At 39.8% G+C, this 57,671-nt stretch carries 50 protein-coding genes and 1 tRNA gene (1 of these 51 only partly in view); 17 read left to right on the top strand and 34 right to left on the bottom strand.

Annotated features, from left to right (window positions below):
• From ESY88_RS12470 to ESY88_RS12495, 6 genes are all read right to left on the bottom strand, one after another.
• A protein-coding gene (locus ESY88_RS12470) for a cytosine permease (protein ID WP_147086997.1) crosses the window boundary here: on the bottom strand, positions 1 to 255 show its 5' portion. Its footprint begins 1,044 nt before the window's first position; 255 of the gene's 1,299 nt are visible here — the first part of the coding sequence; it begins with the start codon at positions 253 to 255; its stop codon lies off the left edge, out of view.
• A gap of 190 nt (positions 256 to 445) precedes the next feature.
• A complete protein-coding gene (locus tag ESY88_RS12475) occupies positions 446 to 757 on the bottom strand; it encodes a cupin domain-containing protein (protein WP_147086998.1) in 312 nt (103 codons plus the stop codon).
• A gap of 15 nt (positions 758 to 772) precedes the next feature.
• On the bottom strand, positions 773 to 2,452 hold the full coding sequence (locus ESY88_RS12480) for a hydantoinase B/oxoprolinase family protein (protein WP_147086999.1): 1,680 nt from the start codon (positions 2,450 to 2,452) through the stop codon (positions 773 to 775).
• 2 nt (positions 2,453 to 2,454) lie between these two features.
• Positions 2,455 to 4,515 carry a hydantoinase/oxoprolinase family protein gene (locus ESY88_RS12485; RefSeq protein ID WP_147087000.1) on the bottom strand — a complete coding sequence of 687 codons (2,061 nt, stop codon included), beginning with the start codon at positions 4,513 to 4,515 and terminating at the stop codon, positions 2,455 to 2,457.
• 9 nt (positions 4,516 to 4,524) lie between these two features.
• Positions 4,525 to 5,529 (bottom strand): zinc-dependent alcohol dehydrogenase family protein, encoded by a 1,005-nt coding sequence (locus ESY88_RS12490; RefSeq protein ID WP_147087001.1) that lies wholly within the window; start codon positions 5,527 to 5,529, stop codon positions 4,525 to 4,527.
• Between the two features lie 92 nt (positions 5,530 to 5,621).
• Positions 5,622 to 8,021 (bottom strand): TonB-dependent receptor, encoded by a 2,400-nt coding sequence (locus ESY88_RS12495; protein ID WP_147087002.1) that lies wholly within the window; start codon positions 8,019 to 8,021, stop codon positions 5,622 to 5,624.
• A 159-nt stretch (positions 8,022 to 8,180) separates the two neighbouring features.
• Between ESY88_RS12495 and ESY88_RS12500 the strand changes: the two genes are divergently transcribed.
• A complete protein-coding gene (locus ESY88_RS12500; protein ID WP_147087003.1) occupies positions 8,181 to 9,482 on the top strand; it encodes a hypothetical protein in 1,302 nt (433 codons plus the stop codon).
• Between the two features lie 498 nt (positions 9,483 to 9,980).
• On the opposite strand, the gene ESY88_RS12505 is transcribed toward ESY88_RS12500, so the two are convergent.
• Positions 9,981 to 10,054: transfer RNA gene (locus ESY88_RS12505), tRNA-Ile, on the bottom strand.
• 279 nt (positions 10,055 to 10,333) lie between these two features.
• On the bottom strand, positions 10,334 to 10,744 hold the full coding sequence (mce, locus tag ESY88_RS12510) for a methylmalonyl-CoA epimerase (protein WP_147087004.1): 411 nt from the start codon (positions 10,742 to 10,744) through the stop codon (positions 10,334 to 10,336).
• A 407-nt stretch (positions 10,745 to 11,151) separates the two neighbouring features.
• Between mce and rbfA the strand changes: the two genes are divergently transcribed.
• Positions 11,152 to 11,547, top strand: coding sequence for a 30S ribosome-binding factor RbfA (rbfA, locus tag ESY88_RS12515; RefSeq protein WP_147087005.1), 396 nt, complete (start codon positions 11,152 to 11,154; stop codon positions 11,545 to 11,547).
• The gene (locus ESY88_RS12520; RefSeq protein WP_147087006.1) at positions 11,548 to 12,750 is read left to right on the top strand and encodes an ABC transporter permease; all 1,203 of its coding nucleotides are present in this window, start codon (positions 11,548 to 11,550) and stop codon (positions 12,748 to 12,750) included.
• A 703-nt stretch (positions 12,751 to 13,453) separates the two neighbouring features.
• Here the strand turns inward: ESY88_RS12520 and dusB are convergent.
• The 3 genes from dusB to ESY88_RS12535 form a co-directional block, all read right to left on the bottom strand.
• Positions 13,454 to 14,446: a tRNA dihydrouridine synthase DusB gene (gene dusB, locus ESY88_RS12525; protein ID WP_147087007.1), complete on the bottom strand. Its 993-nt coding sequence runs from the start codon at positions 14,444 to 14,446 to the stop codon at positions 13,454 to 13,456.
• Between the two features lie 141 nt (positions 14,447 to 14,587).
• Positions 14,588 to 14,983, bottom strand: coding sequence for a DUF4345 domain-containing protein (locus ESY88_RS12530; RefSeq protein WP_147087008.1), 396 nt, complete (start codon positions 14,981 to 14,983; stop codon positions 14,588 to 14,590).
• 216 nt (positions 14,984 to 15,199) lie between these two features.
• Positions 15,200 to 16,435: a M28 family peptidase gene (locus ESY88_RS12535; protein WP_147087009.1), complete on the bottom strand. Its 1,236-nt coding sequence runs from the start codon at positions 16,433 to 16,435 to the stop codon at positions 15,200 to 15,202.
• Between the two features lie 98 nt (positions 16,436 to 16,533).
• On the opposite strand from ESY88_RS12535, the gene ESY88_RS12540 reads away from it, so the two are divergent.
• Positions 16,534 to 17,646, top strand: coding sequence for a TolB family protein (locus tag ESY88_RS12540; RefSeq protein WP_147087010.1), 1,113 nt, complete (start codon positions 16,534 to 16,536; stop codon positions 17,644 to 17,646).
• Between the two features lie 178 nt (positions 17,647 to 17,824).
• Here ESY88_RS12540 and ESY88_RS12545 read toward each other — a convergent pair whose 3' ends face one another.
• The gene (locus ESY88_RS12545) at positions 17,825 to 20,227 is read right to left on the bottom strand and encodes a TonB-dependent receptor domain-containing protein (protein ID WP_223270815.1); all 2,403 of its coding nucleotides are present in this window, start codon (positions 20,225 to 20,227) and stop codon (positions 17,825 to 17,827) included.
• A gap of 268 nt (positions 20,228 to 20,495) precedes the next feature.
• Here ESY88_RS12545 and lepA point away from each other — a divergent pair, with 268 nt between their 5' ends.
• Entirely contained in the window at positions 20,496 to 22,292 is a 1,797-nt protein-coding gene (gene lepA / locus ESY88_RS12550; RefSeq protein WP_147087012.1) for a translation elongation factor 4, read from the top strand.
• A gap of 271 nt (positions 22,293 to 22,563) precedes the next feature.
• Here the strand turns inward: lepA and ESY88_RS12555 are convergent, their stop codons facing one another.
• The 3 genes from ESY88_RS12555 to ESY88_RS12560 form a co-directional block, all read right to left on the bottom strand.
• The gene (locus tag ESY88_RS12555; protein ID WP_147087013.1) at positions 22,564 to 24,456 is read right to left on the bottom strand and encodes a cation:proton antiporter; all 1,893 of its coding nucleotides are present in this window, start codon (positions 24,454 to 24,456) and stop codon (positions 22,564 to 22,566) included.
• Positions 24,457 to 24,675: 219 nt separating this feature from the next.
• Positions 24,676 to 24,831, bottom strand: a complete 156-nt coding sequence (locus ESY88_RS21080; RefSeq protein ID WP_189702601.1) for a hypothetical protein — start codon at positions 24,829 to 24,831, stop codon at positions 24,676 to 24,678.
• A 118-nt stretch (positions 24,832 to 24,949) separates the two neighbouring features.
• Entirely contained in the window at positions 24,950 to 25,309 is a 360-nt protein-coding gene (locus ESY88_RS12560) for a DUF202 domain-containing protein (RefSeq protein WP_317128682.1), read from the bottom strand.
• Positions 25,310 to 25,472: 163 nt separating this feature from the next.
• Between ESY88_RS12560 and ESY88_RS12565 the strand changes: the two genes are divergently transcribed.
• The 3 genes from ESY88_RS12565 to ESY88_RS12575 all read left to right on the top strand — a co-directional run bounded on the left by ESY88_RS12565 (position 25,473) and on the right by ESY88_RS12575 (position 29,985).
• Positions 25,473 to 26,333: an MBL fold metallo-hydrolase gene (locus ESY88_RS12565; RefSeq protein WP_147087014.1), complete on the top strand. Its 861-nt coding sequence runs from the start codon at positions 25,473 to 25,475 to the stop codon at positions 26,331 to 26,333.
• Between the two features lie 113 nt (positions 26,334 to 26,446).
• Positions 26,447 to 28,060 carry a S8 family peptidase gene (locus tag ESY88_RS12570; protein WP_147087015.1) on the top strand — a complete coding sequence of 538 codons (1,614 nt, stop codon included), beginning with the start codon at positions 26,447 to 26,449 and terminating at the stop codon, positions 28,058 to 28,060.
• A gap of 47 nt (positions 28,061 to 28,107) precedes the next feature.
• Positions 28,108 to 29,985, top strand: coding sequence for a M1 family metallopeptidase (locus ESY88_RS12575; protein WP_147087016.1), 1,878 nt, complete (start codon positions 28,108 to 28,110; stop codon positions 29,983 to 29,985).
• Positions 29,986 to 30,061: 76 nt separating this feature from the next.
• On the opposite strand, the gene ESY88_RS12580 is transcribed toward ESY88_RS12575, so the two are convergent.
• Both ESY88_RS12580 and ESY88_RS12585 read right to left on the bottom strand, forming a co-directional pair.
• A complete protein-coding gene (locus ESY88_RS12580) occupies positions 30,062 to 30,346 on the bottom strand; it encodes a (4Fe-4S)-binding protein (RefSeq protein WP_147087017.1) in 285 nt (94 codons plus the stop codon).
• Between the two features lie 258 nt (positions 30,347 to 30,604).
• Entirely contained in the window at positions 30,605 to 32,203 is a 1,599-nt protein-coding gene (locus ESY88_RS12585) for a peptide chain release factor 3 (RefSeq protein WP_147087018.1), read from the bottom strand.
• Positions 32,204 to 32,362: 159 nt separating this feature from the next.
• Here ESY88_RS12585 and idi point away from each other — a divergent pair, with 159 nt between their 5' ends.
• The 4 genes from idi (at position 32,363) to ESY88_RS12605 (ending at position 34,668) form a co-directional block, all read left to right on the top strand.
• On the top strand, positions 32,363 to 32,890 hold the full coding sequence (gene idi / locus ESY88_RS12590; RefSeq protein ID WP_147087019.1) for an isopentenyl-diphosphate Delta-isomerase: 528 nt from the start codon (positions 32,363 to 32,365) through the stop codon (positions 32,888 to 32,890).
• A complete protein-coding gene (locus ESY88_RS12595; protein ID WP_147087020.1) occupies positions 32,887 to 33,297 on the top strand; it encodes a 6-pyruvoyl trahydropterin synthase family protein in 411 nt (136 codons plus the stop codon). Before idi ends, ESY88_RS12595 begins: the two co-directional genes overlap by 4 nt.
• A gap of 33 nt (positions 33,298 to 33,330) precedes the next feature.
• The gene (locus ESY88_RS12600) at positions 33,331 to 34,302 is read left to right on the top strand and encodes a type I phosphomannose isomerase catalytic subunit (protein ID WP_147087021.1); all 972 of its coding nucleotides are present in this window, start codon (positions 33,331 to 33,333) and stop codon (positions 34,300 to 34,302) included.
• 96 nt (positions 34,303 to 34,398) lie between these two features.
• Positions 34,399 to 34,668, top strand: a complete 270-nt coding sequence (locus ESY88_RS12605) for a hypothetical protein (RefSeq protein ID WP_147087022.1) — start codon at positions 34,399 to 34,401, stop codon at positions 34,666 to 34,668.
• 75 nt (positions 34,669 to 34,743) lie between these two features.
• Here the strand turns inward: ESY88_RS12605 and ESY88_RS12610 are convergent, their stop codons facing one another.
• The 11 genes from ESY88_RS12610 to pdxA all read right to left on the bottom strand — a co-directional run bounded on the left by ESY88_RS12610 (position 34,744) and on the right by pdxA (position 44,724).
• Positions 34,744 to 35,439, bottom strand: coding sequence for a DUF4369 domain-containing protein (locus ESY88_RS12610; RefSeq protein WP_147087023.1), 696 nt, complete (start codon positions 35,437 to 35,439; stop codon positions 34,744 to 34,746).
• A 305-nt stretch (positions 35,440 to 35,744) separates the two neighbouring features.
• Positions 35,745 to 37,055, bottom strand: coding sequence for a DUF819 family protein (locus tag ESY88_RS12615; protein WP_147087024.1), 1,311 nt, complete (start codon positions 37,053 to 37,055; stop codon positions 35,745 to 35,747).
• A gap of 61 nt (positions 37,056 to 37,116) precedes the next feature.
• Entirely contained in the window at positions 37,117 to 37,296 is a 180-nt protein-coding gene (locus ESY88_RS12620; RefSeq protein WP_147087025.1) for an Arc family DNA binding domain-containing protein, read from the bottom strand.
• A 2-nt stretch (positions 37,297 to 37,298) separates the two neighbouring features.
• Positions 37,299 to 38,351: an alpha/beta hydrolase gene (locus ESY88_RS12625; RefSeq protein WP_223270816.1), complete on the bottom strand. Its 1,053-nt coding sequence runs from the start codon at positions 38,349 to 38,351 to the stop codon at positions 37,299 to 37,301.
• A 122-nt stretch (positions 38,352 to 38,473) separates the two neighbouring features.
• On the bottom strand, positions 38,474 to 39,334 hold the full coding sequence (locus tag ESY88_RS12630; RefSeq protein WP_147087026.1) for an SPFH domain-containing protein: 861 nt from the start codon (positions 39,332 to 39,334) through the stop codon (positions 38,474 to 38,476).
• 382 nt (positions 39,335 to 39,716) lie between these two features.
• The gene (accC, locus tag ESY88_RS12635) at positions 39,717 to 41,072 is read right to left on the bottom strand and encodes an acetyl-CoA carboxylase biotin carboxylase subunit (protein WP_147087027.1); all 1,356 of its coding nucleotides are present in this window, start codon (positions 41,070 to 41,072) and stop codon (positions 39,717 to 39,719) included.
• Between the two features lie 76 nt (positions 41,073 to 41,148).
• Complete coding sequence (gene accB / locus ESY88_RS12640) at positions 41,149 to 41,631, bottom strand: acetyl-CoA carboxylase biotin carboxyl carrier protein (protein ID WP_147087028.1); 483 nt, start codon at positions 41,629 to 41,631, stop codon at positions 41,149 to 41,151.
• Positions 41,632 to 41,677: 46 nt separating this feature from the next.
• On the bottom strand, positions 41,678 to 42,673 hold the full coding sequence (locus ESY88_RS12645) for a beta-ketoacyl-ACP synthase III (protein ID WP_147087029.1): 996 nt from the start codon (positions 42,671 to 42,673) through the stop codon (positions 41,678 to 41,680).
• Between the two features lie 177 nt (positions 42,674 to 42,850).
• The gene (gene rpmF / locus ESY88_RS12650; protein WP_147087030.1) at positions 42,851 to 43,054 is read right to left on the bottom strand and encodes a 50S ribosomal protein L32; all 204 of its coding nucleotides are present in this window, start codon (positions 43,052 to 43,054) and stop codon (positions 42,851 to 42,853) included.
• An 8-nt stretch (positions 43,055 to 43,062) separates the two neighbouring features.
• The gene (locus tag ESY88_RS12655; protein WP_147087055.1) at positions 43,063 to 43,605 is read right to left on the bottom strand and encodes a YceD family protein; all 543 of its coding nucleotides are present in this window, start codon (positions 43,603 to 43,605) and stop codon (positions 43,063 to 43,065) included.
• 72 nt (positions 43,606 to 43,677) lie between these two features.
• Positions 43,678 to 44,724 carry a 4-hydroxythreonine-4-phosphate dehydrogenase PdxA gene (gene pdxA, locus ESY88_RS12660; RefSeq protein WP_147087031.1) on the bottom strand — a complete coding sequence of 349 codons (1,047 nt, stop codon included), beginning with the start codon at positions 44,722 to 44,724 and terminating at the stop codon, positions 43,678 to 43,680.
• Positions 44,725 to 44,784: 60 nt separating this feature from the next.
• Here pdxA and ESY88_RS12665 point away from each other — a divergent pair, with 60 nt between their 5' ends.
• Positions 44,785 to 45,375: a riboflavin synthase gene (locus ESY88_RS12665; RefSeq protein ID WP_147087032.1), complete on the top strand. Its 591-nt coding sequence runs from the start codon at positions 44,785 to 44,787 to the stop codon at positions 45,373 to 45,375.
• Positions 45,376 to 45,846: 471 nt separating this feature from the next.
• Here ESY88_RS12665 and ESY88_RS12675 read toward each other — a convergent pair whose 3' ends face one another.
• From ESY88_RS12675 to ESY88_RS12690, 4 genes are all read right to left on the bottom strand, one after another.
• Positions 45,847 to 46,596, bottom strand: a complete 750-nt coding sequence (locus ESY88_RS12675) for a LytR/AlgR family response regulator transcription factor (RefSeq protein ID WP_147087033.1) — start codon at positions 46,594 to 46,596, stop codon at positions 45,847 to 45,849.
• An 11-nt stretch (positions 46,597 to 46,607) separates the two neighbouring features.
• Complete coding sequence (locus ESY88_RS12680) at positions 46,608 to 49,697, bottom strand: ligand-binding sensor domain-containing protein (protein ID WP_147087034.1); 3,090 nt, start codon at positions 49,695 to 49,697, stop codon at positions 46,608 to 46,610.
• A gap of 204 nt (positions 49,698 to 49,901) precedes the next feature.
• A complete protein-coding gene (locus ESY88_RS12685) occupies positions 49,902 to 50,642 on the bottom strand; it encodes an SH3 domain-containing protein (RefSeq protein ID WP_147087035.1) in 741 nt (246 codons plus the stop codon).
• 719 nt (positions 50,643 to 51,361) lie between these two features.
• Positions 51,362 to 52,213: an EcsC family protein gene (locus ESY88_RS12690; protein WP_223270817.1), complete on the bottom strand. Its 852-nt coding sequence runs from the start codon at positions 52,211 to 52,213 to the stop codon at positions 51,362 to 51,364.
• A gap of 263 nt (positions 52,214 to 52,476) precedes the next feature.
• Between ESY88_RS12690 and ESY88_RS12695 the strand changes: the two genes are divergently transcribed.
• From ESY88_RS12695 to ESY88_RS12710, 4 genes are all read left to right on the top strand, one after another.
• A complete protein-coding gene (locus ESY88_RS12695) occupies positions 52,477 to 52,923 on the top strand; it encodes a 3-hydroxyacyl-ACP dehydratase FabZ family protein (RefSeq protein WP_147087058.1) in 447 nt (148 codons plus the stop codon).
• Between the two features lie 427 nt (positions 52,924 to 53,350).
• Positions 53,351 to 54,628, top strand: coding sequence for a beta-ketoacyl-[acyl-carrier-protein] synthase family protein (locus ESY88_RS12700; RefSeq protein WP_147087036.1), 1,278 nt, complete (start codon positions 53,351 to 53,353; stop codon positions 54,626 to 54,628).
• Positions 54,629 to 54,673: 45 nt separating this feature from the next.
• Positions 54,674 to 54,928, top strand: a complete 255-nt coding sequence (locus ESY88_RS12705) for an acyl carrier protein (protein ID WP_147087037.1) — start codon at positions 54,674 to 54,676, stop codon at positions 54,926 to 54,928.
• Positions 54,925 to 55,500 (top strand): 4'-phosphopantetheinyl transferase family protein, encoded by a 576-nt coding sequence (locus tag ESY88_RS12710; protein ID WP_147087038.1) that lies wholly within the window; start codon positions 54,925 to 54,927, stop codon positions 55,498 to 55,500. Before ESY88_RS12705 ends, ESY88_RS12710 begins: the two co-directional genes overlap by 4 nt.
• Here the strand turns inward: ESY88_RS12710 and ESY88_RS12715 are convergent.
• Both ESY88_RS12715 and pheS read right to left on the bottom strand, forming a co-directional pair.
• The gene (locus tag ESY88_RS12715) at positions 55,490 to 56,401 is read right to left on the bottom strand and encodes an ABC transporter ATP-binding protein (RefSeq protein ID WP_147087039.1); all 912 of its coding nucleotides are present in this window, start codon (positions 56,399 to 56,401) and stop codon (positions 55,490 to 55,492) included. The genes ESY88_RS12710 and ESY88_RS12715 overlap by 11 nt on opposite strands.
• A 155-nt stretch (positions 56,402 to 56,556) precedes the next feature.
• Positions 56,557 to 57,576 (bottom strand): phenylalanine--tRNA ligase subunit alpha, encoded by a 1,020-nt coding sequence (pheS, locus tag ESY88_RS12720; protein WP_147087040.1) that lies wholly within the window; start codon positions 57,574 to 57,576, stop codon positions 56,557 to 56,559.
• Between the last annotated feature and the right edge of the window lie 95 nt (positions 57,577 to 57,671).

Below are 57,671 nucleotides of genomic sequence, written 5' to 3' on the forward strand. Positions count from 1 at the left end.
TGTTTTTGCACCGATATAACCCTGTATGGCGTTACCTATCCATTGAAAAAATACAAGCGCTATCATTAAAATGCCTATAATTTCTAAAAGACTAAAATTGCCTATTAGAATACCTCCTATCAACAATACCGGAATACAAAACTCTAAGCCGCCAAAAATAAAAGCGGGCACATACCAAGGTTGTCTTGCATTTTCTGGGATAGCTTCTGATGCATAATCAGTATGTTCTTGTGAGTTTGTTACTGTATTTTCCAATTTTAATAATTTAGTGATAGGTTCTCTAATTCAGTTTATGCATAGCCGCTTGACGTCCTAATGGATATTCTGAATTTTGTGAACATGACCACCCTTTAGTCCCGATAGCTATCGGGAGGGGCAAAGACATATTCGGCTATGGGATATTAAAATTAACTTTTAGCAATGTATGCGGATATACGTTTCAGTTTTATGTTTCCTTAAACAAAAAGAAAAGGATTTTACTATCCTCCAAGGTTTCGGTTTTGCGGATTTCGTCTTTATTTAAATAAATTAAATCACCCTGGTTCATGACTTTTTCGTTTCGATCTTTGGTTATAACCTTTAATTTACCAGAAACCAAATAGGTTATTTCATGAGCATCTAGTGTCTTAAAGGGAAGAACCTGTCCTTTCTTTAAAACTACCGAACCACAATCTACAGCTACTCCTTTTTCTTGTTTTTGGATGACATATTTTAAATAATCATCATTTTCTGGATAACTTAATTTTATAACTTCCATATCTTAAGCAATTAGTTATAGTCCTGCCATTTTAGGGTAATGTTCCAAAGCCTGGTCTTTGGTAATGAAGCCATTCTTTAAGTCTCTTTGGATTTTCTCTATTGGTCTGTTTTTAGGATTACCATAACCACCGCCTGTAGCGGTCACCAATTTTACCCTGTCACCCTTATGCAACTTTACGTTTGTCACAACATTGTAAGTCTCTTCAGTACCATCTGTTCTTATTACTGTAAAGTAATTATAGCTCCCTTCTTTTCCATTAAAAAGCCCCCATGTAGGAATTGAATACCCTAGAAAAGCTCCAGTTAAGAAAGCCTCTTCAGACAATATTTTAAAAGTTAGATATTGACCATTCCCACCTTGAAATTCACCGTATCCACCTCCTTCGTTATGAAACGCATATTCTTCTACTACTACTCCGTATTTTCTTTCTCGCGTTTCTGCTGGAATGTTGTAAGACTCTCCGTGTGCATAAGAGAATTGTCCACGATTTCCATCGTGAGTGGCACAAGCTCCCCAACCTCCAGAAAGAGGTTCTGCTTGAACGTAAAACTCATTGGTTACGGGATGAATACCAGAAATATACGTCACACATACCGATCTAAAATGTCCAGCGGGTAATTTATCTGGCACAACAGGGCCTAATGTTTTTAGCAGTAAATCTATTGCCGCCAAAAACACTTCATAATAAACAGATATTGGTGCAGGTGCTTCTGCACTCACGATTGTCTTTTCTGGACAAATTAATTTTACATGCTTAAAAGAGCCATTATTGGCAGGTAATGTTGGCGTTGTTATAGATTTAAAAGCTGCTCTAACTGCAGTTTCTAAACCTGTTCTTGATAAATTCAGCGGACCTTTTAACTGTTCGTGAGACCCTGTGAAATCACAGGTCATATTCTCATCTGATATTGTTATTTTTAATTTTATTGGAAAAGGACCATTCCCAAAACCATCATTTTCTATCCATCCTGTATTTTCATAAACTCCATTCGGAATTTTTTTCAACTCTTTTAAGCTAATTCGTTCCCCATATTCCATGAATTCTTCAGCAGCTTGTTTATATGCTTCCAAACCATATTTGTCTATGAGTTTTATAATTCTTTCTGCACCAACTTCATTTGCTGCAACACCAGAAAATAAATCCCCTAAAGTACTTTTTGGCAATCTCACATTGGCCTCAATCATTTTAACGATGGCTTCATTTATCTTTCCTTCTTCCTTTATTTTGATAAAAGGAAAATGCATCCCCTCTTGATAAATTTCTGTGGATACGGTTGATACTGAACCTGGGTTTGTGCCACCTATATCTGTCCAATGTGCTTTATTCACAGTAAAAGCTACGCGTTCACCTTTATAAAAAATAGGCGTGATTAAGGCAATATCTGACAAATGTGTACCACCGCCAACATAAGGCGTATTCGCCATAATGACATCACCTTCTTTTAAAGGATTGTCTTCTCCAAATCGCTCTAATGTTTCTTCTACCACAAGGCTCATTGCGGCCAAAAAAGTAATTACCCCATTACCTTGCGCAAGCAATCGTCCTTCCCCGTCTGTAATACCGACGGCATAATCCAGTGCTTCGTAAATTATAGGACTCATACTGGTGCGCTGAATAGTTTCAAACATGGCTTCACCAATTGAGATTAAGGAATCCTGAATGATATCTGATGTAAATTTATTTAAACCCATGATTACTGTATTTTACTGATAATAATATTTGCATATTCATCAATTCTAAATTGATACTTTGGCGGAACAACTGTTGATGTAGATTGTTCTACAATAATTGCAGGGCCTTCAATCGTCATACCGGGGTCTAATTTATCCCTATCAAAAAAGTTGCTATCATGGATACCATACACATCAAAATCTACTTTTTCAGTAGTAATTAATGCATCTTCTACTGTATTGCCCCTTGACTCAACTTTACCAATAACTGGCTTGTTTACGATGACCTCTGCAACAAGATGATAGTTAACAATTTCAATATTTGTGTCCGCAAGGCTAAACGCATATCGCTTCTTATGTAGTTGATGAAAATTATTTTCTATTTCATCCATTTTCAAATTGGATAAACTGGCTAAACCGAGCTTTACCGAATGTTCTTGCCCCTTGTATCGCAAATCTAAATAATACTCAAATTTGATATCTTCTTTTTGATACCCATCTCTTTCATAAGCTTTAATGGCTTCGTTTTTCATTTCTTTAAAGACATTCTTTAAAGCTGAAAACTTATCCTCATTCAAGTCCATAACGTCTGTACGAATGTAATCTCTTCTCAAATCTGACATTAACATTCCAAAAGCTGAAAACACACCAGCATTTAATGGCACTATGACCTCGGGCATTTGTAGTTCTTCGGCCAAATATGCTCCGTGCATGGGGCCACCACCTCCAATAACGACTAAAGTAAAGTCCCTTGGATCATAGCCTTTGTTTACAGAAACACTTTTCAGGGCATTGACCATATTAGAATTGGCAACGCGAATAACACCACGTGCCACTTCTTCAATAGTCATATCCAATTCTTCACAAAGGGGTTTTGCCGCTTTTTCCAAACTGTCAAAATCCGGTTTTAATTCACCCCCTAAAAAGTAGTCTTTATGTATGCGGTTACAGACAACGTTGGCATCTGTTGTTGTAAAATCAGAACCGCCTTTACCATAGGACGAAGGTCCTGGGTTGGCAGCAGCACTTTTTGGTCCAACGCGCATTTTTCCTCCATCATCTAACCAAGCAATACTTCCTCCACCGTTTCCTATTTCTACAATATCAATAACTGGTGTAAGAATGGGAAAGCCAGCTTGGGTTTTTGTCTTTTCGATATTATACGTTGTTACTATTTTTGGTGTTCCATTTTCAATCAAGGAACATTTCGCTGTGGTGCCGCCAATATCCAACACCAATAAATTTTCTTTACCTATAGTTTTACCCAATACCACGGCACCAAGCATACCACTTGCTGGGCCAGATTCAATTAACGTTATTGGGTTTGCTTTTACATCTTCCACGGTAGTAATTCCACCATTGGATTGCATGATGTACAAATCATTTTTGTATCCTAGCTTTTGTAAATGATGGGTTAGATTATTTAAGTATTTTGTAGCTAATGGTTTTACATAAGCAGAAAGCACAGTGGTGCTCGTGCGCTCATATTCTCTCCATTCCCTAGTAACTTCATGCGAAGTTATAACTTCGAATTGTGGGTATTTAGCACGAATATAAGTCGCCAATTGTTTTTCATGAATAGGATTTTTATACCCATGTAAAAAGCAAATTGCAATGGCTTCTACACCTTCTTCTATAAATGCTTCTATATGTTTATCTACTGATGTATCATCTAATGGCGTAATAATTTCTCCTAAATAATTGATACGTTCTTTGACTTCTTGCCTTAAGTACCGCTCTACAAACGGCTCTTCTTTTTTAAAGTTGAAATTGTACAAGTCTGGTCTTGTGCCTCTGGCAATTTCTAGAACGTCTCTAAATCCTTCGGTGGTGATCAACGCTGTTTTAGAACCTTTCCGTTCTGTAATGGCGTTAATGACTACGGTTGTGCCGTGAGCGAAAAAATCAATGGTATTTAAATCTAAATCTATTTTTTTAATAGCATTTAAGATCCCTTTTTCGAATTCGCCCGGTGTTGTGCTGGATTTGGACACCTCGACCTTTTTGACTTCTTTGGTTTCTCTATCGAAATCGAAAAAAACAAGGTCAGTAAAAGTGCCTCCAATATCTGTTGCGACTCTCATATTACTTAATTATTTAGTATTTACTCTAACTACAATTTTTCCTACTTGCTGATTTGATAGCATATATTCATAGGCTTTTTTGTAGTCTTTGAAATCAAAAACTTTACTCACTACTGGTTTTATTGCTCCCTTTCCAACTCTATCTAAAATGTAAGCCTTGCATTCGTTTAATTTAACGATGTCTTCTACATGGTTAAATTGAGAATAGGCATCCATTGTTGCTTTTTTTCTAATTAATGGGACTAGGGGAAATAGTGTTGGGTTTGGATCTAATAATCCATAAATAATTACAACAGCCCCTGTTGATAACGCTTCTAAATATTCATCACAAAAAGCTCCAGCGACAGGATCATACACAAAACTCACACCTTTTCCATTCGTTATTTCCATCAATCTTTTTTCGACTGGCTCTTCTTTTGTTACAATTAGATGATCTATGCCAAGTTGTTTTAGCTCCTCTTTTTTAACACTTGTTCTGGTAGAACATATGGCAATAGCTCCGGCATCTCTTGCCAATTCAAAACAACCATATCCTGCAGAACTAGAGATTGCTGGAATAAAAACATAATCTCCTTTTTTTACGCTACCAATATGGAATAAGGCAAAATAAGCAGTAGAATATTGCATCCAAATAGAACAAGCTTCTTCAACCGTTAAATTTTTAGGTGCTTTAGTTAAATAGTCTTGGGGCACAACAGCATACTCGCCTTGCACACCATATTTAGCGGTATTAAACGGTATGGAAGTCACTCTATCGCCTACTTTAAAATCGGTTACCTTGTTGCCGACCTTAACAACTTCACCAGTGGCTTCTGACCCAATTCGTGAAGGAAAATCTGGCACTGTTGTATGGAAACCTTGGTAATGAAGGACATCAGCTCTATTAAGGGCAAAGGCATCTACTTTAAACAAGACCTCATCATTCTCAGGGTCTTCCATGGTTACATTCTCAAGAGCCAATACATCTAACTCTCCGGTTTTGTGGAATCTTATTACGCTACAATTAATTTTCATGTTTTTTTATTTCAGTTTAGAAAATGTATTAACCATCTCCCCAGTTAAATTTAGGTAGGGAAAAGAATTAAAAATCAATTATTATATTGTATTTAGAAGGTATAAGAAAGGTCAATACCCACTGTCGTCGGCGTATTTGGAAATCTTAAATTGTTGAATCCAAATTCGGCTGTTGGAAAAAATTCAGTATTGAATTTAGTGTCAAAAATATTATTTGACCATACCGTTACACCGAAGTTATTTAACTTCAGATTGACTCTGGCGTTCACAAGTGTATATGGTTCTTGTTTGTATTCTTCCAAAGGATCCCAGTATTGCGTACCTCTACTATCTACATTAACATGAAAGCCTAATGTTGATTTCTCCGCTAATTCAAAATTAGCATTGGCACCAATTTGAAACGTACTTTCTATTGTAAAAGGTGAAGTATTTCCGCTAACATCTACTTCTTCGCTTGTTTCATAATCAAATGCTGCAGCGTTGGTCAATCTGTTATAAACTCCTTTTTTTATCTCACCATCGTTTAATCCTAAACTTGTAAAGAAATCTAGGTAATTGGTTGCTCTGAATTTTAGTTCAGTTTCGAATCCTGTAATTGTAGATTCCTCAAAATTATAAATACCTAAAACAGCTGGAGTCACAGGAATAAAGGTGTATTGTTGTTGATTTTCGAAATCGATACGGTAAAATGCGTTATTGAAAATAATTCTATTGTTCAAGAAACTTGTCTTTAAACCAAGCTCGTAGTTATTTGTAAATTCCGGCTCATAAGTCCTTCCAAATTTTACAGTTTCGTCAGAATTGAACCCACCACTTCTATAGCCACGCCCATAATTGGCATACCCTAATATCGTTTCAGAAAATTCATACGCCAATGAAAATTTTGGTTGCCATACGGTAATGTCATTTTCTATGCTAGTGTTTGATATGCGAGATTCATTTGTGAGTTTATCATAATCTACACGTACCCCAGCAGAAACTGTGAACTTTTCGGTCAATTTATAGTCTACAAATCCAAAACCGGCTAATGTCTCTATGGTATTATCATCGTCGTTCCCAACCAATGGGTCCGTGCTATAATTTGCGTTTTCAGCAGAAGCATCTACAAAACCACCTTCATAATAGGTTCTGTTTAGGAAGGTAGAAGTGTTTAAATAGCGATTACTATTTTGGTACAATGTTCCAACGGTGTAATCAAATTTGGAGTCCTCACCATAATCTGAGGTCAACCTAAACTCTTGGCTAAACGTATCTGAGTCTGATGTTTGAGATACTTTACTAAAAGCATATTGAGAATAATCATTTTCCCCAATGTAATAACGTCTGGTGGCATTAAAAGACGTAACGGATTGAAACTTTGCTTTGCTCAACGATCCTTCTACCTTAAGGCTACTCAGTGAGTTCGAGAGATCTGAATCTCCCAATACATCACCGAACGGTTCATTAGAATAGTCATCATCTGCAAGTACAGGAATGGATGGGTCAAAAAGATCGGTTTTAGTTACATAATAGTTACCCCCAGCTTCGATCTTGAAATTATCTTGGACAAAAACGGCCGACCATCTTGGGCTAAACCTATATTTCAATTTTCCTCTAAAATTAACTTCCTCAGAAAAATCTGCTTTTTGATTTAAAAAGGTATTGTTAATCAAACCATCAAAACTGCTATACCTACCTGTAACACTATAATAGAACTTGTCCTTGGTGAAAGCCCCAGAGGAAGAGAGCCCGGCGCCATATAGCCCGCCATTACCCGCTGTAAGCATCACTTTTGTTTTATTCTTGTTTGTTGGATCTTTTGTTACAATGTTAACTGCACCTGCGATGGCATTTTTACCATATAGCGTACCTTGAGGACCTTTTATAAATTCCAATAGCTCAATATCGTACAATGACATATTCATGGCACTTGCATCTGGCAATGTCATACCATCTATTACTACTGCGACAGGAGATTCTGCATTTCTAATTTGTGAAATTCCACGAACGGTAAGAAAATTTACACCTGGTTGCTGTGCTTGTGTAAAAGTAACATTTGAAATTTGTGCTGTAAACGATTGAATATTGTCAATGCCACTAGCCTCTATCGTAGCAGCATCGATCGCAACTGTAGTTTCCGGTAAACTTTGAATGGCTTGTGTTCTAACACGCGCCTTACTTGCAACAGATCTAAACCCTTGTACAGTAACCCCCTCCAATTGACTGGCCTCCTCTTCTAATATTATGTTTAGAAAATTACCATTGATAGTTACCACTTTTGTTTTAAACCCTAAATAGGACACTTCCAATTCTTTGGTAGATTCTGCCACCGATATAACGAATTCACCATCAAAATCAGAAACCACCCCATTGGTCGGGTCTGATTTGTCAACTATTGTTGCTCCCGCAATAGGGTTTCCTAATGAGTCAACAATAGTACCCCCAATATCCTTTGACTGTTGGCTATAACATACCTGTGCGAGTAAAATGAAGAATAAAAATAATTTTTTCATAATCGAATTGTTTGTTAGCAGTGCTTTGAATTATCGATGGCCAATATATATTTATTATTTATTAACTGGAATTATTCCTATTAACTTATTATTTAATTAATTAAATAGGAATTCAACAGGAATTATGTTATAATTGGCTTAATATAAACATTTAAGACGATGTCCAAAAGAGGAATTGAACTGTCAAATAATTTTTATCTTGGTTTGCACAAAGAGCTTTTACAGCTTTTTTATAAGCATAATTCCATAGAAATTAAATCCTTAACGGTTTTCCAACTTTATGGTTTTGGCAACTATGACGAGGGGAGCGCAAACCTAAAAAGCTTCATCACTGAGAAAACAGGCAAATGGATTAACGGGAAATATTTATATAACAAAAAGAGAGAAATAGATGCAAGTCACAAGACAAAAATTAAGATAAGAAGAGACTACCTAACCATTTTAGTGACAGCCGCGGGCTATCAAGGCTACAATGACTATCTCCAGAATTCCACTTACATCAGTGCTGATGTTAGAGAGGTAGAACAAGCAATATTGCAAGGTTCCGTTAAGAATGAACATGTGCTATACTATGTAGGTTACTACGTAGAAGATAGGCGGTACTACATCAAATCAAAGTTCACAATATACCAATTGAAATCTGCCTCTTGGGAAATCTTATATTGGGAGAGAGATGAAGAGCCCACTACATATAGTTATTTTGGAAAATGCGTTCCAACGGGAGATAGTGCTTTATCTTTTTACTTTAGCAAAGAAGATTCCAGTTTGAACAAAGAATGTTTTGTGAATTTGTTTTATGGTAATAATATGAATAATAAACCCGTGCTTCTAGGTGCCTATTGTGGTTTTGACAGAAGCAACAATCCCGTGATAGGCAAACTCATTTTTGAAGAGGTAGCTAATGCGGAAGCACAGAACGAAAAAGTAAGAAGCCATGAAATAAATCCGATATTTCATCACCATCTTTATTCACAAAGATTAGAAGTAGATGGTGTTTTGCCCCATAAGGATTCTGATTTAGCCGTCTCAATCAATCGTTTGGAGATAATTAATTTTTTAATTGGCAGCTATAGAGGGTATTATCTAGACAGTAATGACTACCTCATTCCAATTTCTTTTCAAGTTATAAATGAGTTAGGGGAAATTAAACTCAAAATCAATAAGACCAATTTTGAAGGTATAGGAAGATTAAGTATTACTGAAAACTATTTGATTTCTGAATTTAATAAAAAAAATCAACCTTCTTATTCGCAATTCTCTTTGCAAGTTCAACCCTTAGAGAAGGATTTGTTCGTTAGTCATATGTTAATTTATACGGGAGGTAATGTGATCAATGGAAAAGGTCTATTGTGGAAGATGGACGAAAAGAAATCAAAAGAGATTCCTCTAACCAACGAATTCTATATTAATAAAAGTGATATAGAGCCCGAAAAGGTTGAAAAAATAAATCAATATCTCTGATGTTAAACTGAATTACTTTTCAAGATTTACCAGATAAATCCTTTTTCTTTAAATCCCGGGTCTTGAATTTTATGTGCAAATAAAAAAAGCTCCCAAGAATTAAATCTTGAAAGCCTTGAATTTACTAGTGGTCCCACCTGGGCTCGAACCAGGGACCACCTGTCCCGATAGCTATCGGGAGAGTCAGGTGGATAAGGTTGTTATTTTTCTACCATCTCTTGGTATTTCTTAAGGTTTAGGATATAAGTCCCTGTATTCACGAACTTTATCTTTAGTGGTAATAAAAAAACCCTTCAGATGAAGGGTTTTCTAGTGGTCCCACCTGGGCTCGAACCAGGGACCACCTGTCCCGATAGCTATCGGGAGAGTCAGGTGGATAAGGTTGTTATTTTTCTACCATCTCTTGGTATTTCTTAAGGTTTAGGATATAAGTCTTGGCCTTCACGGACTTTATCTTTAGTGGTAATAAAAAAACCCTTCGGATGAAGGGTTTTCTAGTGGTCCCACCTGGGCTCGAACCAGGGACCACCTGATTATGAGTCAGGTGCTCTAACCAGCTGAGCTATAGGACCGTTGGTTATTTTTTATTTCAATATGTTCACTTATCCTGTACCACCTGTCCCGATAGCTATCGGGAGAGTCAGGTGCTCTAACCTCCCGATAACTATCGTGGAGAGCTATAGGACCGTTGGTTATTTTTTATTTCAATATGTTCACTTATCCTGTACCACCTGTCCCGATAGCTATCGGGAGAGTCAGGTGCTCTAACCTCCCGATAACTATCGTGGAGAGCTAAAGGACCGGTTTAGAGGATGCAATATTACTACTTATTTTAAAATCTTACAACAATTTTAGGGCTTTATCTCTTGGCACAGCTCAATCAAAACGCCATTGCTGCTTTTGGGATGTAAAAAAGCAATCAGCTTATTGTCAGCCCCTTTTTTGGGAATTTCGTGAATCATCTTAAAACCTTCGGCTGTTAATCGTTTGATTTCGGCCTCAATATCATCTACGGCAAAGGCAATGTGATGGATGCCTTCGCCTTTTTTTTCAATGAATTTAGCAATGGGACTTTCTGCGGAAGTGGCTTGAAGTAACTCCACTTTATTAGGACCTGCCTCAAAAAAGGAGGTCGTGACCTGTTCACTTTCTACGGCTTCGGTCTTGTAATGTTTTTTTCCGAAGAGCGCAGCAAACAACTCATTGGAAGCTTCAATGTCCTTGACCGCTATGCCAATATGTTCTATTTTTGTTAAGCCCATGGTTTAATTTCGATTTAAGAATTAGTGATTTAGAAGCAATAATAAAGACTTGGTTCTAATTAGTTGACAAACAATTTTTAAACAACCCGATTTTTAGGGTGCTTAAGTTTTTTGTAAATAAATAAAGCTTTGATATTCAATATGTTTAAAGGCCTTCTGAATAATTCCTTGAACACGAAAAACCAAAAAATCACAACGGCAGTTTCAAGCTTGAACAGGAGTGGATAAGTTAATCGTTTGGTGCCTTACTTCCGAAGCAATTCCCCTTTTTACCCTCAAAAATAAGATTTTACTCAAATATCGCCTACTTTTGCAGTCTAAAATACGGTATGCTCGCATACGACCACTTGAAAGTTGTTCCACCAAATTAACGATGATCGATTGAGAACGACTTAAAACTCAAAATTATGGAAGAAACAAATAGACAAAAGAAAATAGCAGGCATCTTGCAACAAGACCTCGCCGATGTGTTACAAAAAGCAGCTACCGATGGCGGTTTGCGAGGCGTCATTATCTCTGTAAGTAAGGTCAATGTGACCGCAGATCTATCGGATGCGAAGGTTTTTTTAAGTATTTTCCCAAACAATAAAGCTGCCGAACTGTTGAAAGGCATCAAATCAAATACGCCATTGATTCGCCATGAACTCGCACAACGTACCAGAAATCAACTGAGACGCATGCCTGTATTGGAATTTTTTGTGGATGATTCTTTAGAATACATTGAAGGTGTTGAAAAAGCACTCAAACGTGAAGAGGATCCCATCAAGGACGCCGATCTGCTTTCTAAACGTAAAAAATCCTAAGTGAATTTTGCCCTTTATATCGCTAAGCGTTACCTTTTTTCCAAAAGTAGCAACAATGCCATAAATATCATGACCATTATTGCAGCTTCAGGAACCGTGATTGCTGCTGCGGCTTTATTTATTGTACTCTCGGGGTTTGCGGGCTTAAAGACTTTTAGTCTGGAGTTCTCTTCATTTGTGGACCCCGATTTGAAATTGTTTCCTTCGGAAGGCAAATCGTTTTTATTTACAGATGCTGAAAAATCTGAAATCCAAAAGATCGATGCGATTGAGGTCTACTCCAAGACCATTGAAGAACGTGTGATTCTCGAGTTTGACGATAAGCAACAAATCGTGACCTTAAAGGGGGTGGACGAAAATTTCACTAAAGTCACTGCCATCGATTCCATGGTGTATTATGGCAGTTGGTTAGATCCTGAAGCGAGTCAAGTGGTTGCTGGCGGCGGAATTTCGAACAAATTGGGCTTTGGGATTCTCGATTTCTCCAAAAGTCTGAAAATATACGTGCCTAAACCCGGAAAGGGTCAAATCACTTCCATTCGTGGTGCTTTCAATAGCGTTACTGCTTACAATGTGGGCGTTTTTGACATCAATGAAGACCTTAACAACGAGGTGATTTTTTCCGATATTGAGACCGCTTCCTATCTCGTCAATTACAAAAAAAACCAATTGTCTTCCATAGAGTTTAAGCTCAAAGATGGCGCAAACCAAGCGGAAGTGGCGCAGCAGATTGCCTCCATCTTTGGTAATAAGGTTAAGGTTAAAAACCGAAATCAGCTTAACGACGCGCTCTACAAAATGCTTAATACTGAAAACGTAGCGGTGTATCTTATTTTTACGCTAGTCATCATCATCGCTCTTTTCAACGTGGTTGGTGCGCTTATCATGATGATTTTGGATAAGAAGGAATCCTTGAACACGCTCTTTAATTTGGGCACTACCACAAAGGATATTCGGCTTATTTTCTTTTTTCAGGGGAGTTTAATGACGGTGCTTGCTGGTGTTTTTGGATTGATCATTGGCTTTGTGATCGTGTATTTGCAACAACAATTTGCACTGGTTATGATTACCCCTTCTTTACCTTACCCTGTTGAAATCCAAGGCATTAATTTTGTCATTGTGCTTGCCACGATTTGTACCTTCGGAATTCTGGCCTCAAAATTGGCTTCGCAACGCATATCGAAGAATTTGGTTAAGAGTTGATGCATGCTTCAGTGATTTCTCCTCGCAGAGGCGCAAAGCCTTGCTAACACATTCTTTTTTCGCAAAGTCGGAAGGATGCAAAATGTTCCTGACAGGTTAATTTCAAAATATACTTTAATGAATCTATCAAGAATATCAGATTATAAAGTTAGCGTATGTTCTCTCTGGGTCTTCGCGGCCCAGCCTACCGGCAGGCAGGTTTGCGAGCAACTTCATCTTCATCTTCATCCTCATCCTCATCTTCAACTTCAAGTTCAAGTTCAAGTTCAAGAAAACTGATCATCCCAAAAACCTCCAACACCTCCTCAAAGGCTGCGAAAACAGCTGCTGGATCAGTTGATGCACTTAAAGTAATTGTTACAGTCGCGTCGGGTTTCTAAAGCGCTCTGCGGCCCAGCCTACCGGCAGGCAGGTTTGCGAGCAAATTCATCTTCATCTTCATCTTCAAGTTCAAGTTCAACTTCAATTTCAAGTTCAAGAAAACTGATAATCCCCAAAAACCTCCAACACCTCCTCAAAGGCTATGAAAACAGCTGCTGGATCAGTTGATGCACTTAAAGAAATTGGTACAGTCGCGTCGGGTTTCTAAAATACTCTGCGACTCTGCGCCCCAGCCTACCGGCAGGCAGGTTTGCGAGCAAATTCATCTTCATCTTCATCTTCATCTTCATCTTCAAGTTCAACTTCAACTTCAATTTCAAGTTCAAGAAAACTGATAATCCCCAAAAACCTCCAACACCTCATCAAAGGCTGCGAAAACAGCTTCTGGATCATCACTGGTTACCATTTTCATGCGGTAAGTTTTGAAATCTGGGATGCCCTTAAAGTAATTGGTATAGTGGCGTCGGGTTTCGAAAACTCCCAGTTTCTCGCCTTTCCAGGCAATGGACATTTCTAAGTGTCGGCGAGCAGCGTCCACACGTTCTGCCATGGAAATTGGTCCAAGGTGCTCTCCCGTTTTGAAGTAATGCTTCACTTGTTTGAAAAACCAAGGATTGCCAATGCTGGCACGACCTATCATACAACCATCAAGCCCAAAACCATCTCGCATGAGCATGGCTTTTTCTGGGGTATCCACATCGCCATTTCCAAAAACAGGAATGTGCATGCGCGGATTGTTCTTCACTTCGGCAATCGGCTTCCAATCGGCTTCGCCTTTATACATTTGGGCGCGGGTTCTTCCGTGGATGGAAATGGCCTTGCAACCCACATCCTGCAAACGTTCAGCAACCTCAAGGATTTTAATGGAATCGTGGTCCCAGCCTAATCTTGTTTTTACGGTCACTGGTAAGTTGGTGCGCTTAACCATTTCTGCAGTGAGGCGCTCCATAAGACAAACATCTTTCAAAATACCAGCCCCAGCACCTTTGCTCACAACCTTTTTAACCGGACAGCCAAAATTGATGTCGATGATATCGGGATTCGATTTTTCTACGATATCGATAGTTTGCAACATGCTTTCCATATTGGCGCCAAAGATCTGAATCCCAACAGGACGCTCTTTCTCATAGATATCTAGCTTCATCACACTTTTTGCGGCATCGCGAATGAGGCCTTCGCTGGAAATAAATTCTGTGTAAACCACATCGGCACCTTGTTCTTTGCAAAGTGCACGGAAGGGTGGATCGCTCACATCTTCCATAGGTGCCAAAAGCAATGGGAAATCCTTAAGTTCTATATCGCCTATCTTTATCAAGTGATTTATTTTTTTGCAAAATTAGGGATTTTTATCAAATAGACCTCACAGGTTTAGGAAACCTGTGAGTTTTAAGCAGTTTTGATTTTATTTTAAGTCATGATGTTTTTTACGGGTTTGTGATACCTCGGATTATTATGGTCAAACACACTTATCTTCAGCCAGTCTTTTGAGCACCCAAAGTCCGTAGAAACCCAGAAACAATTCTGCAACAGTGCCAAACACATAACCTGAAGTTGGGATGCCATCCATAAGGATGCTTATAATTCTGCCGAAACCCAATCCCAACATAAAAATCAAGTTCGTGATTACAGCGGTTTTGAGATACTGATTTTTAAAAACGCCCAAAATCCAAAGCGCTGAAAACCCCAAATACAAGCCCATAATGGCTTTGTAGAAATTATGCTCATCAATGGTTTCTAAAGACATATCAAAACTTAACCCTGGATTGAAACCATAGACAAAAGCGATAGGAACGACGATGCATGCCGAAATGATGAGGTGGATTTTGTTGATGAAATCTGTCTTGGTTTTCAATTTCTTATCTTAGACTGTTCAAATTATTTGATAATCTCACAAAACCCATGTATAAGCACTGCATAAATAACAATTGCTGTTCATTAAAACGGGATGCCTAAGGCAACAGCGATCGATTTTACATTTTAAAATTATTGATGTAGCCGAAGGAGTAATCAGGGCTGAGTAGAACGCCCTTTCAAAGAAATCCCGACAGCAACATTGGGAGCGATGGGATTAAAACTCTAATGCTGCTTCCACTTCTTCCTCGCCGCGTTTAACCACTACCTTGGTTTTATCGCCAGTATCAAAAGCACTCAATGCTCGCATGTAACTCATCATATCAGTTACCAAACTATCGCCTAATTTAACCACGACATCTCCTTTTTGAAGCCCTGCTTTTTGAGCGGGCTTATCTTCACTAATCCCATCGATGCGCATGCCTTTACCATCAAATAGATAATCGGGCACAACGCCTAAGGTTACTTTAAATCTTGGTACATCTTCACTTTCGTTTTTTGTTTTTCTGAAGGGCAATTTGCCATTATCGTCAAGGTCGGAGATGATGTCGAAAATATAGCCTGAAATCAAGGCCATGCCCTCGATATTCAATTTTTCGGTGTCGTCACCTGGCTTGTGGTAATCTTCATGCTGTCCTGTAAAAAAGTGCAGTACGGGAATATCGGCTAAATAAAAAGAGGTGTGGTCACTTGGCCCCACGCCAGATTCGTTTTCAATGATCTTGAAGTTGGCATTGTTTGCTTTGACGACCTGTTTTAAGATTGGCGACGTGCCCAAGCCATAAACCGCGAGCGTGTTGTTGTTTTTTAGTCGGCCCACCATATCCATGTTGATCATATAATTGGCATTTTGGAAATCTATCGTGGCATTCTTCGTGAAGTAATTAGAGCCCAAAAGTCCCATTTCTTCTCCAGAAAAGGCCATAAATAAATAGTTGTTTCCGGTATTTGCAGATTTTAATTTTTGAGCTAAATTGAGCATTACTGCAACGCCACTGGCATTGTCGTCTGCGCCATTATGGATTTGCTGCTCCTTATCCCTGTAAAGCGAGCCTTCAGCACCATAACCCAAATGGTCGTAATGTGCACCAATTATGATGGTGTTTTTGGCATTATTATCTAAAAAACCAATCACGTTGATTCCAGTGATTGTGCTATCGCCATCCTTCACGTTGTATTTTACCTCTTGATGCGGATCGGTTTTTGGCTTAAACAAAAACTGCTGAAAATAGCCATCTGTACCTTTTGCTTCAAGTCCCATAGTTTCGAAACGCATGGCAATATAATCGGCGGCTGCTTTTTCTCCTTTGGTTCCAGTTTGACGACCTTCCAATTTGTCATCTGCCAAAAAACTCACATCCTCTTTGATGCTTACTGGTTTTGATTTTTCTTCGGAATTGGGCTTGCAAGCGATTAAAACTGTTAGAAAAAGGATAAGTACTATGTTTTTCATGATGATATATCTTAATTTTGTTCAAATTTAATCAATAATTTAATCATTACGAGATCTCAAACATTAGAAGCGCCAAGCTTCTTTGAATTTAAATGCACATGAAATACGCCTACCTCCTAATCCTCTCAATCTTATTTTTTAACTGTAAAAACGAACCTAAAAATTCTTCTGAAGCAAAAAAAGATATTTCTGAAGTGGTTGAAAACACAGCATCCGATTCGCTGATCTATCCTGAGGAAAAACATTTTAAATCCATGCGACAAGTCACTTTTGGCGGCGACAATGCGGAGGCTTATTGGAGTTTTGATGACCAGCAATTGGTGTTTCAATCGAATAATAAGGATTGGGGCGTGAACTGTGACCAAATGTTTTTGATGGATCGCGACGACACGTTTAAAGATGGCAAGCCACCAATGATCAGTACTGGAATGGGACGAACCACCTGTGCCTATTTTTTACCAGACAATAAACATATTATTTATGCCTCCACGCATTTGGGTGATAAAGCCTGTCCAGATACGCCTTTGCGCAAGAATGGAAAATACATTTGGCCCATCTATGACAGCTATGACATTTTTGTAGCCGATTTGGAAGGCAACATCGTAAATCAATTAACCAATGAAGTTGGCTACGATGCAGAACCAACCGTATCTCCCAAAGGCGATAAAATTGTGTTTACCTCTACAAGAAGTGGCGATTTGGAACTCTATACCATGAATATTGATGGCAGTGATGTCAAACAAATTACCAATGAATTGGGCTATGATGGTGGGGCTTTCTTTTCTCCCGACGGCACAAAACTCATATTTAGATCGTCTCGTCCTAAAACCGAAAAGGAAATTAAAGACTACAAAGATTTGTTAGCGGAAGGCTTGGTGGAACCCACCGAAATGGAACTCTACATCTGTAATGCCGACGGAAGCGAAATGCGACAATTAACCTATTTGGGGAATGCCAACTGGAGTCCGTTTTTTCATCCCTCCGGAAATAAAATTCTGTTCTCCTCCAATTTTGAGGCCGAACGCGGCTTCCCGTTTAACTTATACTTGATTGATCTTGATGGAAAAAATCTGGAACGCGTCACGCATAGTGAAACCTTTGATGCCTTTCCGGTATTTTCAAACGATGGGAAGTATTTGGCATTCTCCTCTAACCGAAACAATGGCGGTGGTCGCGATACCAACCTCTTTATCGCCGAGTGGCAAGACTGAATTCTTGAGCATTTACCTTCGATTGGGTAGGGTTAGGAATCTGCTCCTTTTAGATGGTGTTTTGATGAAAGGAATTGCTAGGTAATAACGGCCTTAGCGCTTCCGAATTCAGGAGAACTTTATTTTTTTTAGGCGATTTTTTCCGTAGAAACACGTCTAACTATAGATTATAATTTTGCTACTTATCCAACCGCTTTAATTCTTCTAAATCGATACTGCGTTCGTTGGTCTCTAAACGGGTGTTACCAAATTTATATCTAAAGCCTACTTTTATATAGCGATTATCGATGTCCGATTTTCCAAAGCTAAATTGATTTTGATAGCGTACACGAGTCCTTATGTCCTGTGCGTTGAAAATATCGCCAACAGAAAGCGATACAACACCTTTTTTATCGAGAACACTCTTTACGACCGAGAGTTCTGAAAATAAGCGCTCATCAACCGTTTGAAATGCTTCTAAATGATTGCCATAATAGGTTAAAGATAATGTTGCACTCAAACTATTATCTTCTAAAAAGCTAATGCTGTTTTGGAGGATTGATAAGTTAGACCATTGATTTTGGTTGACAACGCCATTTCCAAAATCGGTTTCTTCCTCTAAGTTGAAAAAGGACGTGACCGCATATAAGTACCAGCGATCGGTCACGTTGAAATAGGTGGCAAAATCAAATCCAAACTCTATGGTTTTGTCAAAATTGACGTTGATGTATTCAATGATATTGGTGTTGTTATCTTGCCTGGGGATTTCAGAAATGGCGCCATCTAAATTTTTGTAATAGGCTTCTACTGTGAACATATTCAATAAACCAGCACCAACAACCACGTGATCGATAAAGGTGGGCACTAAATTTGGATTCCCAGAAACGACATAATTTTCATTTAAAAAGAATCGGAAGGGATTCAAATCGGCATAGCCAGGTCTTGAAATACTGCGTTTGTAGTTGGTATAAACGTTATAGTTGTCTGTTAGGTTGTATTGCACGCTTGCATTGGGAAACCACTCCAAATAATCCTGTATGTTTTCAATGCTGGTTGCTGCCGATACGCCTTCAATATTTGTTTGTTCTACTCTCAAACCAGTGCTGATGCTCCATTTATCAGTATTTAGGGAGTAATTGGCATAAGCGGCATAAATACGTTCGTCATAATCAAAGACATCGGAGTTTAACGTATTCAGGCTTTCGGCACCTGTGTTGAGGTTCACGTCAAATTGAGTGAGATCACTAACTGTTCTGGTACTGGCATATTTTACGCCGGTTTCAAAGCTTGATTTATCATTTAATGGCACATTATAATCCAATTTTGAGGTAAAGATTTCTGTATCCTGATTGGCGTTGGTATTAAAGGCAGAGGCATTGTCAAACGTGTTGTTACCGTCATAAAAATTACTCAACACGCCTTGGTTGCGTTCGTAATTATAGGTGGTAAAATGTGCATTGAACAGCAATTGGCCTTTACTGAGCCTGCGGTTAAAATTAAGATCGAAACCAAGATTGTACTTATCATCGCGCGAAAGGTTATCGGCAGTGAAGCGAGATAAAAAGTTGGCGTTTTCATCTGTAATAATGGTGTTATTATCAATGCTATATCTAAAATAGGGCAGGTAAAAAGTATTGGCAGAGAAGCTCAAAGTGTGAGTGTCGTCTATAAAATAGTCGAAGTTGGCATTTAGGCTGTGGGTTTCAGATTTGGTGTTTCGGTTTGTTCTTGATCGCCAGCTTTGGTCTAAGCTATTGGTGTCATCAAGGTAATTAACGGTATCGTCGCCATCGCGATTGATTTTATCTTTGGAATAATTATAGTTGATATTAAAACTTATTTTTTTATTCTTAAAAAAGTTGTTCGATCCAAAATCGTATCTCGGGAAAACGCCTTGTGTGTAGTTTGCGCTCAGGCTTCCGCGGTAACCGGCAATTAAATTTTTGCTCATTTTGATGTTGAGCACAACACCACTTGCTGCATCATAGCGCGCAGAGGGATTGGTAATCACTTCCACTGAGGTCACAGAATTTGCAGAGGAACCATCCAATAATTGATTCAAATCTGCTGAAGACAGATACACTTGTTTGTCATTTATGTAAATTGTTGGTGTTGCACTTTTAATGGTAATGGCATCATCAACCACCAGCACACCTGGTGTGTTTTTTAGCACGTCAAGCATTGAGCCCTCTACCAAAGCGGTATTTTGAACGTTAAAAATCAGTCGGTCTGCTTCTCGTATGAGGCTTGGTTTCTTGACCGTGATACTTACCTGATCCAAATTTTCTGAAGATTCTTGAAGCATTATTGGTTCAAGTTTTAAATCTTCCGTCAAGACAATGGTTTCTTGATGACCATCAAATCCAATAAAGCTCGCTTTGAGTATGTAGGTATTCTTCGGAAGGTTTTTCAGCATAAAAAAACCTTTATCATCTGTAGAAATGCCTTTAATTACGGTCTCAGCATCTTCAGAAACCAAAAAAACATTTGCAAATTCAATAGGCTGTCCATTGGTATCCAATACTGTGCCTGAGATGGAGTACTCCTGTGAGAAACAAAACAATGTGGCGGACAATGTGAGAAATAGAAAGTAGGTTTTCAAATGAAAAATGAATTTAGAATCGCAATATAAGGCATGTTTTTTAATTGTATTTACGGTTTTCCCGTAATTAGGAAAGTTTTTTCATAACTAAAATCGGTACACTTTGCTCGATAAATCAACTATATTTGCAAATCTTAATCCCGATGAATTAAGCCTTTATGAAACAAGCATGTTCAATATTTTAACACCCAACGGAATGATTAATAGCGAACCGCACCTGGCTGCGGGCAGGCAGGAGTGTCCATAAAGAAACAATAGATATAAGCACATGAAACATATTAGAAATTTTTGCATTATAGCACATATTGACCACGGCAAAAGCACTTTAGCCGACCGCTTGCTCGATTTTACAGGTACTGTGACAGAGCGCGAAAAGCAGGATCAGTTGTTGGACAGTATGGATTTGGAGCGAGAGCGTGGCATTACCATTAAATCGCACGCCATTCAAATGGAGTATGTTCATGAAGGGGTTAATTATACGCTCAATCTTATTGACACCCCGGGGCATGTTGATTTTTCTTATGAAGTTTCGCGGTCAATTGCTGCTTGTGAAGGCGCTTTACTTATTGTTGACGCCGCACAGAGCATACAGGCACAAACGATTTCCAATCTTTATTTGGCTTTGGAAAATGACTTGGAAATCATTCCCGTACTCAATAAAGTGGATTTGCCAAGTGCCAATCCCGAGGAAGTTACCGATGATATCGTTGATCTATTGGGCTGTAACCCCGAAGATGTCATTCATGCCAGCGGAAAGACTGGTTTTGGTGTTGATTTGATCTTGAAAGCAATCATAGATCGCATTCCGCCACCAAAAGGGAATATTGATGAACCTTTACAAGCCTTGATCTTTGATTCGGTTTACAATCCGTTTCGAGGTGTGGAGACCTACTTTAGAGTCATTAACGGGGTAATCAAAAAAAACCAACTCATCAAATTCATTGCCACTGGTAACACCTATGGTGCCGATGAAGTGGGCACTTTAAAGTTGAAACAATTTCCACGGAATGAAATTCGCGCGGGTGATGTGGGTTATGTAATCACGGGAATTAAGGAAGCCAAGGAAGTCAAGGTTGGTGATACCATTACCGATGCCAAAAACCCCACTCAAAATCCGATTTCGGGGTTTGAGGATGTGAAGCCCATGGTATTTGCAGGGATTTATCCCGTAGATACCGAAGATTATGAGGATTTGCGCTCTTCCATGGAAAAGCTACAACTCAACGATGCCTCTTTAGTGTTTCTGCCCGAAAGCTCAGCAGCCTTGGGATTTGGTTTTAGGTGTGGATTTCTTGGCATGTTGCATATGGAAATCATACAAGAACGCTTGGAAAGAGAGTTTGATATGACCGTTATCACAACGGTACCTAACGTTTCCTACCATGCCTTTACCCATAAAAATCCAGAAGAGATTGTTATTGTCAATAACCCAACCGATTTACCAGATCCCTCTACTTTAAATCGTGTTGAAGAGCCTTATATCAAGGCGACCATCATTACAAAAGCCGATTTTGTGGGCAATGTGATGTCGCTATGTATTGAAAAACGCGGTGTGATTACCAACCAAACGTATTTGACCACCGAGCGTGTGGAGCTTACTTTTGATATGCCTTTGGCTGAGATCGTTTTTGATTTTTATGATAGACTTAAAACAGTCTCCAAAGGCTATGCGTCTTTTGATTATTCGCCAATAGGCCTGCGCGCTTCAAAACTGGTGCGTGTGGATATTTTGCTGAATGCTCAACCCGTTGATGCTTTGTCTGCCTTGATTCATTTTGACAACGCCTATCACATTGGTAAAAAGATGTGTGAAAAGCTGAAGGAATTGATTCCGCGACAACAATTTGACATTCCTATCCAAGCAGCCATTGGCGCCAAGATTATTTCCCGTGAAACCATTAAGGCTTTGCGAAAAGATGTTACCGCCAAATGTTACGGTGGAGATATTTCACGTAAACGTAAGTTATTGGAGAAGCAGAAAAAAGGAAAGAAACGGATGCGCCAAGTGGGTAATGTAGAGATTCCTCAGGAAGCCTTTATGGCAGTCTTGAAGCTCAACGACTAAATTCCTGCGCACCTGCCTACCGATGGGTAGGAGCACAGGAATCCCATGCTACTTGCAGAAATTTGATTTTGAGTAACGATTCTTCAGCGCCAGTTTTGCGTAATTAAATACCAATCAAAGGTCGGTTGAAGGCATCAAAAATCGAAGGATAGACCTTTTAGGTTTTTAGAAATTCAATTCCTGCGAAAGCAGGAATCCCATGCCAGGAGCAAAGCATCTGATTTAAAGTATTAATTCTTCAGCATAAAATAAGGGTAGCGCATTTGAAAGCCTAGACCTCAGGAACCTCTTCGTTTTTCAGTTCCTCAACATCAAAGGGTTTGCCGATATAAACCAATTTCCAACCGGTTTCGATAGCTTCGTCCTTTTTGTGAAAAGAAGATATGATATGAAGTTCACCATCGGCGTCTTTTAGAAATAAAGGGATGATATCCTTGTCATTTTCTGTGATTTCCACTAAGCTAGAGTAGTGTGCAGCATCCCTTAGATCAATTTCTTGAATGGAAGGGTATTTTCTGGTGACTTCAGATAGTCTTATATAATCATCAGTGCGAGAGAATAAGCCCTCCTTTGGATAATTGTTGGAATCGTTCATCTCATCACTGGTAACCAACCTAAAAGATCCGTTTTCACCAAACTGTTTTCCAAAACGGCTGATGGCATATTTATTAATATCGGAGTTGGCGGTCATTGCCATGATGTACCCAACGTCATTCAATTCGATATTATCATCCAAATTATCTGAGTAAATATTGGTGTTCAATGCTTCAAGTCCTAAATCTCTAGCCTTGGCGATGTTGGTTTGGTTGCTATCAATAAGCACAACGTGTCTGCCATTGATTTCCAGATAATGTCCTAACAATCTGGATACTTTTGAAGCGCCAACAATTAAAATACCATTGGACTTATCTAAAAACACGCCCACAATTTTGGCAAACAGTCGGGCAGTGGTAGCGTTTAATAGTACTGTGCCTAAAACAATAACGAATACTAAAGGCGTAATGTATTCTGCATCCACAACGCCAATTTTAGCTAATTTAAGTCCGAAAAGGGAAGCAATCCCTGCCGCGACAATACCTCGGGGTCCGACCCAACTAATAAACAATTTTTCATTTAGCTGGAGTTTAGATCCATGAGTACTCAAAAACACGCCAAGAGGACGTATTACAAAAACAATGACGGCAAATAGAATTGCGGTTTTCCAATTATAAATGAGCAGTAACTCCTCATAATTGATGTTGGCAGCCAATAAGATGAACAAAATAGATATGAGCAACACACTCAGGGACTCTTTGAAATACAAGATGTCTTTCAAATAAGGCGATCCAGAATTGCCTAGTACCATACCCATGACCACAACCGCCAATAGTCCAGATTCGTGTGCAAAAACATCAGATAGCACAAAAACCCCTAAAACCGCAGCAAGGGAGAATACATTCATCAAATAGTGAGGCACTAATTTCTTATTAAGGATGAAATTTAGGGCATGGGCAAAGCCGAATCCAAAGGCAGAGCCAAAAAGCACAATTTTCCCGAACTCAACCAAAGCGGTCTTGGTAAATTCACTACCAGCATCCACACTTATAAACTCATACACCAGTACCGCAACTAAGGCACCAATGGGGTCAATCAATATTCCTTCCCATTTTAGTACTGCCGAAACGTCTTTCTTCAAAGGAATGTTTCTTAAAATAGGCGTGATCACGGTAGGTCCCGTGACTATGATCAATCCTGAAAACAAAAAGGAAATTTCCCAAGAAAGTTCGAAAATAAAATAGGCCGCTACCGCAGCGCCAAAAAATGTCACAACAGAACCAATGGTAATCAATTTTGTAATTACTGGACCAACATTCTTGATCTCGCCAAGTTTTAGTGTGAGTCCACCCTCAAATAATATAATTCCAATCGCAAGGGACACGAAATAAAACAAGCTCTCGCCAGGGAACAGGCCTTTACCAGGGGAAAGAACTCCAGATTCATTCATTATAGGCTCATTCCAAATAGGTTCAATCCATTTGGTGCCATCATCAGAAAGAAATTCCGCGGAGATTGGCCCTACCAAAAGACCTATCAAAATCAAAGGTAGAATGGCAGGAATCTTGAGTTTCCAGGCAACCCATTGTGCTAATATTCCCAGTATGATTATTCCCGCTAATTCTATCATATGTCTTTTTTGATGCGCCAAAGATAATTGAAACGAGATATAAACATTGAGAAATGTGCTAAAAATAGAATTGGAACCTTGATTGAGTTAGAAATGATTGACCATTGTTAATCAAAATATGGTTTTTTTTAATTGTGATGAAGTTGAAGCGTATAGAGGTTTCTACCTCCTAAGGGCAAGCGAAATCGATATGACCTATTCGCAGTGGTAAATGATGACCTATCGATGGTTGTTCTCGGTTGGCTTTGACAAAAAAAAGGAAATGTTGAAATTCACAAAATCATCCAACTCGCCATCGTTGGATTTTACCATGCGATTTATAAAATTAGGCAGAAATCTCGTTTTCAAACCCGATTCCTTTGCTGTGATGTTCATTTATTCAATTGGAAATGGTATGTTTCGACTTGTTTAAAATGTTAATTATTAAAAAGTTAGAAATGTGTCAAAGTTTATAATATTGATTGTTTTGGTATCACGGCAAAGTGGATGATCTCTAATCCTGTTCGGTTTTTTCCTTATCTTCGGAAATGTAATACAGTCGTTTCAGGCTTTTCTTCAGCAAGGTAAATCGGTAAACGCCAATAAGGAAAAATATGGCACTGAAGCCCAAAGATAAAAACGCCAAAAATTTGAAATCGGCAAAGTCCTTTAACTGAAACAACCCAATCCCGCCCAACAGTAGGTATAATGACGATCTAATGTAAGACAATAGTGTACGTTCGTTGGCCAATCGCGTACGTTCAATCGCCAAGTAGTCCCTTAAAATCACTTCTTCATCTGGTTTGAAATCACGGCCAAACCTAAGCAATCTCATATTCTGTATCTTAAGCGGCGCTTTTGAAATGCGTTTCATGGGTATTAAATTTTAGCAACTTCATAAAAATAGGGTATTTTGATTGAGCGTTCAAAGATAAAACCCGCAAAAAAAATGTTAAAACTGCGCTAATTAAATCGTCGCTGCAAGCGTTTTGTTCATTGCTTTTAGTATTTTGCATGACGATAAATGTAATCTTAATATGCAATTATATCCCATTAACGCTGGTAATTTTAAATTGGACGGTGGTGCAATGTTTGGTGTAGTCCCCAAATCACTTTGGAACAAAACCAACCCTGCCGATGCCAATAATATGATTGATATCGCAGCACGTTGTTTGTTGATTGAGGATGGTGATCGTCTAATTTTGATCGATACAGGGATGGGTAACAAGCAAAGCGATAAATTTTTTGGCTATTACTATCTTTGGGGCAATGATAGCATCGATAACTCACTCAAAGCACATGGTTTTCACAGGGACGATATTACCGATGTGTTTATGACGCATCTTCATTTTGACCACTGTGGTGGCGGTATCCAATGGAATAAAGATAGAACGGGTTACGAGCCCGCATTCAAAAATGCACGTTTTTGGAGCAACCAAGACCATTGGGATTGGGCGACACATCCCAATAATCGTGAAAAAGCATCCTTCCTTGAGGAAAATATTCTGCCAATTGAACAAAGTGGCCAATTACAATATACAGCACTTCCAGAAAACGACTTTTTAAAGGATTCCAAATTGGGTTTTGATATTTTCTTTGCCAATGGGCATACCGATAAGCAAATGATCCCAATGATTGAATATAAGGATAAGACTATTTGTTTTATGGCCGATTTGCTCCCAACAGTAGGGCATTTGCCACTTCCCTTTGTCATGGGATATGACACCAGACCTTTGTTGACTCTTGATGAAAAGCAAAAATTTCTAAACCTTGCAGCAGATCAAAATTATTACCTATTTTTGGAACATGATGCACATAACGAGATCATTACTGTAGAACACACTGAAAAAGGTGTTCGATTAAAAGAGACTTACACTACAAATGCTATTTTTAACTAAAATCAATTAAGAACTTAGCATGTTGAAAGCCTTATCGCCTAACGGGATGATTAATAGCGAACAGCATCTGCCTGCCGGTAGGTGTGATAATTAAAAACACTAAATATAAACACATGAAACACATTTTTAAACCTTTCATTTACTCAATTTTTGCTGCATCGATACTATTTGCTTGTGGTGGTGGATCCAGTTTCGTTTCAACGCCTATTGAAAATATTGACACCTCTCCAATCAAGGAGAAAGAATTAACCACAACCGAGCTCAATAGCTGGTCACACTTAGATCTGGCTAAAGATACCATCCCAGGGATGAGTGTGGATAGGGCCTATTCAGAACTCATTAAAAACAAAAAGGGTAAAACTGTTATTGTGGCTATCGTAGATTCTGGCGTTGATATTGATCACGAAGATTTAAATGGCGTTATCTGGACCAACAAAGACGAAACTCCAAACAATGGAAAAGATGATGATAATAATGGTTACGTAGATGACATTCACGGATGGAATTTCTTAGGTGATGGTTATGACGAGCAATTGGAGTACGTGCGCTTAATTGCTGCAGGGGATAAAAATGCACCAAGATATGATGAAGCAGAAGCCTTATACAACAGCGAGTACCAAAAATGGTTGGGTAGAAAAACCCAATACGATCAAATCTACCAACAAATCACAGTTGCAAATGATGTGTTGACTAAGCATTTTGGTAAATCAGACTACACCAAGGCAGAAGTGGCGGCCATTAAAAGCGATGATGAAGAATTGATGCAAGCTGTACAAGTAGCACAATTTATTTATGGCAATAACATGGATTCCATGGCCATTGCCATTGAAGAGATCAAAGGTGGCGTGGAGAGCATCAATGACCGTCTCAATGCTGATTTGAATAAGGATTTGAAAGGGCGTAAAACTGGAGATGATCCTAATGATTTTGATGATAAGCCAGGTTATGGCAACAACAACCCAAGACCTTCCACCAAGTCTGAAAGTCACGGGACTCATGTCGCAGGTATCGTAGCTGCAGAGCGTAACAATGGGAAGGGTATGAATGGTATCGCCAGCAATGTTGAAATTATGGCCGTGCGTACCGTGCCTAATGGTGATGAGTATGACAAGGATGTTGCAAAGGCGATAAGATATGCGGTAGACAATGGCGCTAAGGTGATCAACGGTAGTTTTGGTAAATCCTTTTCACCACATAGTGATTGGGTAAGGGATGCCATAAAATATGCTGCAGAAAATGACGTGCTTTTTGTTCACGCTGCGGGTAACGATAGTGACGATATAGATGTTGCATCCAACTATCCAAATGATGCGATTGGTACAGGACCAGAAATTTCAGATAATGTGATTACTGTGGGAGCGCTCGCGCCAAACTACGGGTCTAGCATGGTGTCAAGCTTCTCCAATTACGGCTTGGTAAATGTAGATGTGTTTGCTCCTGGAACTGATATTTATTCTACAATGCCAGAAAACGAGTATGATCTCAATAGTGGTACTTCCATGGCAGCGCCAAATGTGGCTGGTGTTGCAGCGATGATTCGTTCTCAGTTTCCAAGTTTAAATGCATCACAGGTCAAAAAGGCCATTTTGGATTCAGGATTACCAATCCAAGCGGAAGTGGTTATTGGCAAGGATAAGGAATCAAAGTCATTATCCGAAATCTCTAAAACAGGTCGCATCGTTAACGCTTATAATGCTTTGATCTTAGCCGCTAAAATGGCAAATTAAAAAACCTAAACCTAAATCTAAATTAAACAAAACCTAAAACACACTAAATGAAATTATTCAGTATTAGTATATTGGGTGTTCTTTGTACGCTTTTCTCTTCGGAATTGATGGCGCAAAGCCCAAAAATGGAATACAAAACAAACGGCTATTGGCAACAACAGGCCGATTATTCCATGGAGATTGACATGAATGTCAATACCTATCAATATAAAGGAAAGCAACAAATTGAATACACCAACAATTCACCCGATGTTTTGGATCGTGTCTATTACCACTTATTTTTCAACGCCTTTCAGCCAGATAGTGAAATGGATGCAAGGCTTAATAGCATTCCTGATCCTGATGGTCGAATGGTCAATAACTTGGGCACTAAGGAAAATCCAAATTATGAGAGTCGTATCTCCATCCTAAAACCAAATGAAATTGGCTATATCAAAGTCAACTCCCTTCAGCAAAATGGTAGACCCGTAAAATTTACGATCGATGGTACCATCATGATTGTAGATTTGAATACCCCCATCGCGTCTGGCGCTTCTGTTGATTTTGACATGGTTTTTGATGGGCAGGTGCCTTTACAAGTGCGACGTGCAGGACGCAACAGTGATGAAGGTGTTGCACTCTCCATGTCACAATGGTATCCTAAAATGGCAGAGTATGATGATGAGGGCTGGCATGCCGATCCCTATATAGGTCGAGAGTTCTATGGCGTTTGGGGTAATTTTGACGTCAAGATTACCATCGATAAAGACTACATGATCGGTGGTACTGGTTATTTGCAAAACCCAGATGAAATTGGCTTTGGATATAGCGAGAATAGCGTTAAAAAACAAAAAAGCAAGAATTTGACCTGGCATTTTGTAGCACCTAATGTTCACGATTTCACTTGGGCAGCAGATCCAGATTTTGTGCACGACACCATGCAGGTTCCCGATGGACCTTTGCTTCACTTTTTATATAAAAAATCGCTTGATAAGCCGTTTTTGGACTCCTGGAAAAAGCTTCAGCCAAAAACTGTGGCCTTGATGCAATATTTTAGTGAGCATATTGGAGAATACCCTTATGAGCAGTACTCGGTCATTCAAGGAGGCGATGGCGGCATGGAATATGCCATGTGCACCTTGATCACTGGAGAACGTAGTTTTGGTAGCTTGGTTGGTGTTACTGCCCATGAATTGGCCCACACTTGGTTCCAGTTTTTATTGGCGACCAACGAGTCCAAACACGAGTGGATGGATGAAGGGTTTACCACATACATTTCCTCTTTGGCCATGAATGAGATCATGGATCCCAAAAAAGACAATCCATTGGCAAGTGCTTACAGTGGCTATTCTTACCTAGCAACCTCTGGTTATGAGCAGCCTTTGACAACACATGCCGACCGCTACAATGTCAACCAAGCGTATGGCATCTCGGCCTATAGTAAAGGCGCGGTGTTTATTGCACAATTGGCATATGTGATTGGTGATGATAATTTGAGGAAAACCATCAAAAAGTACTATAACGATTTTGCTTTTAAACATCCCAAGCCAGCCGATTTTATACGCACGGCAGAACATGTGTCTAAACTGGAATTGGATTGGTACCTAACCGATTTTGGCCAGACGACCAACATCATCGATTATGGAGTAAAAAGTGTGGACGGTAAAACGATCACTTTAGAGCGTTTGGGCAATATGCCAATGCCTATAGACCTTGAGGTGAGTTATACAGATGGTTCTACGCAAAGTTATTACATCCCTCTGCGCATGATGCGAGGTGGCAAGCCCACGTTGGCAACCACTATTGATAATTGGGCATGGGCCTATCCAACTTATAGCTTTGCTGCAGCAAGCACAGTGAAGTCGGTTCAAATTAATCCAACAGGCATGATGGCAGATGTAAATGATACCAATAACGTGTTTCCTAATACTGCGGAAGGTCAATAAACAACCTTTAAAAGAATAATAGTAAGAAGCTCTCAATTACGATTGAGGGCTTTTTTCATTTCAATACGGAAGGTTTCTAACCAAACGGAATCGTCTCTTTTCTAGAGCTTGGATGTTTTGAAGGCTGAGTCTTTTGAATGCGTTCACGACGCCACTGAAATTTTAAAGCGGCAGAAGGGCAACGATTGATTTGTTTAACGATGAGGTCTGTAGAGGCAGCATCTAGGTCTATCCATGGGATGACCGAGTTTCTAAAAACAGCAGATAACTCTTTAGCGCAGCGCTCGGCATTGACACACTGGCTCGGGTTGTAGGTCACAGTAATGTCTGCATTACTGAAAACGTTGGGAATGGTTTTCATAAGTAGGTCATTTCGGGGTTTGCAGCAAATTCAATCTGTTCGTATTAGAGTTTGAAAAGATCATAATTTCGATTAAATGTATAAAATAATCGGCGAAACACCAAAATTCAGTGAATATTTGTTTTTTTTACGTGGTTATGTTCAGAAACTGCTATTGATACTTTAACTCATGTATTATTTTGAAAGCGGCCTGTGCTGAGCGCAGTAGGAGTAAGGGGTATTATTGCTTTACGGTATGTCATGATTATTTAAAACTGACTAATAGGCATCCTCAAATTCTGAAGTGAAATGGAACTTGATATTGGGATACTTCTGCTGCGTCATTTGCAGTGAAAATGGTGAATCGGCCAAAAACACCAATTGATCTTGTTTATCTTTCGCCAAAAAGCGTTGCTTTACCCTCAAAAACTCCAGAAATTCCTCACTTTTAGAATCTTTTGCCTCTACCCAGCAGGCTTTATGCACGTTGAGGTTTTCATAGGTGCATTTGGCGCCATATTCGTGTTCCAATCGGTATTGTATTACTTCATATTGCAGGGCTCCAACGGTTCCAATTACTTTTCTTCCGTTAAGTTCCAAGGTGAATAACTGTGCGACACCTTCATCCATCAATTGATCAATGCCTTTGTTGAGTTGCTTCGATTTCATTGGGTCGGCATTGTTGATGTATCTAAAATGCTCGGGAGAAAAACTTGGTACGCCTTTATAATTGATGGTTTCGCCTTCCGTTAAAGTATCACCAATCTTAAAGTTGCCGGTATCATGAAGTCCAACGATATCACCAGGATAGGAGATATCAACGATTTCCTTCTTTTCGGCAAAAAAAGCATTCGGACTAGAGAACTTCATTTTCTTGTCATTTCTAACATGGAGGTAAGGCGTGTTTCGCTTAAACTCGCCAGATACGATTTTCACAAAAGCCAAACGGTCTCTGTGGTTGGGATCCATATTGGCATGGATTTTAAAGACGAAGCCGGTAAACTCCTTCTCATCAGGATTCACCAGGCGCTCTTCACTTCTTTTAGGTCTTGGCTTTGGTGCAATTTCCACAAAGCAATCCAAGAGTTCGCGCACCCCAAAATTGTTCAATGCCGAGCCAAAGAAAACCGGTTGTTGCTCGCTTTTAAGATATGCCTCTCTATTGAACTTTGGATAAATACCTTCTACCAATTCTATTTCCTCACGTAGGGTCTTTGCAGCTTTTGTTCCGAGGAGCGTGTCCAATTTTTCAGACTTAAGATCTGAAATCTCAATGGTTTCTTCTATATTTTTGCGGCTACTGCCACTAAACAAGTTGATGTTCTGCTCCCAAAGATTGTAAATGCCCTTAAAATCGTAACCCATGCCAATTGGGAAACTTAAAGGCACGACGTTGAGACCTAATTTCTGTTCGATTTCATCCAAAAGGTCAAAAGCATCTTTCCCCTCGCGGTCCATTTTATTGATGAATACGATCATTGGGATATTACGCATACGGCAAACCTCTACCAATTTTTCGGTTTGCTGCTCCACACCTTTGGCGACATCAATAACCACGATCACACTATCAACAGCGGTTAGCGTTCTAAAAGTGTCTTCAGCAAAATCCTTGTGACCAGGGGTGTCAAGAATATTGATCTTAATACCGTCATATTCGAAAGCCAAGACCGATGTGGCCACACTAATACCACGCTGGCGTTCAATCTCCATAAAGTCACTGGTAGCGCCTTTCTTGATCTTGTTGCTTTTTACAGCGCCCGCTTCTTGAATGGCACCGCCAAACAACAGTAATTTTTCGGTCAAAGTGGTTTTTCCGGCATCTGGGTGAGAGATGATCCCGAAGGTACGACGTCTATTGATTTCTGATTTAAAACTCATTTTTTAGATAAAATAGACTGCAAAAGTAGTTATTTTATGTGCATTCGCGATATGGATGCTTAGGTTTACTTTATAACAAAACGTTAAAAGCGGCTATTTTTGATCGAGTGCCATAAATTCTAGCGTTAATGTAAAAATTAGTTGGTATTTTTGCTAGCTATGACAGAAGAACGTGTAATTTTAGTAAACGAGCAGGACGAACAGATTGGCACCATGCCTAAAATGGAAGCCCATGAAAAAGCCATGTTGCATCGTGCCTTTTCGGTATTTGTATTCAACGAGCGAAAGGAATTGATGATTCAACAGCGTGCAAAACATAAATACCATTCACCCTTATTATGGACCAACACTTGCTGCAGCCACCAACGTGTGGGAGAGCGCAATGTGGAGGCAGGGAAACGAAGACTGATGGAAGAAATGGGTTTTGTGACTGATTTGACTGAAAGCATTTCATTTATCTACAAGGCGCCTTTTGATAATGGCCTAACCGAACACGAGTTTGACCACATCATGATTGGCACGTTCAACGATGAGCCTAAAATTAACCCAGATGAGGTTGAAGCTTGGAAATGGATGGATCTGGAAAGTCTAAAAACAGATATGAAAACGAACCCAAAGCAGTATACGGCTTGGTTCAAGATTATTTTTGATAAATTTTACGATCACATAAATATAACCGAATCATGAAGGTAACCGTTAGTAGAAAAGCCCATTTCAATGCAGCCCATCGTTTGTATCGCGAGGATTGGAGCTTTGAAAAAAATGATGCTGTCTTTGGAAAATGCAACAATCCCAATTTTCATGGCCACAACTATGAGCTAGTGGTGCATGTCACTGGGGAAATTGATCCTGAAACCGGTTTTGTGATGGATATGAAAGTGCTTAAAGATCTCATAAAAGCTGAAATTGAAGATGCATTTGATCATAAAAACCTCAATGTGGAGGTGCCAGAATTTAAGGAACTCAACCCAACTGCTGAAAACATTGCAGTGGTTATTTATCAAAAACTGAAACCGAAGTTAGAGGCTTCCGTTGATTTGGAAATCACCTTGTACGAAACACCTCGTAACTTTGTTAGTTATTCAGGTAACTAGTACACTCATAATTTTCAAAATGCATTCGCATCCATGACACCAGCTTTGTATCCTATAAAATTCGAACCTATTTTAAAAGAAAAAATCTGGGGAGGTAAGAAGTTAAAGCGTATTCTACACAAGAAAAGTGATCGCCCCAATGTTGGTGAGAGCTGGGAAATAAGTGATGTGGATGGTGATGTGTCTGTGGTGGCTAATGGAATGCTTAAAGGCCAATCTCTCAAACAATTGCTCCAAGATCATGGAAAAGAGATTTTGGGCGAGCACAATTTCAAAACATTCGGTACAAAATTTCCTTTGCTCATAAAATTCATTGATGCCAAGGCCGATTTATCCATACAATTGCATCCCAATGATGAATTGGCTGCTAAACGTCATAATTCTTTCGGAAAGACCGAGATGTGGTACGTCATGCAAGCCGATCAAGATGCTAAGTTAATTGTGGGATTCAATCAAGAGATGAATCAAGCGCTTTATCTGAAGCATTTGAAGAACAATACTTTGATCGATATTTTGAATGTTGATCCCGTAAAAACAGGCGACAGTTATTTTATTGATGTGGGGCGTGTGCATGCCATTGGAAGTGGTGTATTGTTGGCCGAAATACAGCAAACCAGTGATATTACCTATCGTGTCTATGATTGGGACCGTGTGGATGATCAAGGGAACGCGCGTGAGCTTCACAATGATTTGGCAATTGATGCTTTTGATTTTGACATGCCAGATGATTTTAGGCTAAGTTATGCTTCCGAAGCCAACAAAAGCAATGATATGGTAAGCTGCGCTTACTTCAAGACTAGTTTTGTGCATGTGACGCAAACCCTTCCGAAGCAAAACGACAAAGATTCTTTTTTCATTTACATTTGTGTGGAAGGTGAGGCGCAGATTGTGTCAAATCAAGGCACCGAAACGATTAAATCTGGGGAAACACTATTTTTACCTGCAGCTATAAAACAATACCAACTGGTATCAAAAAACGCAAAATTGCTAGAGGTTTACGTTTAACTTAAAACGCTGTTGTTTTGATTTCTAATTCGATTTTTCAAACGTTGATACGAATGAAATGCCTATTTTTGTCAAAAATTTTAAATATTTTATACAATGGCAAATGTTAGAGACCTAAAAAAAGACATCAATTTTGTTTTAGGCGATATTATAGAAGCGGTTTACGTTTGGGAATACAACAATACCGATAAGGGTACCAAAGAAAGCGAAGCCATCATAAGCGAGGCTATTGCCACATTTGATGAGTTAATCGCAAAAGTAAACGCTAAGAATGTGGAAGATAATAAAGCACATTTTAAATCCATTCGACAAGAATTGGAAACTAAAGGTCGCGAGCTTATTGAAAAGATCAATAAATTGGGCTAAGTCTAAGCTAAAATGACACAAAAAAAATCCCGAATGCAATGGCGTTCGGGATTTTTTTATGAAATGGGCAATCGTTTAAGCCTGTGTTTTCTCATCTATGCTTTCTTTGAGCATCACGCCATATTTGGAGTTTTTGATGTTATCATCTAAAGCGTCGTAAATTTGTTTTAGAAATTTGACACTTGTATTTGGGATCTCTGAAATCGCGAGGTACGGCGCCAGCTCGCTATCTTTATGATTTATTGCAAAATTGATGGTGTAGAGATACTTTCGTTTTAAGAGCCCGTCAAAGTCTTTTTGAAGCTGATTGGTTTTTGCAGAATCCTGTGCCATTTGCGATTCCAAACGCTCTTTCAGCATGTCTAAATTCTTGTCATTGAATTTGGACATCATCAAGAGATACTCATCCAAAAGCGCTTGCTGTTTTGAACCTTTGACCTTGGCGTTGTAATTAAAGTTTTTTAAGGTAGAATTGATTTCGGTAACGCCTTTGTCGGCAAAAAACACAACAGTACCATCTTCATCATCATTTTTATCTAAGGTAAGAAACAATATTTCTGGTTCTTCAAGTGTGGCGTGCAGCTCAAAGCTAGAGTTTCCGTTGATCTCTAAGGAATCCAGAGTGACCAAAACCGAATCTTGCTGTCTTTTCAAAAACACGGTGCCTTTTTTTAAGTCTTCAATACTGCCTTTTAAAGTAAAATCTTTTGGCTGTTCATTTCCGCAGGAAAACAAGACGAGTGTGATTAAAATTGCTGCAAATCTTTTCATGGTATCTTTTATAAATTGGGTGCGCAAATATCCTATAAAAAACATAGAAATTCAGCATGTCGGTGAAAAACATTTACAAGTTCTTATTGAATGGATTCTTTATTTGGTTTGAGTTTTTAGCTTGGTCATGATTTCCAATTGTTGTGGAAGCGCGTAGTGCTTTAAAATCTAAATGAAACAGGTAGGTTATTTGCTTTTCAGTTACAATGATGTCCATGCAGGCCAAAAGATTGGATCTTGTGTTTAAGAGTGACCGTTAATGATCCCAGTCGAAGTGAGCGTTCTTAGGTCTTGGCAAAGAACCATTAACTCACAGCAGCCAACTGCATCAAAATGGTACAGCCAATTGCAGCGACCGTCCCTACAGCATAACCAAATACTGCCAATAAAACGCCAACCGTTGCCAGGGAGGGATGAAAGGCAGCAGCTACAATGGGAGCAGAGGCTGCACCACCAACATTGGCTTGGCTGCCAACAGCCAGAAAGAAGTAAGGAGCCTTTATCAGTTTTGCCATACCAATAAGCGATAAGGCATGTATGCTCATCCAAACCACGCCAATTGCGATAAGACCAACATTGTCAAAAATTAGTTTTAAATCCATTTTCATGCCGATGGTAGCCACTAAAATGTAGATAAATACGCTTCCATATTTACTCGCGCCTGCACCTTCCATATTTTTTGCTTTGGTAAAGGAAAGTACGATGGCAATAATCGTGGCAATACTAATCATCCAAAAGAATTCAGAATCGAGGAAGGTAAAAATGTTCCTGGTTGTTTGGGAGGTAATTCCTGAGACCACCTTTTTGAAGAATGGTGCTAAGAAATTAGCGCATAGATGTGCAATACTCACTGTACCGAAGGCGATGGCAGCAATGATCATTAAGTCGGTAAGTGTGGGATTTCGTTTTACGTTTTCTGAAAATTCAGACATTCTTTTCTTTAAGGCTTCAATCGAAGCGGTATCGGCTTTCAACCATTTGTTGATGCGATCTCGTTTGCCAATGCCTATTAAAATGATGGCCATCCAAATGTTGGCAACCACAATATCAACGAATACCATTCCGCCATATTTAGCTTGGTTGTAACCGTAAATTTCCAGCATTGCGGTTTGGTTGGCGCCACCACCAATCCAACTTCCCGCGAGTGTTGAAAGACCGCGCCAAACGGCGTCTGGACCAACACCTCCAACAGTATCTGGCGACACTGATGATATAAGCAAGATAGCTATGGGGCCGCCAATGACAATACCTATGGTGCCTGTGAAAAACATGACCAAAGCTTTCCAGCCTAGATTGAAAACACCTTTTAGGTCAATGCTAAGTGTCATCAACACGAGCGCTGCTGGTAACAAGTAGCGACTTGCCATATAATAAAGACTGGTCTTGTTTTTTATGATTTCGCCACTCTCAGAAACCGTTTCCCATTCTGGAGCAATCAATCCCGAGGTCGTTAAAATCGCAGGAATCATATAAGCCATGAACAAACCAGGAACGATCTTGTAAAATTTTGGCCAAAACCCTGTTTTGATGGATTCGGTAAAAAACACAAACCCCAAGGACAACATGAGCAGCCCAAAAATTATCGTATCATCTGTAAAAATTGGCGAGTTGTCCATCTAATGCATAGTTTAGTGCTGCAAAATACCAAAATAAAGGCGCATAAAAAAGCGACTGTTTCTATGAGTCGCTTTGATCTGTTTTTTTTGACTTGGGTAACCGGTTATTTTCTTTAAGATATTGCATAAGCATCCATTCGATTTGTCCGTTGGTGCTTCTAAACTCGTCTGAAGCCCACTTTTCAATCGCTTTTAGCATGTCTTCATTGACACGCAGTGCAAATGCTTTCTTTTTGGCCATTTTTATTTTTTTATAAACGCAGCAATCGCATCAACTAATGCTGATGACAACGGAAAATCGGGTTTGGTATAAGAAATAAAATTATCATAATCATCGACGATGGTTTTGAGCACATGATTCATATCCTTAATGATGACCAATTTTGAGTTGGGCTGGGCTTTGTGAAGTGTTTCGGCATCTACCACAGCGACTTGTAGATCCTTATCTCCATTTAAAATCAGTATTGGCATTTCTAATTTTTTTAGTTCTTCGGAAGGATCGTAGGCCATCCAAGAAGCCATAAAGGGCTGAGTGGGTTTGTTAAAGAGTACCATTAAATTGGGATCTACTTTAGCAATGCTTCCAGTGTCTTGGAGTTCCTTGAAGTGTGAAACCACTAAATTGGCAAGGGAGTCTCCATTTCTTGCGCGCACTTGTTCTATGAGCGCTTTATCAATGGATGTGCTCGGGCCTGCAATTGAGATATACTTGTCTACATGCTCATGATTTGCCAACATAGCCACCAATGAGCCTTGACTATGCCCGATGAGGGTAATGGACGAAAATCGGGTATCATCCATAAAATGAGCGATGGCCAAATTCACATCTTCAGTAAAGGCATAAAAACGCATATCTTTCATCATAAAAGGGACGTTTGAAGCTGTTGCAGAGCGCTTATCATACCTATAAAAGGCAATGTTTTTAGACACCAAACTGTCACTAAGCTGTTTGATGTAATTGGCACTAGAGGGCGCTCCAGCTTGATTGCCATTGCGATCTACATTACCTGAGCCATGTACAAAAATGACCAACGGTTGTTTTGTTTCCCCAGTATGAAACGTGAGCGTTCCAGGCAATTGGATGCTATCATTGCTAATCAAAATTTCTTCGGAAATGATCTCGCTTTGAGACATCCCAAAATGGATGAAGCAAAACATAAATAGCAACAGCAAATACAGTCTTTTTCGCTTCAAAACATAAGTTGCTGTGCACATCAATGTAAGTGCCGGTTTTTTCTCTAAAAGACAATTAAATGGCTTTAAGGACATTTCTATTTCAGGCCTGTTTGTTTTCATTTTGAAGGCTTTGACCATGGCATTTATAATAAAATAAATTTTAAATCTGAAACTGCTAGCAAAGCTTGGGTTCCCCAATGTGATGAGATAAGCATTGGGATTCACAATTGATCGTCTAATGACTAATGACTCAAGGTGCCCGTGTTAAGAACAGGTGAGGCCTCTTTATCACCACATAAAATGACCATAAGGTTGCTAACCATGGCCGCTTTTCGCTCGTCGTCTAAGTGTACAATTTGTTTTTTGCTTAATTCGTCTAAAGCCATTTCCACCATGCTTACCGCACCTTCTACAATTTTATGTCTTGCTGCAACAATGGCGGTTGCTTGCTGGCGTTTAAGCATGGCATTGGCAATTTCGTTGGCGTAGGCCAAATAACCAATTCTGGCTTCCAATACTTCAATGCCTGCTATGGTAAGGCGCTCATCTATTTCTTTTTCCAATGCTTCACTTACCTCATTTACACTAGACCTTAGGGTAATATCTTCGTCTAAACCTTCATCTGCAAAATTATCGTAAGGATACATACTGGCCAATTTTCTAACCGCAGCATCGGTTTGTACGTGAACAAAATCATTATAATTATCCACATCAAAAGCTGCTTTATAGGTGTTTTTGACGCGCCAAACTAAAATTGTACTGATCATGATGGGGTTACCTAATTTGTCATTGACCTTCAAGCGTTCGCTGTCAAAATTGCTGGCACGCAATGAGATTTTTTTCTTGGTGTAAAATGGATTTACCCAATAAAACCCGTTTTGTTTTACAGAGCCCACGTATTCTCCAAAAAGCAATAATACGCGTGATCCATTTGGTTGCACCATGATAAATCCGGGTGCTATCACTAGAGCGCTAATTGTGGCAATTACAAAAAAGGGACTCTCGAGCATGATCATGGCTGCAATACTTCCGAAGAATAAAAGAAGATTCACTGTTAGCATGAGGTAGCCATTGGCTGGTACGATGATTTTTTCTGCTTTCATGGAAAGGATGGATTGGTTGTTAAGTCAAAATGATATTATTTTGATATCATAAAGATATATGAAATATTTTTTAAATACAAATCAGTTTTGGCACAGGATTTGATTTAAGCTGGGTAACAATGATCATGGAGATGCTTACCGAGGAGTGATTACCTCAATTGGCGGAGTGACATTGACATTTTGGTTGGTTAGTGAAAAAGCGTCTCATACTTGAGGCGCTTTTTTAATGTGTGCTAATTTTTAATGTGCCAGAGTAGAGTCAAGAGCTATTCTATTATAATATTCATCTTCATCTTCAACTTCATCTTCATCTTCATCTTCATCTCCAAGCTAAATCGGATTGTACAAAAAGCTCCGAAACTTTGGGTTTCGGAGCTTTGGGTTATTCATCATCTTTTGGCTTTTCAATCACAAAGTCTTCCATGAATTTGGTGGTATAATTACCAGCTAGATAATCGGGATGATCCATAAGCTGCCTATGAAATGGGATGGTGGTTTTTATACCTTCAATTACAAATTCGTCCAAGGCACGCTTCATTTTATTAATGGCTTCGAGACGGGTTTGCGCGGTAGTAATCAACTTTGCAATCATGGAGTCATAGTTTGGCGGAATCACATAACCGGCATACACATGAGTATCCAATCTTACCCCGTGGCCTCCTGGAGCATGCAGTGTCGTGATGCGTCCTGGGGATGGTCTAAAATCGTTAAATGGGTCTTCTGCATTGATCCTACACTCTATGGCGTGCATTTGTGGTAAATAATTTTTTCCTGAAATGGGCACACCTGCAGCCACCAAAATCTGTTCCCTAATCAAGTCAAAATCAATAACTTGTTCTGTTATGGGATGTTCCACTTGGATACGCGTATTCATTTCCATGAAAAAGAAGTTGCGATGTTTGTCTACCAAGAACTCCACGGTACCCGCACCTTCATACCCTATATATTCTGCCGCTTTCACGGCTGCTTTACCCATTTTATCGCGTAAGGCTTTAGTCATGAAAGGGGAGGGCACTTCTTCTGTCAATTTTTGGTGGCGACGTTGTATGGAACAATCGCGCTCTGATAAATGACAGGCTTTACCTGTAGAATCACCTACAATTTGAATCTCAATATGTCGTGGCTCTTCAATGAGTTTTTCCATGTACATATCGTTATTTCCAAACGCAGCTTTTGATTCTTGTCGTGCAGAATCCCAAGCGTCTTTCAGTTTTTCATGTTTCCAGACGGCGCGCATCCCTTTTCCTCCACCTCCAGCAGTGGCTTTGAGCATTACGGGATACCCTACTTCTTCGGCTAACTTCTCACAGTGCTCAAAATCTGAAATGATACCTTCACTTCCAGGGACGCAGGGCACTCCAGCTTCTCTCATGGTGGCCTTTGCGGTGGCTTTGTCTCCCATTTTGGAAATCATATCTGCGGAAGCACCAATGAATTTTATGCCATGTTCCTCACAAATTTTTGAAAATTTTGCATTTTCAGAAAGAAATCCGTAGCCAGGATGTATGGCATCGGCATTCGTGATTTCTGCAGCAGCAATGACATTGGGTATTTTGAGATAAGACTCGCTACTTGCTGGTGGGCCTATGCAAACGGCCTCATCGGCAAACTTGACGTGTAAACTTTCGGCATCTGCTGTAGAATAAACAGCAACAGTTTTGATGCCCATTTCCTTGCAGGTCCTAATAACACGCAGTGCTATTTCCCCTCTATTGGCAATTAATATTTTTTTGAACATAACGTTTTAAATATTTAAAATCTCAAATTCCAAATTCCAACAAATTGGGATTTATTTTTTGGAATTTTAAATTTGGTTATGATGGATCTACTAAGAACAAAGGTTGGTCATATTCAACTGGTGAGGAGTCATCAACCAGAATCTTAACGATTTTTCCGGAGACTTCAGATTCGATCTCGTTGAATAATTTCATCGCTTCAATGACGCAAAGCACATCGCCTTCTTTAATGGAAGTGCCTACCTCAACAAACACAGGTTTGTCTGGTGATGCTTTGCGGTAAAATGTGCCTATAATTGGTGATTTGATGGTAATGTATTTTGAATTTTCGTCAACAGGTGTAGGGGTCGCAGTCGTTGGTTCAGTTGCTGTGGGTGCGGCCGGTGCGGCTTGTGCCATAGGGGCGTTCATTGGTATTTGCTGTACGTAGGTCGTATTTTCACCCTTGTCTTCGGAACCGGTTTTTATTGTTATTTTAATGTCATCCATTTCCAATTTAACCTCACTCGCGCCAGATTTAGCTACGAATTTGATTAAGTTTTGAATCTCCTTAATATCCATAATGATTAGATTTAATAATTAAAATAGTTAGTTGTTAGTTAGTTTGTTATGAATTGTAGGCCCATTTGAAATAAATGGAGCCCCAAGTGAATCCGCCTCCAAAAGTCGCGAATATGATTTTGTCATTTTTTTTGAGTTGTGATTCGTAATCGCTCAATAATAGCGGTAAGGTGGCAGAGGTGGTATTACCGTATTTTTGGATGTTCATCATCACTTTCTCTGGCGGTAAAGCCACTCTGTTGGCCGTAGCCTCAATGATTCTTTTATTGGCTTGGTGCGCCGCAAGCCATGTTATATCGTCATTTGTGAGGTTGTTTCTCGCTATGATGCGCTCGGTCACATCGGCCATGTTGAAGACCGCATTTTTAAAAACGGTTTTCCCTTCTTGGAAGAGATAATGTTTTCCTTGGGAAACGGCTTCCGGGGTTGATGGATAAGAAGAGCCTCCATAGGTGGCTTGAAGAAAATCACGACCACTTCCATCGCTTCTTAAAAGTTCGTCCTGCAAACCAAGACCTTCTTCATTGGGTTCAAATAAAACTGCTCCGGCGCCATCACCAAAGATGATGCAGGTTGCACGATCTGTGTAGTCGATCATGGAGGAGTTTTTATCGGCACCTATCAAGAGCACTTTTTTGTATTTTCCAGATTCAATGTAACGGGCAGCGACAGACATACCATAAAGAAAACTGGAGCAGGCGGCCTCGAGATCAAAGGAAAAAGCATTGACTGCGCCTATCTCTGTGGCTGTAAAAGCTGCGGTCGAAGCGGCTTTCATATCTGGGGTTGCCGTAGCAACGATTACCAATTCAATCTCTTTTGGGTCTAATCCTTTTTTATCGATTAAGTTTTGGGCTGCATTGATGGCTAAAAAAGAAGTGCCTTTGCCGTCTTCCTTTAAGATCCTTCGTTCCTTGATGCCTGTTCGCGAGGTAATCCATTCGTCATTGGTCTCAACCATGGTTTCCAAAATTTGGTTGGTCAAAACATATTCTGGTACATAGGCTCCTATTGCTGTGATTGCAGCGGTGATGTGACTCATAAAAAAGTTTTAAGTACTCCCAAAAGTTGGGAAATCCTTTAAAAAAGATAAAAGTGGTATGAAATTACTGATTTCTCAAGGATTATTGCGCAAATTAAGTTGTTTTTAAGACTTTGAAAAATTAAACATAAAAAAAACGCTCGACTTGAGCGTTTTTATATATGCATGCATAATACTTTATGCTGCGTTTTCTTCTTTTTCTGAATTGTCAATCAACACCTGGCCTCTGTAATACAATTTGCCTTCATGCCAATGTGCTCTGTGAAAAAGATGTGCTTCTCCTGTGGTAGGACACGTTGCAATTGTTGGTGCAGTTGCTTTGTAGTGTGTTCTTCTCTTATCTCTTCTTGTTTTAGAAATCTTTCTTTTAGGATGTGCCATTTTTTATGTTATTTATCCGTTAATAGTTTTTTTAATGTATTCCAACGAGGGTCAATTTCCTCTGATGTTGCTTCTTTTTCTTCTAGGTTCTTTGGTCTTAACTCTTCTAACTTATTGAGTATTTCAGAATCTAAGGTTCCATCTTCAACGCCCGGATGAATCCGTTTTGCTGGCATTGCCAAAATGATGGTCTCATAAATGTATTGGGCCACGTTGATTTCATATTCTCCGTGTGGGACAATCAAAATATCCTCAAACTCGTCATTGTAGTCTTCTCCAAATTTTATCACCAACTTGTACTCGCCATTGATTGGCTGTGCATAAGGTTCATTGGTAAGGTCACAATTCACAGTTACCATGCCTTTCACTTTGAAAAGCAGTTCTAATAAGGTGGTCTTTTTTTCAAATACGATATCTGCTTGGATATCAACATCTTGAAAATCATCATACTCAAAATTCTCAAAGAACTTTTTATCAATCTGATAATCAAAATGGTGAGTGCCTACTTTGAGACCAACAAATGGTATCGTAAAATCCTTTAGGGGCTTCATCATCACATTCATTTTGAGCCTGCAAATATACAAATATTAATCAATTACAAGATAGATATCAACATTTTTTGTTTATATCTTCTTTTGTCGTTTTTTGAGCGGATTTTTACTGTAGATTTTATAGTTGGTTCTCGTTTTAAAAATATCCATTGCCATAAAAACCGCTGCTTTAAATGAGCCATGGTCTGCCTCACCTTTGCCTGCAATTTCAAAAGCAGTGCCGTGATCGGGCGAGGTGCGTATCTTATTTAAGCCCGCAGTGAAATTGACGCCATGACCAAAAGAGATGGTTTTGAAAGGAATGAGTCCTTGATCGTGATAAGCTGCAATGATGGCATCAAAATTTTTGTAGTTTTTTGATCCGAAAAAGCTATCGGCTGCATAAGGACCATAAACCAACTTTCCTTTGTTTCGTAATTTTTCGAGCTCAGGTTTGAGAATGCTATCATCTTCGGTGCCAATCACGCCATTGTCGCCGGCGTGCGGGTTGATACCCAAAATGGCGATTTTTGGTCGTTCTATTGCAAAATCCTCTATTAAGGATGTATAGACGGTATCTATTTTTTCTGAAATAAGGGCTGCGGTTATCTGGGCGGAAGCATCCTTCAAGGGAACATGGTCGGTAAGTAAACCTACTTTTAGTGTTTCTGTGACCATGAACATCAAACTCTTTCCACCCAATTTTTCAGCGAGATAATTGGTGTGACCAGGAAATTTGAACGATTCAGACTGTATATTGTGCTTATGGATTGGAGCAGTGACCAGAACATCGATGTCTTCACTTATAAGCGCTGCAGTGGCTGTCTCAAGTGATTTTACTGAATAGGCTCCAATTTCAACATCTTCTTCGCCAAAATTGATGCTTACATTTTCTTTCCAAACATTGAGCACGTTGATTTTTCCGTCCACAATTTGGTTGAGGTGATTGATCCCATGAAAATTGATACTGCTGTTAAAATGTTTTTTGAAGAAAGACATGGTTTTTATGGAAGCGAAAATCACAGGGGTGCAAAACTCCAACATGCGACTGTCTTCAAAAGTCTTCAAAATGATTTCTGAACCAATGCCATTGAGATCTCCTATTGATATGCCAACTCTTATATTTTTGTCTTTTTCCATGCCTATATGATCTGTTGTGTGTAATTTTACACTTGCAAATTTAACTAATTATTCGACACTATGTTTACAGGCATTATTGAAGATTTGGGAACCATAAGGAAGTTGCAGCAGCAGCAGGGAAATCTACAGATCACTCTAGAGAGTAAGATCACTTCTCATTTGAAGATAGATCAAAGCGTGGCGCACAATGGCGTGTGTTTAACGGTGGTTGATATTAGCGATGATCTTTACACGGTTACAGCCATTAATGAAACTTTGAAAAAAACGAACCTATCCAATCTTGAAGTTGGCGATAAGGTCAATTTAGAACGCGCCATGAAATTGGGCGATCGTTTGGATGGGCATATCGTGCAAGGCCATGTGGATCAAATTGGGCTTTGTGAGGCTGTAAGCGAAGAAAATGGAAGCTGGCTATACACCTTTACCTACGATGCCTCCATAGGCAATGTGACCATTGAGAAAGGGTCTGCCACTGTGAATGGGGTCAGTTTAACCGTGGTCAATTCAGAAAAGGATCGTTTTAGTGTGGCCATCATTCCCTATACGTATGAGCATACCAATTTTAAGCATCTAAAAAAGGGATCAAAAATAAATCTGGAATTTGACGTGCTCGGGAAATACATTCAAAGATTATACAAAGCACAAGCCTAGCTAATCTTTGTAATGTTTTAGGGTTTTTTTGATACCGTAGAACAAACCTGCAATGACGGCGATAGTAGTCGCTCCATCAATTGGCAGACCTGGAGGTCCCGGTGGACCAGCAGGTGGAGGTGGTCCGGTCGTACCACCCTGTCCAATGCATACAAAACTTATTAATACAAATAAGATTGAGGCAATTATGTTCTTGTTTTGTATTCTCATTGTGGTGTAAATGTATAAAAAAAACGCAATCGACAAAACTAATTCATGAAAAAACATCCATAAAACGCATAAAAATACGATAAAATGCTGTTTCTGTCGTCCCTGGGAGCTCTTTTTATTCGGATTCAAATATATGCTATTTTCAACAAAACAAATATAATATTGATTTTTTTAGCCTTGGTTAATCGTTATTTCGTTGATTCGCGCAATACTTACGACGAAAAGTTGAAACGGTTTTTGATTTCAGCAAGTTTAAGACGCTTAACGGTGCATGCGGTCCAAAATTTCAATGACATCGGCTTTTTTTCTTACTGAAACCGGTACATGCTGCCCATTTTTCAGCATTAAATAGCCACCGTCGGTTTTTATAAACGCACTAATGCATTTGATGTTGATCAAATGACTTTGGTGCACTCTCAAAAAACCATAAGGCTTTAACAAGTCGGCGAAGTACTTTAGAGTTTTGGTCACGAATATCATTTGCCCATCTTGTAGATAAAATTTAGTGTTATTGCTATCGGCTTCACAGCGTACAATTTCATCCAAATTAACGACGATGATCTTATCTAGAGTATGCAGGGAAATCCGTTCGGGCGGTTTATGGGGCGACACCAAACTGTCCTTTAAAATATTCAAACGTTCTTGTGACGGTTGCAGTTGGGCTTTCGCACGGGCTAGGGCTTCAGAAAGTTCCTGGTCAGAATAAGGCTTGAGCACATAATCGATGGCGGCAAATTTGAAAGCTTTAATGGCAAATTCATCACTAGCGGTCACAAATATGATTTTTGAAGAGAGCTTCGGAAAAATCTCCAACACGTCAAATCCAGTGCCATCACCTAACATGATATCTAAAAATAGAATATCTGGCTCTTGCTTCCGAAGTGCTTTTGCCGCCGCGACCACAGATTGTGCGGTGGCAATGATTTTAATATCGGGGTGTTGGCTTTCTAAATCACTTTTTAAAAGCTGAAGGGCATCTGTCAAGTCTTCTACTATAATGGCTGTAAGCATGATGTTGGGTTTCAATAATCGGTTTCTAACGGAATCTTAAGTACGATTTGCGTGCCTTTGATACTTCCGTCGTTATTTTTTAATTCTGTAATTTGGAGTGCGTTTTTCCCAGAGATGGAAGCCAAGCGCTCTTCGGTCACTTTCAAGGCCATGGATTGATGGTCGGTTTTTTGCTTCTGTTTTTGGGCTTCGTAAATGCCAATGCCGTTATCGCTAATGGTTACGTATAGCAGGTCTTCCGTAGTCTTAAAATTCAGTTTCAATTGGCCTAGTGCTTCCACTTTTGAAATCCCGTGCCGGATTGCATTTTCAACAAAAGGCTGGATCAACATGGGTGGAATTTGAATCGCCTCAGCCTCATAATCGCTGTCCAAATGCATTTCAAATGCAAAGGGCTTTTGCGCCATCAATTGCTCGACCTCTATATAATGTTGCAAGCTGCTCATTTCCTCTTCAAGACTAATAAGCTCTTTACGTGAGTTGATAAGCGTTTCGCGCAGCAAGGTGGCAAAACTTTGTATGGTGGCATTCATTTTATCGGGTTTGGTCTTGGCCATTGCCTTGATGCCATTGAGCACATTAAACATAAAATGCGGATTCATTTGCAAGCGCAAAGCCTTCTGCTCCAATCCCAAAAGGTGGTTTTCTAATTTCAGGCGTTCTTGGGCCGCTTTATTTTTCCGCTTTAAGCGTCTAATATAGGACCAGATGAGGATGCCAAGTATATTGAGTATCAATGCCGCCCCAGCCCATTGAACTATTGTTTTTTGATACCAAGGGCTGTCAATATAAAATGAAAAGCGTTTGGGTGTACTTTCCTCCCAGCGTGAATTTCTGGAAACCACGGTAAACTCATAGCTGCCATAGGCCAATCCCGAAAAATTCTGGGTGTTCTCCTTGCTCCAAGGGCTCCACTCGGTCTCGTTGAGTTTGCTGCGATACTCAATATCGTTGGGATGGTTTAAATCGATGCTTTTGTAACTAAAGCTCACTTGGGTCTGGTCTGGCTGGAGTTTCAATACTTTGGCAGAATTGGTCCAATCCTGTAAATTAATGCTGTCTACCGATTGATAGGCCACTTTTACATCGTCAAAAAACACTTTGGGCTTTTGGGAAATGCTGGTTTGTTCATTCGGCTGAAACTCGGTCAAACCATAGATTGCACCAAACCAAAGATGACCTCGAGCATCTTTATCTACTGCGTTTAGGCAAGTCTCCATGCCTAAAAACCCGTCGTCTCTGCTAAAATGATAGACTTCGGTAATTTCATGTTCTGGATTGAGTTCTATTTTATCCACACCACGCTCTGCACCTGCCCAGAGATAACCTTGGTCATCAAAAATAAGTTGAAAGCAATTGTCTGAGCTTAGGGGTTTGGCGCCTTTCAACTTTTTAAAATTGAGTTGATCGCCAAGTTCTGCCCACCAAATGCCTTTACCAGCGGTGCCCAAATAGAGGGTGTTGTTTTGAAATAACATGGAATTGATGGCGACATCCTGGTCTAAAACCAATCCTAAATGGGTCACTTTTCCGTTTTTAATAAAGCCCAAATGTCCATTTTGTGTGGCATACCAAATCTGGTCTTTATGAGGCACAATCTGCATGATGTATAAATCGGCAATGCCTTCTGCGGAAGCAAAAACTTTATATATTTTAAAATTTTCGGTTTTAGAATCAAAACTAAACTTTACTATTCCACTTGAGTAAGTGGCTGCCCAAATGGTGTCTTTTTCAATTTGCAAGCTTCTAATCCAATCGTATGGAAAGCCAGTTTCGGTATTTAAAACATAATCTGTTACGGTTTTTAGCGGAATAGTCACTTGCTTCAATTCATCTATGATACTATTGTCTCGCAAAATGGTGTCTCTTGTTTTGGTCTCTCGAAACCACAGCCCGCGACCGTCACTTCCAGACCAAATGTTTCCGTTGTGGTCACTTGCTAAGGTTTTTATTTTCACTTCGGAAAAATTTTCTGGAGGCAAAATGGTATGAACTCCCAAAGGGTCAATTTTACTGAGGCCTTGTTCAGAATTGGAGAGCCACAGCCCATCATTGGTACTATGCACTGCATAAATGCGATTGCCCTTCAACCCGGTTGAAGTGTCATAATGCTTGAAATTATTCTGAAAATACTTGTAAAAACCACCGCCAGACGTTGCAATCCATAAGTTAGATTGCTGGTCTTTCAATACCATACGTACATGAGGCACCGATAATCCATTAGTCGTGCTGATGGTTGATGTTGTGCGGAAGGTTTCCGTATCAATAATGGAAATTCCATCAGAATCTGTCGTTACCCAAAGCGCGTTACTGTTTTGAATGCTCATGGTGTTGATGCGTAAAGGTTCACGCATTAGAAGCGCGTCTTCAAAATGGTTTGGATTGAATATAAACGTGCCATCGTTAAAGGTCGCCGCAAAAATGTTGTCCTCATAAAACACGAGCGCGACAAAGTTATTAGACTCCATTTTTTTGATAGTTCTGGTTTTTTCTGAAAGATTTGAGAGTTTAAACAAGCCAGATTTTGATGCTAGCCAATACTGCTTTCCGTCGAAGACCAAATCGTTGAGATGGGCTTGATCCAAAGCTGCCGTCAACTTGATTTTTATGGGTTTTAAATTTGCCGAAATCTCATAAAGCCCGCGCGCTGTCAAGGCATAGACTTTGTTGCCGAAGCTTTTGAAACTGTTTATCTGTGGCATTGGGGAAGACACAAAATTAGTCTTGAGAAGAACTGAAAGTCCGCGTTTTGTACCCACATACAAGGTGTCATTCATGGCCTTGAGCGCATGAATATAATTGCTGTTCAAGCCATTGCTTGTGTTGAAGACTTTAAATTCGCTGCCATCAAATCGTGCCAAGCCACCACCTTGGGTGCCTAACCAGAGATAACCCTTAGCGTCTTGCACCATGTCAAATACTTGTGATTGCGGCAAACCATCTTCTAAAGTGAAAGCGCGTAACTGCTCGTTTTGGCCTTGGAGCGCAACACTTATTCCGAAGAAAAAAATAAAAATTGGATATGCTAAGAGCTGTTTCAAATTAGACAAGGCGATTAGCATGCAACTTACAATTTTGGGCGCAGATTTGAAATAGTTCACGAGATTGATTTTTTTGGAAGTATTCAGTTTATTAAAATAGAGCAAAGAGCAAAGGATCAAGATTTGATTTGAACGAGTTGAAGAGTATTTTCGGTTTTATCTTTCGTAAAAAAAATACGGAATAATGTTTTGGAACAGAGCTATTGAAAAAAGCGCTGTGCTCCAAAAGAAACACAGCGCTCCAAACAAAAAACAAATCAACAATTAATTTTGGGCTTCAAAACCACAAGCATAGGCATAGTTTGCGTTTTCATATTCGGCTTGCGTAGCAGTTAAGAAGCTAGAAGCTTGCTCGAATTTGTCATTTTTAAAGAGAATGTATTTTGCAGTGGCGTTAATGGCGGTATCCTCATTGGTTGAATCTCCGAGGCTTATCACATCCTTGTTGCCAACGGTGTCACTATCCAACAACCTAACTTTGGAGAAATGTAGGCTATCAGATTTGATAAAAATCTTGTCAATTTCTACGCCATTCTTCACGGCTCGCATCTGGAAACGCTTGTAGCCTTTATAATCAAGACCTGCTTCGCCAAAAACGAATTTCACTTCGGGATTTACGTGGCTTACCAAGGTTTTTTGCGAGATGAGTCCGCCCCAGATCCAACCAATTTGCGGCCCCATTTTGATTTTGTACCATCTGCTTTTGACGCCATTGATGGTTTGGGCGGTTTCACTTTTGGCCAGAAGTCGCACATTGGTGCCAATCGTGATGGTGGTTAATTGCTCGCAGTGTGCAGAAGCACAATCTCGCAAAGCCACATCATCTCCCATGAGATATTGGGAAGCTTTTTCTGCGGAATTGGAGTACACATCAAACTCAACTTCCTCTTGGGCAAAACTGAATGATGCCATTAAAAGGATGGCGATTGCCAGACAGCTTTTTAGGATTTTTGTTGGTGTGATCAAGGTTTCAACTGTTGCGGTACTGTTCTTTAAAGTCTTCATAATATTAAAATTTTTAAGGTTTGTATTATTATCTGACTCAAAGATAGAATGGACACTCCCTAAAATTTGGACGGCTTTAGTATTCGTAGGGGATGCTTTAGAATTCGTGACTATAATGATCATAGCACTTAAAAAAAGCTATGGTGTTGGGACTCGCTAGGGTTGATTTCTCGGTATTGCTTTCAGAAAAAACATTCAAAGACGTAGAAGATAATGGATGCTACAAATGGCAAAAGTCTCCACTTTGAGTTTCGAGTTCAAAGTTTAAAGTGTTAGGTCGCCTTTAAATCAGAACGAGAAGAAAAAGTCCTTTTGGGGATTTAAAGAGAGGATTTAGTAGAGGGTTTGAAAAATGATTATTTTTATATGCATAGCCGCTTTGCGACCTAATGGATATTCTAAACTTAAAAACGCAAAAATTTTTGTTTCCGCCATCAGTTGCGGCTGAAGCAAAAATTTTAGAATTAGTCTAAAATTTGAGAATATGACCACCCTTTAGTCCCGATAGCTATCGGGAGGGGCAAACACATATTCTGCCGTGGGATATTAAAATTAACTTTTAGTACTGTTTGCGGATATACGTTTTTTTTTCATTGTTGTCCGATTAAACTTTTATAAACAATGATTTTGTTAACAGCAGCAGGGTTTTAAGTCTCTGTTGGGCATTAATGTTTTTTTTAATTAAAAATCGTCAATCGTCAATCGTCAATCGTCAATCGTCAATCCTCAATTTCTATTTTCTTCTCAAAAACTTCCTGCACCAAGGGCACTCCATATTTGCGTTCTAAACGTCTTACCGTAAAGTGGGCACTAGCCATTTTTTGGAAATGATTTACGAAGATAAAATTTAGTGAACCACCGCTTACTGCTCCCAAAACGGGAATGGCCTGGGCCAAGAATTTTTCGCTCATGAATAAGCTCAATCGCGAGGCGATTTTGGCGACAATGTTGCTCAAGGTGCTTGAGCCCATGACGCCAACCGATTTCACTACGGTTTCCAAACCCATCTTAATACCCGATGCCGAAATGGTCTTTAAACCAGCATCTAAAGTAATGCGTGTGCTGTAATAACTCGTTTCGACACCATCATCGTCTTTTGACTCGCCACCCAATGCAAATACTTGGAGGCAGGCCAACTGTCCTTCCAAGGAATAAATATCTTCGCCTTCACTACGGGCAATATCCATAATGGTTCGCATCAGGAATTTAGTGGTTACACCTAGTTCAGACACAAAAATAGCAGTGCCAATACCCGTAGTTGAACCGAAAAATCCGCTTAGCGCACCACTTCCTGTTACCACTGCCCTATAAGTGGCATTGGAGGGTTTTTTAAAAGCTTTGTCTTTTTGTATGGTAAGCAAATTGGCCTTGATGATTTTCATTAACACATTTTGTGTGGCAGTTTGCAACTTATTCAATGCTTTCTCGGGAATGTATTTTATTTTCGATTCCACAACATTGCCCAAGCTATTGACACCTTTAATCGCCCAACCTAAATTGTGCATGGTATGTTTGGCCTTTTCTAAAGCCTCTAGATCTTCGGGATTGATACGTTGGATTTGGAGTGTCAATGTTTTATGAATTTTGTTTTCTTTTGTGAATCAAAGCAAGTTAAGCTTCTGGCTGTCGTTAAAAATAATAAATTTATAAAGACAAGGCGCTTAGAAAAAAGCTAATATTTTAGAGTCAGCAATTTCTCAGTTTTCAATGTTGCCAAAAAACGTTCGGTTGTAATGGGAAAAGTCTAAAAAATGCTTATTTTGTTGCTAAAACTGGAATGTTTCAATTTGAGATAGACCAATCCCAAACAGCCTATCCCAAGACCTCAATTGTTATGAACAGCCATGCTATTTTAAATCTTTTGCCTTATCAGGATCCTTTTTTATTTGTAGATGGGCTAACTTCCATAACTTCGGAAGGTGTTGAAGGTTACTACACGTTTGAGAGTGATTCCTATTTTTATGAGGGTCATTTTAAAGATAATCCAGTAACACCAGGTGTGATTTTAACGGAATGCATGGCGCAAATAGGGTTGGTATGTTTGGGTATTTTTTTGCTGAAGGAAAGTCTTTCAGGATCGAATTCACCACAAATCGCATTAACCTCAAGTCAAATGGATTTCTTTCTACCGGTTTTGCCGGGAGAGAAGGTAAGGGTGGTTTCAGAAAAAGAAGTATTTCGGTTTCAAAAGCTGAAATGTTTGGTTAAGATGTATAACGAAAAAAACGAGTTGGTGTGTCGCGGCAAGCTTTCGGGAATGATGAGCGCCGGTGGAAAATAGACTATAGAATCAAGAACAGAGAATTAAGACTTGATAATAACTATTTGATGAAAAGAAGTATTTCTTATTGGGCAGATGAGATTTATTTGGAGACCAATAAGGCTAATGATAAAGAGGGCTAGTCTATTGCGCAGAATTTCTGGGATGATGAAAGCTGTTTGAGAATAGAATCAAGAGTCAAGTACAAAGAATCAAGACTGGGTTATAATTATTTATCAAAATGGGGCTTCGATTCAACTTTAGTTCGCATAATTATGGTTTCTGAAAGGCTCTGATTATAATGGATAATTGTCTAGCAAACAGCTAAAAAAATCTAAGTTTTCAACCAGTAACGGAAGCTGTCTTTTCTTTTGGCTCTTGCAGTCCCGATGTTATCGAGACGGTTTTGATTCTAATTTGGAATCACAAAATTAAAAAAGAACAAACAATGAATAAAAATAGAGTCGTCATTACCGGTTTAGGTGTTGTGGCGCCCAATGGTGTGGGATTGGATGCTTTTTCTGAGGCCATTAAAACGGGTACTTCGGGCATTACCTTTCATCAAAAACTGAAGGATTTGAATTTTTCCTGCTGTATTGGTGGGATTCCGCAGATTTCAGAAGAAAAAAAACTGGAATACCTTAGTCCTTTGCAATTGCGTGGCTTTAATTCTGCAGGGATTTTATACGGGTGTATGGCAGGGATAGACGCCTGGAAAGATGCTGGTTTTGAGGTTGATGCCAACAGTGATTTGGATACCGATACGGGATTGATCTTTGGGGCAGGCACTTCGGGGATCGAGAAGTTTAGGGAGGCCATACTCAAAGTGGACAAAGGTCAAGTCAAGCGCATGGGCAGCACGGTTGTGGTGCAAACCATGGCCAGTGGCATTAGTGCTTTCTTGGGAGGTATTTTAGGTCTTGGCAATCAAGTGACCACCAATTCTTCTGCCTGCACAACGGGTACTGAAGCCATTCTCATGGGCTACGAGCGCATCAAAAACGGGCAGGCCAAACGCATGTTGGTGGGAAGCTGCAGTGACGACGGCCCTTATATTTGGGGCGGTTTTGATGCCATGCGCGTCATGACTTACAAACACAACGATTCTCCAGAAGCAGGATCCAGACCCATGAGCGCGACGGCCAGTGGTTTTGTGCCTGGCTCTGGTGCGGGTGCTTTTGTGTTGGAATCCCTAGAGAGTGCTTTGGAGCGCAATGCCAGCATTTACGCTGAGGTTTTGGGCGGAAACGTCAATTCTGGTGGCCAACGCAACGGTGGTACCATGACTGCACCAAATGCTGAGGCAGTACAACGATGCATTACAGATGCGCTCAAAAATGCCAAAATTGCCGCTCAAGACATCGACGCCATCAACGGCCATCTAACGGCCACCTCCAAAGACAGTCTTGAGATCGCCAATTGGACGCAAGCACTTGGGCGTAGTGGAAATGATTTCCCGTACATCAACTGTTTGAAATCTATGGTGGGGCATTGTCTACCCGCTGCCGGAAGCATTGAGTGCGTTGCCGCGGTGCTTCAGTTGAAAGAACAGTTTGTGTTTCCCAATATCAATTGTGAAGACATCCATCCTGAGATTTTAGAGCTGATTTCCGAAGAAAAAATTGTTAGGGAACTGCTCAAGACCAAACTTGAAATCGTTGCAAAAGCCAGTTTTGGTTTTGGTGATGTCAACGGTTGTGTTATCTTTAAATCCTATTCTGAATAATCTCAGCATTTAACCTAAATATGTCCCCAAATCGAGGGAGTTGCTATGACCAAAGACGAACTTATTTCCAAATTGAAAGCTATTGTAAAACCGTATGTGCAAGATGAGGAGGCTCTTGAAAAGCTGTCTGAAGACACCGACTTTATAAGTGACCTCAAAATCAATTCTGCCAACCTGGTGGATGTAATCTTGGATGTTGAGGATGAATTTGACATCAGGATTGAAAATGACGATATGGAAAAAATGACCAATGTAAAGGCGGCTATGGCTATCGTTAACGAAAAGTTGGCTGAAGAATGATTGGCAATGATGTTGTGGATTTGGCTCAAGCAGCCAAAGATTCCAACTGGCGTCGCCCGCGATTTTTAGACCGAATCTTTACTGCGCAAGAGCAGGAATCCATCTCAAATTCTAACAACAAAGATCAAACGGTATGGCTGCTTTGGAGCCTAAAGGAAGCTGCCTACAAGGCCTATGTGCAGGAAACAGGGCACAAATTTTTCAATCCCAAAAAATTGCGTTGCCAAATGATGTCTTCTACGGAAGGGATTGTCGAAATCTCAAAGCGCAGGTATCGCACAACTTCCAAACTAACGGAAGATTTTATTCACAGCATCGCTTCGACGGAAGCACATGAGCAAAATTTGAACGCTTGTTTTCCGCTTAGTAAAACCGATCATGGCTTTCAAAGTGAAGCAGTGCGTTCCGTTTTAATAGAAACGCTTTCAAAAGACAATTCTTTCCGAAGCACCAATTTACAGGTCAGAACAGATGATTTGGGCATTCCCAGTCTGTATTCTGAAAACAGAAAATTATCGAAAAGGCTGTCCTTTTCGCATCATGGGGCGTATGGCGCTTTTGTTATATCTTGATCACTAGAGAAACATCAGTCCCTGTTGGGATGGGTTCTGGATGTTCAAAAAATAACTGCTGTTGCTCGGTTTCAGCTTCAATTAAATAATAGGCACCTTTGAAATAGGAGTGTATGACTTTAGCCTTGAGGTCAGAATTTTCTACCACTTGCAATTGATGGGCATAGACTATGTTTTGATCAATACTATTGAATTCCCTAAAAAAGGCTGCCACTAAAGCTGTTTCTGGATTTTTGTACAAGGCTTTTGGCGCAGCATTGGCTGCGATTTTGGTGTTGTTGAGCACCAACATGCGGTCTGAAAACCCAAGTACATCGTCTCGATCGTGCGTGGCAACGATGCAGGTAATGTTCTTGTCCTTGAGATATTTAAAGACTTTTCGTCGCAAGCTTTGTTTCTGGAAATTATCGATATGCGAAAAAGGCTCGTCCAGCAGAATGATTTCGGGTTGTTTCGCAATGGCGCGCGCTAAGGCGACCCGCTGTTTTTGGCCGCCACTAAGGGTTTTGACCTTGGTATTTGCGAAGTCTGTCAATTCTACCACTTCCAATAATTCGGCAATGCGTTCCTTTTTCTCTTCCGGATAAAAGTTGGACAGAAATTTTCCCACGTTTTCAGCTACTGAGGTGAAGGGCATCAAGTCAAATTCTTGGGCTACATATTTCATGAACTCGTATCCCACCACCAGATTGTATTTTGGGCCAAGGATTTGTTCGTCTTTCCAGAAAATTTCGCCTTGGTCTAAGTCGTATTCACCATGAAGCAGCTTGAGCAGCGTGCTTTTGCCAGATCCGCTTTCGCCAATCACAGAGACATGCTCGCCTTGACGCACCTCGAAGTTGAGTTGTTCTAAAACGGAAGTAGTATTGTAACTGAAAGAAAGTTGATGGACTTTGAGCATTTTTGAGATTTTTTGCAGGTTATTGCGTCCTGCAAGGTTTTCAAAACCTTGTAGGTCTTTGCGGCTTTTGAAATATACCTACAAGGCTATTGCCTCGTGCTTCGCAATGACACCTAACAGGATTGCAATGGTAGTAATATTTCTAATAAGTAAGTTTATAGCGCACTTCTAAACTGCTCCAAAAAGCGAACGTCATTTTCGCTCAACAAACGAATGTCGCTAATTTGGTGCAAGAGCAACGCAATACGGTCAATCCCCATTCCAAATGCAAAACCAGAATATTCCTTAGAATCGATACCGCAGTTTTCGAGTACATTGGGATCTACCATCCCACAACCCATGATTTCCAACCAGCCTGTGCCTTTGGTCATTTTATAATCGGTCTCGGTTTCCAAGCCCCAATATACATCGACCTCTGCACTAGGTTCAGTAAACGGAAAGTAGGACGGTCGCAAACGAATCTTGCTTTTCCCGAACATTTCTGTAGTGAAATATTGTAGCGTTTGTTTTAAATCGGCAAAACTCACATCTTTATCAATGTAAAGGCCTTCCACTTGGTGGAAAAAGCAGTGTGATCGTGCCGAAATGGCCTCATTACGAAACACGCGACCCGGAGAAATAGTACGGATTGGTGGCTTGTGGCTTTCCATGTAGCGCACCTGTACCGAGCTGGTGTGCGTGCGCAAGAGCACATCTGGGTTGGTTTGGATAAAAAAGGTATCCTGCATGTCACGTGCGGGATGGTATTCGGGCAGGTTCAATGCGGTGAAGTTGTGCCAATCATCTTCGATTTCTGGACCTTCGCTCACATTGAAACCAATGCGGGAGAAAATATCGATGATTTGGTTCTTCACAATTGAAATGGGATGGCGTGCACCAATCTCAATGGGCTCGCCAGGACGGGATAAATCGCCATAAACGCCTTTGGTTTCTTCTTTGGTCTCCAATTCTTCTTTAAGAGCGTTGACTTTTTCTTCCGCAGTGCTTTTTAGCTTATTGATGATTTGACCAAACGCTTTCTTCTGGTCATTGGGGACATTTTTGAACTCGGCAAAATAATCGTTGAGCAATCCCTTTTTGCCTAAATATTTAATGCGGAAGGCTTCCACTTCAGCTGTAGATTGGGCTTGAAAGGCTTCAGCTTCTGCGATAAGTGCTTTGATCTTGTCTATCATGGTCTTAAAAAATGAATGGCAAATTTAGGGTTTTTATCTAGATTTGCGTCAGCAACGTAGGCATTTGTTATGCTCTTAAAGTTACTGAAAAAGCA

Source organism: Subsaximicrobium wynnwilliamsii (assembly GCF_007997225.1).
GTDB lineage: Bacteria > Bacteroidota > Bacteroidia > Flavobacteriales > Flavobacteriaceae > Psychroserpens > Psychroserpens wynnwilliamsii.

Excerpts from the sequence above, each read along its gene's own strand:
- ESY88_RS12480 (WP_147086999.1), bottom strand. The coding sequence starts at position 2,452 with ATGGGTTTAAATAAATTTACATCAGATATCATTCAGGATTCCTTAATC.
- pheS (WP_147087040.1), bottom strand. The coding sequence starts at position 57,576 with ATGATAGACAAGATCAAAGCACTTATCGCAGAAGCTGAAGCCTTTCAA.
- ESY88_RS12495 (WP_147087002.1), bottom strand. The coding sequence starts at position 8,021 with ATGAAAAAATTATTTTTATTCTTCATTTTACTCGCACAGGTATGTTAT.
- ESY88_RS12610 (WP_147087023.1), bottom strand. The coding sequence starts at position 35,439 with ATGAAAAGATTTGCAGCAATTTTAATCACACTCGTCTTGTTTTCCTGC.
- ESY88_RS12695 (WP_147087058.1), top strand. The coding sequence starts at position 52,477 with ATGAACAGCCATGCTATTTTAAATCTTTTGCCTTATCAGGATCCTTTT.
- ESY88_RS12580 (WP_147087017.1), bottom strand. The coding sequence starts at position 30,346 with ATGAAAACCATTCCCAACGTTTTCAGTAATGCAGACATTACTGTGACC.
- ESY88_RS12620 (WP_147087025.1), bottom strand. The coding sequence starts at position 37,296 with ATGGCCAAAAAGAAAGCATTTGCACTGCGTGTCAATGAAGACATGCTA.
- ESY88_RS12685 (WP_147087035.1), bottom strand. The coding sequence starts at position 50,642 with ATGAAGACTTTAAAGAACAGTACCGCAACAGTTGAAACCTTGATCACA.
- rbfA (WP_147087005.1), top strand. The coding sequence starts at position 11,152 with ATGGAAGAAACAAATAGACAAAAGAAAATAGCAGGCATCTTGCAACAA.
- ESY88_RS12630 (WP_147087026.1), bottom strand. The coding sequence starts at position 39,334 with ATGAAAGCAGAAAAAATCATCGTACCAGCCAATGGCTACCTCATGCTA.
- ESY88_RS12540 (WP_147087010.1), top strand. The coding sequence starts at position 16,534 with ATGAAATACGCCTACCTCCTAATCCTCTCAATCTTATTTTTTAACTGT.
- ESY88_RS12625 (WP_223270816.1), bottom strand. The coding sequence starts at position 38,351 with ATGAAAACAAACAGGCCTGAAATAGAAATGTCCTTAAAGCCATTTAAT.
- ESY88_RS12560 (WP_317128682.1), bottom strand. The coding sequence starts at position 25,309 with ATGAAACGCATTTCAAAAGCGCCGCTTAAGATACAGAATATGAGATTG.
- accC (WP_147087027.1), bottom strand. The coding sequence starts at position 41,072 with ATGTTCAAAAAAATATTAATTGCCAATAGAGGGGAAATAGCACTGCGT.
- ESY88_RS12490 (WP_147087001.1), bottom strand. The coding sequence starts at position 5,529 with ATGAAAATTAATTGTAGCGTAATAAGATTCCACAAAACCGGAGAGTTA.
- idi (WP_147087019.1), top strand. The coding sequence starts at position 32,363 with ATGACAGAAGAACGTGTAATTTTAGTAAACGAGCAGGACGAACAGATT.
- ESY88_RS12565 (WP_147087014.1), top strand. The coding sequence starts at position 25,473 with ATGCAATTATATCCCATTAACGCTGGTAATTTTAAATTGGACGGTGGT.
- ESY88_RS12715 (WP_147087039.1), bottom strand. The coding sequence starts at position 56,401 with ATGCTCAAAGTCCATCAACTTTCTTTCAGTTACAATACTACTTCCGTT.
- ESY88_RS12500 (WP_147087003.1), top strand. The coding sequence starts at position 8,181 with ATGTCCAAAAGAGGAATTGAACTGTCAAATAATTTTTATCTTGGTTTG.
- ESY88_RS12675 (WP_147087033.1), bottom strand. The coding sequence starts at position 46,596 with ATGCTTACAGCCATTATAGTAGAAGACTTGACAGATGCCCTTCAGCTT.
- ESY88_RS12655 (WP_147087055.1), bottom strand. The coding sequence starts at position 43,605 with ATGAAGCCCCTAAAGGATTTTACGATACCATTTGTTGGTCTCAAAGTA.
- lepA (WP_147087012.1), top strand. The coding sequence starts at position 20,496 with ATGAAACATATTAGAAATTTTTGCATTATAGCACATATTGACCACGGC.
- ESY88_RS12555 (WP_147087013.1), bottom strand. The coding sequence starts at position 24,456 with ATGATAGAATTAGCGGGAATAATCATACTGGGAATATTAGCACAATGG.
- ESY88_RS12595 (WP_147087020.1), top strand. The coding sequence starts at position 32,887 with ATGAAGGTAACCGTTAGTAGAAAAGCCCATTTCAATGCAGCCCATCGT.
- ESY88_RS12710 (WP_147087038.1), top strand. The coding sequence starts at position 54,925 with ATGATTGGCAATGATGTTGTGGATTTGGCTCAAGCAGCCAAAGATTCC.
- ESY88_RS12645 (WP_147087029.1), bottom strand. The coding sequence starts at position 42,673 with ATGAGTCACATCACCGCTGCAATCACAGCAATAGGAGCCTATGTACCA.
- accB (WP_147087028.1), bottom strand. The coding sequence starts at position 41,631 with ATGGATATTAAGGAGATTCAAAACTTAATCAAATTCGTAGCTAAATCT.
- ESY88_RS12585 (WP_147087018.1), bottom strand. The coding sequence starts at position 32,203 with ATGAGTTTTAAATCAGAAATCAATAGACGTCGTACCTTCGGGATCATC.
- mce (WP_147087004.1), bottom strand. The coding sequence starts at position 10,744 with ATGGGCTTAACAAAAATAGAACATATTGGCATAGCGGTCAAGGACATT.
- ESY88_RS12575 (WP_147087016.1), top strand. The coding sequence starts at position 28,108 with ATGAAATTATTCAGTATTAGTATATTGGGTGTTCTTTGTACGCTTTTC.
- ESY88_RS12705 (WP_147087037.1), top strand. The coding sequence starts at position 54,674 with ATGACCAAAGACGAACTTATTTCCAAATTGAAAGCTATTGTAAAACCG.
- ESY88_RS21080 (WP_189702601.1), bottom strand. The coding sequence starts at position 24,831 with ATGAACATCACAGCAAAGGAATCGGGTTTGAAAACGAGATTTCTGCCT.
- ESY88_RS12600 (WP_147087021.1), top strand. The coding sequence starts at position 33,331 with ATGACACCAGCTTTGTATCCTATAAAATTCGAACCTATTTTAAAAGAA.
- ESY88_RS12535 (WP_147087009.1), bottom strand. The coding sequence starts at position 16,435 with ATGAAAAACATAGTACTTATCCTTTTTCTAACAGTTTTAATCGCTTGC.
- ESY88_RS12665 (WP_147087032.1), top strand. The coding sequence starts at position 44,785 with ATGTTTACAGGCATTATTGAAGATTTGGGAACCATAAGGAAGTTGCAG.
- ESY88_RS12485 (WP_147087000.1), bottom strand. The coding sequence starts at position 4,515 with ATGAGAGTCGCAACAGATATTGGAGGCACTTTTACTGACCTTGTTTTT.
- pdxA (WP_147087031.1), bottom strand. The coding sequence starts at position 44,724 with ATGGAAAAAGACAAAAATATAAGAGTTGGCATATCAATAGGAGATCTC.
- ESY88_RS12475 (WP_147086998.1), bottom strand. The coding sequence starts at position 757 with ATGGAAGTTATAAAATTAAGTTATCCAGAAAATGATGATTATTTAAAA.
- ESY88_RS12700 (WP_147087036.1), top strand. The coding sequence starts at position 53,351 with ATGAATAAAAATAGAGTCGTCATTACCGGTTTAGGTGTTGTGGCGCCC.
- ESY88_RS12615 (WP_147087024.1), bottom strand. The coding sequence starts at position 37,055 with ATGGACAACTCGCCAATTTTTACAGATGATACGATAATTTTTGGGCTG.
- ESY88_RS12570 (WP_147087015.1), top strand. The coding sequence starts at position 26,447 with ATGAAACACATTTTTAAACCTTTCATTTACTCAATTTTTGCTGCATCG.
- rpmF (WP_147087030.1), bottom strand. The coding sequence starts at position 43,054 with ATGGCACATCCTAAAAGAAAGATTTCTAAAACAAGAAGAGATAAGAGA.
- ESY88_RS12605 (WP_147087022.1), top strand. The coding sequence starts at position 34,399 with ATGGCAAATGTTAGAGACCTAAAAAAAGACATCAATTTTGTTTTAGGC.